Here is a 57502-nt window from a genome sequence, read left to right on the forward strand (position 1 = left end):
CAAATCCAACGAATCAATATCTTTTTAAAAATGATATTATCACCAAGGGGAAAGTCTGCCCTTTTTTCTGATGAAAAATATTTTTCATTTATCTATTGACATTTATTAGCTGGACTTTTCTTTTTTGGTATATCCCTTCTTCTCATGATAAACACCCGGCCTATGTTTTCCGGCTGCTCTGCCGCTTGGTAAGAAATGCACTCTGTCCGATGGACGAACCACATCTCTTTTAACAGTTTCACCGGGGACTTCCCCTGATAAGTAAAAAATCCGATCACACAAAAAGGTACCATCACTGGCACCACGATATAGGTACACTGTACGATCGGCAAACCGGTGTAGTACCACAGGGCTGCGGCAGATCCAAATCCTGCTAACAGCCCAACGCCGGCAGCAATACACTGCTTTAAGGTAAATCCGGCAAATATTTCATTTTGAAACGCCGAGTCAAAATCATCATTGATGTCAATCTTCATTGCATTTGCTCCCTTCATTTTTTGTTCAAAAATCTATAATGCCAAAGCTTTTGCCAGCAGACTGTTCACACCTTTCACGCTGGCCGTCATGAAGATCATCGTAAACAGAGCATTCAGTGCATCCCAAAATCCATCGACCGCCTCTCCGATCAGGCCGGAGCCTTCAAAAACAGAAATACCGGCATGGATGATTTTAAAAGAAATGGCCATCGTCAGGGCAATGGCCACAATCTCAAACGCATTCAGCAAAAACGTTTTCAGCCAGGCATAAAATGTCCGTTCTGTCTCCCTGCCGCCAATGAGTGCTGGGAGTGCAAACGGCGCCAGCACAATAAGCAGGTAGATCCTGATATACCGGCTGTAGACTGTCAACAGCATCAAAAAACTACACACAATTGCTACCAGTACAAAAAAGATACCAAAGAGCAGATAAAATAACGTAGAGCCAATATCCATCTCATCTACCATCAGGTCTGCATTCTGCGTCGTAAACACTTCCCCTACCATCGCTGCCGCAATGGACAGGATCAGCCGCATCAATAAAAACAGGTTCAGAAAGATCACGTTGGCCACTACAATCTTGATAAAAGCTTCTATTACCATTTCCAGGGTGATGTTGTGATGGAGGTCACTGACTGCCCGGCAGATGGCAATTAGGAAGAACAGATTCAGTAAAGAAATCCCGATGGCAAGCGACCACGGGTACAGCGTGCGCTCCACAAAATTCCAGGCATCCGGGGAGAAATCCTGCGGCGACATTCCCAAAAGCCCGCCGATCAGAGCCATGGCGGCCTTCCAGATTGTATTTGCCAGACCAATGGAAAATCCGCCAAAAAAGTTTGTCACCCAATCCGGCATAGGACAACACCTCCTTCCCTAGTTGCCTGTGTTAATGAGTGGGATGATCTGCGGGGCGATACAGGCAATAAGGCCGCCGCCCACCCGTTTAAAGGCCGATGACTGCGCCATACCATCCTGTGTATTCATGGATGCTGCCATTTCAAACACACCCCAAAGTAAAAATAACTGTCCGATGTTGGATACGATGGATGCCACCACGTTATAAAGGGAATTAAACCCAGTCGTGATGATATTTCCATTGGTCGCCTGTGCATGGATAGATATCAAAAATGCTGCAATACAGACGGACATTGCAGCCCTGGCTGCTTCCCTTCCTGCTTTTTTTATGTATTTGTTTATTTGCCCTTTCCGCATTTATCTGTTCCTCCTTCCACTAATCCGTCCAATTACCAGCACGACCACAACAGATACGATGATCTGGATCAGTAATGCCAAGAGCCCTGTCATTGGCTGCAGCGTGGCCGGAAGTATCCGGGAAAGTAAAAAGGTACGGGCTGCCACGTTGGCAAGGAGCCCGATCAGGAACGCCGCGAGCACGGCGATATATTTGATAAAACTATGTCTTCGCATTATTTTCTTCTTCACTCCTTTTCTGCATGGGAAGCCTGCGGCTTTTGTAGGCTTCCTGCCATATCATATAGGAACATACCTCATCACACTCCCGGGAACCATCGGAAGCATAGGTAAACAGCGCCGTCTCATAATCCTGGTACCGGCTGTCCTTTAAATAGCTTATTGCCGCACGGAACCGTTTCCGTGCCTTTTTCTGCCGGCATTTCCGGGATACCAGAAAAAAGGTCCCTTCGATGCTCCCTGCTGTCCGGTAAGCCGTTTGCAGACTCTCTATCGTCTCCTGTTGATACCGGACATGCGGCAGACGACGTTTGTATCTGGGTACTGCGTCCCGCATCCTCTGTACCCACAGGATAAACAGGGTCAAAAAGAAAGCAAACCCAAACGACAGACCCGCAATGGCAAGAATCTCCCGGCTCATGCTTCTTCCCCATTCCGGTAACCAAAGTAAATGCGGGCTGCCTGATACACTTTGTGAACCAGATCTTCCGGAGATGTATTGAAAGAAAACTCTGCAGATCCGATCAGTTCTTCTTCATTTTCATCATAGATAAACGTGAGTCCCGCTTTATTCTCGTTATATCGTTTCAGAAGTTTTTTCATGCTCCATCCGCCTTTTTGTTTTTTGCGGATATCAAACCACGGTGATTCCCCAAAGGAAAACATGATCTGCAGTCCGCCAGCTGCGACAGCGACCAGCTCCCCCTCCCGGGCATGGAGAAGCCGGGCATCCATGCCGGTTTCCTGCAGATACTCCTGCAGGATCTCCGCCGTCAAAGGGCCTTCCGCCAAAAGAACATCCGCCGGTTCCAGCTCTCTCTGGCTGGCGGATATGTCATCTGCTTTTATTTCTTCTGTACTTCGGAATGCCGCCCTATCTGCTTCCTCTTCTGGTTCTCCTTTTTCCTGCAAGCCGTCCCTATCCTGTGTTTTCAGCTGTGTACCCGCCATCAGTTTTTTGAACAACTCCCCCTTTTCTTCCTGCAGGCGCCGGTTGTCTTCCTTTAAATGGTTGTTCTCTTCTTCCAGTGCTTCTTTTTCTTCCGCTAATTTTTTTGCAAGCGCATGAAGGGATTCCATGTCCTTTTTCTGCTGTTCCGGCAGGTTCTTTTTCAGTTCTTCCAATTCCTGATTGGCTCTCGTAAGATACTCATTTTTTTCCTTTAACTGGCGGTTCTCTTCTTTGCTGTCTTCCAGTTCTTCTTTTTGGCTGTCCACTGTTCCCTGCAAGGCAGCGATCTTCTCCTCCATCTGTTTTCTGGCTGTCTGCCCGGCTGTCTCCTGCAGAGCAGACACGTATGAACTGTCCGCCGGAAGTTTAGATATCTTTTCCTCGTACTCCCCGGCCAGCCGTTGACTCCGAAGTTTTTCGTTGCGAGCCTCCTCCCGGAGCAAGGAGACCTGCATCCACTGTTCGGTCTTTTCTTTATCAATTTTTACCTGCGCTTCCTGCAGGGCAGCTTTCTCTTTTATCAGGCTTTCCATCCTCTCCTGCAGTTCCGTCTCTTTTTCTTTGATGGCTGCTTCCCGGGCAGTGACGGCCAAAAGACGGTCTTCCAGACCGGATAATGTTTCCTTCAGGGCTACCTCTTTTGCATCCAGACTCTCTTTCCTTTTTCGGTAGACTTCTTCCATCTGGATATATTCCGCATCCCTGTCCGCAAAGATCTGCCGCATCTGTACCAGCATATCCGGCATTGTGGCTTCCTGAGATAGCCCTTCTTCTCTGTCAGACTGCCCTTTCTGATCCTTTTTTATTTCATCCATCTATCCATCAACCCTCCTACTTCTATATTTATCCAAAAAAATACCAGCGGAGAAATAAAAACAGGCACAAAAAGACGGATGCCAGGAACAATGCCGCATACTTTAGGAAACTGTTCCAGTCCCCGGTCTGCGGCGGCGTAGTCTTCTGCACTGTCTCTTTCCTCTCCTCCATCTGCTCTGCTTCCTCCTGTGTTTCCTGCACCTGTCTGTCTTTTTCCTGTTGCCCGGATATTTGTCCCTGAGCAATATTTTTCCCTTCTGCCGCCACCACGGTACAGGTAGTCTCGACCTCATGGGTGGTCCCCTGCACATCGGTATAACGGTAGATGACAGGGTATTTTCCGGCCATCCCCGTATCAACCGCGCTGGTGTCGATCTCCACCCGTTCCACCGCGTCATTAACACCCAGCCCTTCTTTTAGATCAGGGATGGTATCCCCCACGCCGATGACAATATCCCGGATCCCGACCAGCCGGGGTTCTTCCTGCCGCAAAGCAGGCTGTGGCTCCGCACGAAAAAAATAACCGGCAATGCCAGCTCCGCAGAGCAGGCATAAAAAAAGGAACAAGGCGCCGGGTAATACTTTTCTTATCTTCATTTGTCACATCCAGCCCGTACGGAAATTCAGTACGGGCTGCCTCCTTTTCGGTTTTTTGACACAAAAAAAGCAGGCCCTTATTTCCTGCTATTGTTGTTCTTTATTTCATTTTTTTCCGTCTTCTCCGGATAAGAAAAACGCCGGCCCCACCAAAGGCGGCTGCCGCCAGCGCAAACCATCCGGCATAACTGGTAACGCCGGTCTTTGCCCCTTTCGGTCCACTCTTTCTTTCCTCATTATTATCTTCAGACGAAGTTCCATCCGGATGAAATGTTTTTTCCACCGCTTTTTCCAGCGGGGATTTCGGGACCTTCACAGTAACGGTTGCCTCTTTTTCCGGCGTCTGGTCGGTGATGACTGTTGCTGTGTTGTTGATCTTCTGACCGGTCAGGTCTTCACTGGTAATGGTCGCGTGAAAGGTAATCTCTGACTGCCCGGACAGCGTTGGGTAAACTATTTTGAATCCGCCGTCCGTGCGTACCAGATGGATGGAATCGGTATTCCTCTCCACCTCGTCTTTTTCCGGCACGGCTGCGCCGTCTACCTGGATGGATGCGTAATCAATGTCCACACCTTTTGTCAGATCTTTATCTTCCACGATAACGTTAGTCGCTGTGGCTCCTTCAGTATTCTGGCTGACTGCAATCGTATACTGGATGGTTTCACCAACCGAATATACCGTGGCATCAGCTTTCTTCTCAATAGAAACATCCGGGGTTCCCACGCCGACTTCATGTTCTGTGATGATCCAGTTATCCAGTGGATGCAGGGTATCGTTTGTATCGTGGAATTTATCACTGTTCCAGGTTTCTTCCGGAACGGTTCCATCTTCCCCAATCTCTTCTTTGGTCGGTTCATAGACCTGTGCCACATTTTTGATGACTTCATCCTTATCCACATCTTCATTGACAGTCACGGAGAAGGAAACGTTCTGTGCTTCCCCTGCCGCGATGGATGGGAGGATAAAACGGACATAGGGCTGTTCGTCGATCATAAATACTTCTCCACCACTACTTTCCACATAAGTAGTATATTCCGGGACAGCATCACGGACGAGGATATTGGTTTTTTCTTTATCGGAGGTGTTTTTCACAGTAATGGTATACTGGATCGTCCCTCCGGCTTCCACAACCGTGCCGCTCACCGGGTCGGCTTCTTTTTTCGCAGTGAGGCCGTCCCCTACCGGGGTCAGAGGGACTTCATGGTCAGTCTCTGCATAGGCGTTATCTGCCTTCGCTTTCGCCGTGTTTGGCACCATGCCGCCCATCAGACTTTCTTCCACAAATACGACATCATAAAGGACCTTGATGGCATCGCTGTCAGTCAGGTCCATGCCGGTATCGATCAGATAACCTTTGCTATCTGCAGTCACAGAAACTGGTGTGATCTCCGTATCATTGAAATATACCTTGATGGTATCCGGCTGGATTGTGGCGCCGTCTACCTGCAGGTTGTCTTTGACGATGATGTGTTTCGCGATAAGGTCTTCTTTGGTCTGGGTGACAGTGACCGTATAATGCCCGGTCTCTCCTACCTGGTAGACATCCTTATCTGACGTTTTTTCAATCGCCAGTGTCGGGGATACCACATCGACTTCATGGTCAGTTACCACCCAATCATCCAGCGGATGAGTAATAGTGTTGGTATCCTCAAATCTGTCGCTGTTCCAGATTTTTTCCGGTACTGTGCCATCCTCGCCTATTTCTTCTGCCGTTGGCTCATAGACTTGTGCAGTATTTTTGATCACATCGTCTTCTGTTGCTTCCTCATTAACGGTCACAGAGAAAAATACCTGCTGTGCTTCCCCTGCCGCGATGACTGGGATCACAAAGCGGACATACGGCTGTTCGTCGATCGTGAACAGTTCTCCGCCACTGCCCTCTACATAGGTTGTCAGTTCCGGTATCGCATCGCGGACAAGAACGTCGGTCTTTTCCTGATCGGAAATGTTCTTCACTGTGATAGTGTACTGGATGGTATCACCCGCCTTTACCACAGTGCCGCCTGCCGGGTTGGCTTCTTTTTTCGCTTCCAAACCATCTCCTACAGGAGTCAGCGGTACTTCCCGGTCAGTTTCCGTTTCCGTATTTTCCGCCTTTGCCTTCGCTGTATTCGGCACGGTCTGTCCATTGAGACGACCGGATTCAAAATAGACATCATAAGTGACTTTCAGGCTGTCCTTATCGGACAGGTCTTTTCCTGTCTCGATAGTGTATCCATTTACGTCTGAGATAATATTGGCAGGTGTGATCTCCACATCATTAAAATATAACTTGATGGTGTCCACCTGAATCTTTGCCCCTTCCGCCTGCAGGGCATCTTTGATCACAACCTGTTTCGCAGTCATATCCTCTGTGGTCTGGGTGACGTTGACCGTATAATGCCCAGTGTCTCCCACCTGGTAAGTGTCTTGATCGGAGGTCTTTTCGATGGCCAGCTTCGGCACTTTTTTCTCCGGGATGAACGGCACACTGTCGTACTTCCATTCCGGATTATTGCTGCAGCTTACACCAGCAGTATTGACAAGCTCCACGTCCCCGGCTTCCGGCAGTACCTTTGCCCGGTATGTGACAACGAGGGTATCGTCTTCCGTCAGATCAAGGCCGGTATCCATGTCAAACCCATCCATTGTCTCATTATAAGCGATCTGTACCTGTTCAGTAACATCTTCATTATTCAGCTTCACGGACATGGAATCCGCATAGATGGTGACCATGCCGGTCTGGTCCAGGGCATCCGTGATCTGCACATCTTCTGCGGTGGTGTTCTGGTTTGGATTGGTAAAAGTCAGGGTGAACGTCACGTCTTTCCCGACTACCGGGGAAGCATTGTCGATCTCTTTTTCTACTTTCGGGTTCGGGCCATCCGGGATGACTGTCTCATCCGTTGTGACCTTTAATGCTTCGTCAGAGACTGCAGTTGCCGTATTCAGGATTTCCTTTCCCGCCAGGTCTTTATCCGTAATCTTCATGTCATATTTGATGGACATTTTTGTCTCACTGGTGACGTTCACATACGGTGGGTTCCAGGTTCCCTGTTCCTCCGGATTCTTGCCGTTTTCCAGGTCATAGAGGTCATAATTGCCATCTACCACAAGGTGCTTATCGGAACGCAGGATAAACGCATCGATCTTGGCGGTCTTTATATAATCGTCTTCTCCAGCCAGGTCGGTACCTTCCCGCAGCTCATAGCCGTTGGTATCATACAGGGCAATCGTTCCAGTCAGGAACTCCACGCCTTCGGTCTCCAACTTATCGGTGAAAACAAGGTTTCGGGCAATGGTTCCCTTATGAGTATTGATCACGTCGATGGTATAGGAGACATTATCCCCGATCTCGTACTCGTCCGAATCGGCTTTCTTCACGATCTGCAAGCGAGGGGAATTGATATAAACGGTAGTGGTATCTTTAACCACTTCATAGCTACCGTCTTCCGCCTTCTCCACGTTAGCCGCGGTCACCTTTGCCGTGTTAGTGATTTCTGTACCGTTGACGTCAACCTCTTCGTTCTCCAGAGCATTGGCGTCGTATTTAATAGTCAAAAACGCACCTTTTTCCAGGTAGGTATCTTTGACGATAAATCCATTCCCAGACTTTTCAATGGTGATGACCGGAGTGCGGTCCTCTGTCTCATCGTAAAGCTCCGGGTTCAGCGTATTGGTTTCGTCTTCGGTTCCGGCGATCTTATACTGGATAGTCTTGCCGTCTCCTCCGGACGCTTTCTCAAAGGTGAGGACAGTCCCGTCTGCGGCGGTCTCTGTGATAACAATGTCGTCATAATTTAATTCCAGGCCATCCGGCAGGGTCAGGTCATCAATGACCACATCCTTTGCCACAGTGCCGTCAGCACCAGCGCTTGTTACGACTACCTGGTACTGGACTTTCTCATATCCCGTCTCTTCCTCGTAGATCCGGAACTCGTTATCACACCGGTTGTCGTTCTTCTCCGTTTTATAGGGATTGATATAGGATTTGTCGATGGTGAGCTTCGCGGTGTTGATGTAATACTCCGCTTCATCCTGTACTTTTGGTGCATTATCGGCAGTTACCGTCACCATGTTCCGGGATTCCTCGCCATTGCCCTTCTCATTGGCTGCAGTTGTATAAGTGATGGTTGCTGTGGCTCCTGCCGGGAAATGATTGATGGTATATTTCCATCCGTTATCCCCGCTTTCTGCTTTGCCGGCTGTGACTTTCCGCGTTTCTGTCTCATTCCGGTATTCCGGATTTAAGGTATTGGTCGGGTCGTTCGTACCTGCTACTGGTACCACGACAGTTTCCGGCAGGCCGGAAATCTTCACGGAATCATAATCCAGGGTCATGCCTTCCGGTACATCATCTGCGATAACAACGTTGTTGGCGGTACCTTTGCTTGTGTTGGTTACCTTGACCGTGAAAGTAGCGGTATCGCCAATCTCGTATTCATATCGGTCTACGGTCTTATCCACCGTCAGGACAGCGCTGTTGATGTAAGTCTCTGCATCATCATCCGCATGGCCGGATGGATTCTTGATGTTCCAGCAGGTTGCACTGGCGGTATTATACAGTTCTTTGGTATTTCCGGATTCTAAGGCTTTGCAGTTGACTTTTACCGTCAATGTCTGGTTGGCTCCCAGGTTTGCCCCTGTAACGCGGACATTTTGGCCATCCACCGAGCCAGATCCGGCACTCGGCGTTACTCCGTTTACCTGCAGATCAGACGGGATGGCATCGGTCATAACCACATCGTAAGCGGTGGAATTGTCTGTCACGTTTTTCACTGAAATAGTGTAGGTTACGGTATCACCCACCTTATACTCGTAGGCATCTGCCACTTTATCAAAGGTCAGCTCTGCCAGCGGGACGCGGACAGTCACTTGATTGGATGTTTTATTATAAGTCTCATCGTCCGGGTCAACATACTGTAAGGAGCTGCTGTTCGGGATAACCGCATAATTCCTTCCCGAATCATAGTATGGTGCCAGATTTGCGTCGGCCTTAATTTTAGCAGCGATATTGACAGACACTGTGCCGGTTGGGTTCGTTACAAGATAACTGCTCTTTGCGCTCACTGTCACCGTCTGTCCATTGATACTGTAATCAAAGTTGCCTGTGGCATCGCCACCATTAACTGTGATGCCTGTGATGCTCATTGGCGTCAAAACACCTTCCAATGTATCAGTGATAATGAAGGATTTTCCTCCTGCAGAACCGTCTGTAATGGCGGCCTGTAAGGTATAGGTAAAAACTTCTTTTGCATTGGAAAGGGTGATATCTGTAGTGTCATTGACCTGTTTGAAGATATCGGCTTCAAAAAAACCTTCATCTAAATCCAGATTTCCGTCAAAACTAAAAAAAGCGCCGTTCGTCTGGGTACCGGTAGCATCCGCACCACCAGAGTAATAACGGACTTTAAAAGTTGTATTAGAAGTAGAAGATGGTGTAAAGCCTAATGCCAAGGTATATTTTTTAGCACTTTTATATCCAGGTCTGTCAGTACCTAACTGAATATTGTCATCCCGTTCATCATGCGGGCCATCATACCAGACCGTGTTTCCTTCCGTTGCCCCGATCTGATTACACTTCGCTGCACCAGCCCAGGACAGCTTCGCTGCCTTATATGCCCAGTCTACCCGTCCTGGACTTAATACTTCCACTGCCTGGTTACAATCAATGTCGATAAAACGCAAGTGCATCTTTGCATTGCTGCCCTCGACCATGTTTTTGGTGCCATGCTCATAAACATAAATGGAGCAGTCCAGGCTCTTATATCCACGGAACCGGACTGCGCCAAGCTGGCCGTCAAAGACTGCAATATCGCAGCCTTCCGCATTGCTGATGGTCCCTTTGGCATTGTCGAAGACAACCCGGACATCGTATTTCTGCCCATCATCTGTAATATCAATGTTATTATACTGAATCCAATATGTCCCACTGGTTGTCAGATTAGAAATATAGGCATCTCCTAAATTTCCTAGAGCTCCTTCTGCCCCCTGATCACGATCCTCCCAAATCCAGTCTTTATCACCTGTCTTTTTGGCTTTCGTCAGATTATCCGAGGTTTCGATCTGAATGCCAGATGTATTAGATGGCAGATCCAAAGAATGGTATCCCTGCACATCCGTTGATTTCAGGCTGTCTACTTTTACATCCCGAACGGTCGTCGCCGCATGAACTGTCAGTACATCCGACCACATGGAAGACATGGTGGAAAACACCATGAAAAAAGCAGCACATAGAGACAACACTTTTCTTAATCTTCTTTTCATACTTCCCATGTATACACTCCCTTTCTTTTCGATATCTAGTCTTCTTTGTAGTTTTTTAGGGCGGTGATCTGCATCGATACATTTGTGATTCCTCCTGTCTTTTCACATAAAAAAAGAGCTGAATAATCAACTCTTTTTCCCAATGAAAAAACCCCGGAATTTTTATCTCCGAGGTTTGCAAAATAATAAGTTTAATTATCTAAGAATTTAATTATACTCCCAACTATTATTTCTAATCAAATATGTTGGATATACTTTTTTTCCATCTAATGAATAAGTGTATGCAATTTGTGTAATTTCAGTAGGAGCCATCAGATATATCTCATTTTTATACATGATAGTCTTTGTCTCCCCACTCAAAACTGTAACGTCCTGATGATCTGCTGTTTGAAATTCTATCCACATGTAACAATACAGACTCAAACCCTTTTTCATCACAATAGCTTTGTCAGAGTTATTTGTTACAGTGACCGTCACATAATTCACTGCCGTATCATTAATTTGGCTCACCCTGGCAATCTTCTTTTTAGCACTTGCCGCCCATGTCGCATTATGACCAAATGTATAGGACAAGGATACATTACCAACATCAATGACTTCTACAGATATCGTATTTGATGTTTTCCATTCATTTGTCCGGTTGCGATATTTATAATATAGCTTTACTTTACCAAGCTTATTTGCTGTGGCAATACCATATTTATCAATGGATATCACACTGGAATCAGAACTATACCATTTATAGTAATTTGCTTTGATTGTATTGGATGGTGTCTTAATGGCTTCACCAGCACACCATACATAAGGGAATAAATCTATTTGTTTTCCCAAGCCTATTCTATCAACATATCGAAAAACTAATGTATCCTTTCCGTATGGCAACTGTTTCTTCACAGTTTTACTGATTTTACTACCATCATCTTTTGAGCTACTGTTCTTTTTATTGCTATTTGCTTTCTTCACGACCACCTTGCATTTCAATTTTTTCTTACCTACTTTGGCAATGACGGTTGCCTTACCTTTTTTCTTGGCTTTTACCACACCTTTTTTATTAACGGTAGCCACTGTTTTTTTCTTACTGGACCATTGGACTTTTTTCTTAGTATTTTTTATCTTCAGTTTCTTTTTTTGTCCAACTTTAAGTGTAATCGTTTTACTGCTAAGTTTTGGCGCTGCTTTTGCATTGGCCGGAACTGCTATGCCGATCAGAAAAACACTTATAAGTAACATACAGGATTTTAATATTATAGGTTCCCACCTCTTCATAATACCCCTCCTCTCACATACGAAATGACAATATATATTTTTTACTAACAACAAGAAGTTTTTCTTTCCTATATTTCTATAATTATACTATATCATCTCTATATGCGCTCTTCCACCTCCAGTTACCTCCAATCATGTTCCCTTACTGTTAAATAATCATTGGCAACTTTCTCTTTGATTTATCTTTTCTATCCAAGCAGTTCTTGTTCTGGTTTCTAATCCCCAGCCATGTACAGCAACCGTTTTCTCTCCCCCTGTATCTTTTCGTCCAAACCAACTACATGCCCTATTATTAGATACTAATAGCCTTTTCCATCTTTCTTTGGCGCTTTTGCTGTCATCAGAATTTCTCTAATTTAGCCTTGACTTTTTATTTGCATGCTTGAATGTTACGCTGTTTTACTTTATCATTGAACTCATCATACAGACTCCTTATGTTTTTTCTGGACAATTAAACAATAAGATAAATTTGTATGATTGGGAAAAGTTTCAATCTCTTTTCTCTATTTTTGCCAATGATAATTATTCTCTAAGAACTTAAACTGTCTCATAAAAGCTTTGGTGGTCAAATTTTATAGTGATGCGTATGGTTTACCGTGTACATTTTATTATACTATCTACTATCTTCTGATTATTTCAATGATTCCATAACATTCAAAAGTGATTGATAACTGTCCACATCGTGATACCTTACATTGCTTGTAGACATCTCATTAAACAGCTTTTTCGCACAAGATATTTTTGCTTGCTCAATTGGTCTGAGATTAAGGCTTTCCATTGTCCCCTTAGTTTCGGCAATAAAGAAGATATGCTTTACCGTTCCCTCATAGAAAGCAATAGCCCAGTCAGGGGAATAGTTACCCACTGGAGTGGGAATTTGGAATGTTCTCGGCAGTTTCGCGTACACGCATACTTCTTCGGCAGCATCTAAGTCTTCAACAAATTTTCTTTCAATGCTCTTTTCCGCAGAACCATCCGTAAACACATAGTCTTGAATGGCTTTTTTTGCAAGAAACGCTTTTTCAAAACTCTGAGTATTTTTTTCGGCGGTAAAAATTGTGCTGTCATACTCGCCTTCAATATAGTCATAAGAGATATGTTCAACAATCATTGTGGCTTTCTGCTCATTAATAAGCCTACCAACCTTAGAAATAAATTCTTCCGGATTATTTCTGAACATATGGAATTTATCTGGTCTGATACCCTGCAAAATCGACGCAATAGTTCTGCGAGTCAGGGTAGTGTCTTCAGCAATCTTTCCGATAAGATCATACTTAATTTGACTGGTTCCCGCATGCTTCAAAGTCTGTGTCCGTGTTTTCTCACCGCTAAAAGAAGCTCCACGTTCAACTTCATATTCGTTCATCTTATCTTTCTGACGACCAATCGTAGCGGTATATTGCAACTCGGAAACAAAGAGCTTCTCATTGATATGATTTATCGACTTATCGATAAGCTCCTCACTATCAAAACTTACTGTATAAGCATACTTATGATTAATTTGCCTCCATAATGTTTGGAATTCTTTTTTTGCGAAATTCTCATTGAGCGGATTATCCTTAATCTTTGAGTCATGACCATTGACAAACATGTCTTTAAGAACGTTGTCATCATATACTGATTGAATAAGTGTATGTATCCCCTTTGTCATCAACCGCAATTCCTCCGGCAAAGGAGCAAGTGTACCAGAAGCCGCTTCATTTCGATATTTATCTGTAACCTTACGATTCATATCCACATAGCCGTTGGAAATAAGGTAAAATTCTATTGTATTTGCCGCTTCATCATCAATGAGCGTGGGTACATCATTGACTTTGACATATTTACCACTAAAATATTCGCTTGTAGCAACGGTCGGTCTGTCATAAAGAACCATTTTAATATCGCTCTGTAAGTCGGAAACAAACGTTTTATAACTCTCACTGGCAATAACTGTCAGAATATTAATGTCGTGAACCATGTCGCCGCAGCTTTGAGCGTCCATTCTGTTACCGCTTTGATTAACACAAAGGCGAAGCCCACGTCCAACCTCTTGTCGCTTAGCTGTGTTACTGTCGGAATGTTTCAAAGTACAGATTTGGAATACATTCGGGTTATCCCAACCTTCACGCAAAGCGGAATGAGAAAAAATAAAACGGGTAGGTTCCTCAAAAGAGAGCAATCGCTCTTTGTTCTTCAAAATCAAGTCATATGCTGAAATGTCATCGGAAAACTCACTTCCACGCTTAGTCTTACTGTCTATACTGTGTCCTGTCCTTTTATCAATGCTGAAATATCCTTTATGTATGGTGCTTACATCACTGCAGGTAGATTTCAAATATCTTTGATATGGAGTATCAAAAATAGTGATATATTGGTTAAGAATGCTGAGGTATTCTTCTTCAAACATCTTTCCATATTCGCCTAAAATTTCGTTCCCATCTTCATCATACTGGCGGTATTTTGCAACTTCATCGATAAAAAACAGAGAAAGACACTTGATACCCATATTAAAAAGCTTCTCTTCCTTCTCAAAATGAGAAAGGATGGTCTCTCTGATTTGGATACGTCGCATATCCTTTTCGGTTACATCCCCCACTACATCACCAGCTGTAATAACTTCACCATTTGTAAAGGTCACCGTGCTGCGAAGTGGATCAACTTCGGAAATAGTATAACCTTTGTATTGTTCCATTTCCTGAGAAACATAGTAAAGATCGTCACCAACGCCGAGGATATGGGTTTCACGGTTAATAGATTTATTGTAACCAATCTCAAGTTCGATTTTTGCCATTGGCGGTTTCTTGCTGGAAAGCACAATCTGCTCAAGGTACAGATAGCTGTCTGTACCTCTGAAATTCTTAACCTCAAACCCTTTGACCTCAATCTTTTTGACAAGCTTTTTATTAAAGGCATCCAATGCATCAAGCACATAGATCATATTATGCTGTACAGCATGGGTAGCAGAATAATTTAAACTAAACAAAGGGTTGAAATTCTTCAACGCCTTCTGGGTAACTGCACCGCCCATTTTCTGCGGCTCGTCCAGAATGAGAATAGGCCTGTTGGCCTTGATCACATCAATCGGACGGCGGGAACCAAACTCATCACGTTTTCAGATAAATGGAATGGATGTCCATTTTCTCCATGTAACAATGTGCTTTCTGACTCCCGATGGGATATCCCAAAAGTTTTCATTGCGCTGATATCTATCTGGAACCCCAAGTTAGATGATCGATATGAAGAGGATCCATGATGGCTTTGATGGCCAATTTCTCTTCCGATATTGCATTTTCTTTATAATAAATGAGGGTACGATTGATCTCAAGGAGCCTCGTTCCAACAGCAGCAAGAAGTTCTATAATCATCAAAAAGTTTCGGACTAAATTGACTATCGTAGTCCGGCCCGCAAATTTTTTCAGATGTTTTTGAGCAAGTCCACCTGCATGGTTAACTGACCAATCTTTTTTTCTATGCTGTTTTCTTTTTTCGTTCTTCAACAAATTTTTCTTTGAGATTTTCCTCACATTTGTCATCGAAAATAACGGAGGTATTATTTAGGACTTCTTTTTCTCAGTTTCTCAACAGATTTAGTTGAATATTGTTTTCTGTTACAATGGTATTGAGATTTTTCTCACCTTTTAATAGTCTAATAACAAGGTCTAATTTAAATTTTGCACTGAAATTTCTTTTTTGTCTGGACATAATAATGAATCCTTTCTTTTATATTGATTTAAGTATATCAGATTCATTAAAAATTGTCTTAAAAAGTTCCTTAATTTATGAGACCATTATAGTTCGTAAAATATAAAGAATTTATTTTCATAATTCATATATAATTTGTTTAAGGATTGTCCACATTATCATCGCATTTTCATGTGTTATGTTTTGTTTGATGACGTATAATAAGTTTCGCAAAAATAAAATTTTATAAATAGACATGGTCTATAGCCGTTTGGTAGAATTAAGTCACCACAACAAAATTTATCAAAGGAGGCTATAAAACCATGTCTGATAAGATTACACAGCTAAATGAGGACTTAATAAAGCATGATTTAAAAGATCTTGTCCGCAGCAGTGTCGAAGAAACCTTAAATGCCCTGCTCGACAAAGAAGCGGATGAGTTAGTTAATGCGGAGAAATACGAACGATCTGCTGACCCTCAAGGATACCGTTCCGGTCACTATAAGCGGAATCTTCATACAACAGCAGGGAAAGTGGAACTGAAAGTTCCCAAGCTCAAGGGTGTTCCTTTCGAAACTGCCATCATTAGACGGTATCGCCGCAGAGAATCTTCTGTTGAAGAAGCACTCATCGAGATGTATTTTGCCGGTGTTTCTGTCCGTCGTGTAGAAGATATCACCAAAGCTTTATGGGGAACAAAAGTGATTAGCAACCTCAATAAAAAAGAGTATGAACATATCGAAACCTGGCGGACACACCCTCTTTCCGGGAACTATCCATATGTTTATGTGGATGGTGTTTATCTGAAACGCAGCTGGGGCGGTGAGATCCAGAATGTTTCCGTTTTAGTTGCAATCGGCGTCAGCCAGGATGGATGTCGTGAAATTCTTGACGCTGCTGAAGGCATGAAAGAGGATCGTGAGATCTGGCGTTCTTTCTTTGTATGGCTGAAGGAACACGGCTTACTTGGTGTACGCCTGATTATCAGTGATAAGAATCTGGGGATGCTGGAAACCATTCCGGAAGTTTTCCCAGATGCCAAATATCAGCACTGTACTGTGCACTTTTACAGAAACATCTTTTCCGTTACACCCCGTAACAAGATGAAAACGGTAGCTCTCATGCTGAAAGCAATCCATGCCCAGGAAAGCAAAGAAGCAGCCCGGGAGAAAGCACTCCAGGTAGCTGAAAAACTGAAAGTAATGAAGCTGTCCAAAGCTGCAAAAAAGGTGGAGGATGGCATTGAAGAAACATTAACCTATATAGATTTTCCAAGCCAGCATTGGACTCGGATCCGGACGAACAATACGATTGAACGCCTCAACCGTGAAATCAAACGCCGAACCAAAGCAAAGGAGAATCTACTGTCTGATATCATAGCCGGTTGACTGCCGGTTACCAAACGGCTGAATTTAATTTTTGTGAAAAAATCTTGTCACTATCGGCATTCTCTGATCTGTTCTGCCCATTCATTCAAACGAACCTGCTGTGCAACTAAACTTGTTTGGAATTTCATGACTTACCTCCAATCATTGGTCAAAAAAGTTGAATACTCAACTTTTTTGACTGTATAGTAATAAATCTATTATCCCAAATATAGAAGATTTAGAAAAGATACCCGCTATTTTGCGTGTACATTAAGCGAGTACGATGTACGCATTTTGTCTGTTTTGCCATAATAAAAGGCCCTCCTATGAATTAGATTTTATCATAGAAGAACCTTTCAGTACATATTTACAGAAAAAGTTTCACACCACAGCCTTGTGTGGTCGTTTCAATGTCTATTGGCCGTCTCTGTCAAAAAATTGGTAATTTCTGCTTGTCGCGTTCCTGTATCTCACGTAGACGTTTAAATACTCTCGGCTTTTCGGACGGCCTGTGCTGTTCCTTAGTGGCGTCTGTCAGTTTTCTACTGACTTGGTATTCTCACTCGGCAAGATCACGGTTGTACTGTTTCACAAGCGTTCCATTTCTCGTGAAGACAGTACGCATAAATATCTGAACATCGAGATAACCGTCCTCTTTGAACGTATCGGGAATGTTATCCAGAATTCTCTCTTGGCTACTATTAGATGAGTGATGAGTTATCTTAAGTTTTATATTTATGATACAGTTCCGTTAGCACTACATTTAATGGTCACAGATCTTGTATAAATGTTTTGCACACCAGAGACATCTTTATGAACAATAGTTGCTTTTGCAGTAGCAGAATTACCGCTTTTACTAGACGACGCATTTTTTATCGTCCACGTTTTTCCTGGCGCACTAGCACTGTGTGAGCAACTAGTGCAAACAGCATTTTTCCCATTATAAGAAAAAGTTGCTTTAATTGAAAGAGACCACATTACATTACCACTAGCATTTTTTGATGAGATTGTTTTAGTTTTTGTAATATACTTTGTATTGCTGAGCGTATGTAAATTAGAAGATGTTTCGTAATTTGTTGAGATGCTAGTTTCAATATAATATCCATCTTCATAAAATCTATCAATAATTTCATAATTTTGAGGTGATTCAGCTGAGACAGTGAGAGAAGTGGCTAAAAACACCATAATTAAGATAAGTAAATAGGTAAATAGATTTTTTTTCATACCAAAACCTCCTTCTATTATTGCTATTCTAGAATTGTCTCTTCATATATTACTTGCTCTTCTTTAAAAGTTTTATGTGCTTCATAGGCATATATACTAAATAGCAACAGAGTAATTATCAAAACTAAAGAAATAACACTTATGCAGTATTTTATAAATTTGGACTTTCTAATACGAGTGATTATATAGTCAGTATCTGCATAAACAAAGTAAAGATTCACTGTATCTTCAGGTGTACCAACGCTCATATAAAGTTCGTTAAGAGAAGTAACATGATTAAAATTATCTTCAAGATTTAACTTAAGTTTATTTATGTAATTCTTTTCATCTTTTCCCATAATAGGGAAAAGTATTTTTACTTTTTTTATATATTCTTTACATATTTTATTCATTGTTAGAATGTCCACCCATATTTAATTCATCATCCGTAAAAAGATCAAGTATATCATTAACTTTCGATGTAATAATACGATAATTATTCATCAAATCATAAAGATACTCTAAACCGGCTTCCTCAATATGATAATAAACACGAGTTCTTTTTTTACCCACACGTTTACTATATTCACTTATTTTGCGTTCATTTTCCAATTTGTATGTAGATGCGTAAATTGTATTAAGCGAAAGAGAAAAAGCATCCTGAGATTCGTTATTAATTATTTTAACAATTTCATAAACATAAGCATCCTTTTTACTTAAAATTGCTAAAATGAGTAATTCAGTAACACCACTTAAAAAATAATTTTTTGTATTCATATCTGATCCAACTAATATATTTATTTACACATTATATCAAAAAAATTTTAATTATTCAATAATACATTCATCAAAATATTTATTTACAAAAATAATATGATATGATATGATAAGACTATCAAATCTGACCTGTACATAACTCGAGTGGGACAGAATAATACGAAAGTTTTCGTATAGGAATCGTAGTTCTATTTTTAATAAATGATAGGAGGAAGGTATAGATGAAGTATGTAAAAAAATAATAGTAGGTATTATGTGTACTATTTTTACAGGATTGCCTGTTCGAACAGCTGTAAGTGGGACTGGTGTTGAAGAATTAAATCCGGAAGATGAAGGTGAATGTTTAGTATTTGAAAGTACTGATGATAATCCAATAGCAGTTCCCAATGCAAGTTATTCAAAAGGTGACTTGATATATATACAATATTCGCGTTCTGAATTATTGGAAACTCTTTATAGAAGAGATGCATATTATTATTCGTTGTCAAATTTAGCTAAAAAATTTGTCAAATATCTAACTGGATTATGGGCATATTCTGATGGCTATACATGGTCAAAAACAAATACTACAACTGTAACGGGTTCCAGTGAGTCAGGAGTGACCTTTGCAAAGCAACTATGTGTTCAAGATCAAAAGCTAATTATTCAGCATCTGGAACATTTTACAAAAATAATGTAGTATGGGTGAGCTCAATTACTAGGAACCAAGAATTTTAAACTAATACATATTACTTTATCAGTCATACAGTCATTTATAATATACCAATGTCCAAAAACTATAATTAAAAGGAGGTAACTAGTATGAATACAACTAAACGTTGGAGTGCTTTATTCATGACACTTGTATTAATATTCATGTGTATACCAATGAGCGCAAAGGCAGAAGAAACTACAATACCTAATTTAGACGAAGAAATTCATCAACTCCAAATAACCATGAAGAATAAATTTGGTCAAGAAGTTACAGTTTTTTTTGCAAATACAAATACGGGAGCTACTTACCGCGATGTACAATGCATTATCGATGATGATCCAGAGACGTCTGTATTTACCATTTATGAAGTAGGAGAGGACGAAAGTGATATAGATTCCTATCCAGAAACTATGGATCCGGCAACAAGAGTTTGGAGTCCACCACTCGGAAGCACACACAAATATAAAACAGAAAAAACCATTACTACTCCATCTCGAGTTGTAAGAGATGATTTTGTTATCTCCGTAGCGAAAGGACAGACAACGACATTGAAAAAAGAGTATGTAGGAACTTTAACTGGTAGCATCAATGGAAAATATTTTAACAAGGCAAATTTAGGAATAAAGCTAAATATAACATGTAGGTTTTCAGTAAAACACAAATTTACCGGACCAACAAGTGGTAAATATAATTCAAGAGAATATCGAGTAAAGTACTTTAGAGAAGATGGTAAATACATACAAAAGGACTATTGTTATAAGTTAAGTGGTGCTCTTTATGGCATTCGAACTCATGGCGGAACTTATCAGGAAACTGTGAAATATGCTTCATATAGCAAAGATTCCAAACAATGAGGAAAACATTATGAAAAAATTTTTATTAGGACTTAGTTTCTTTTGGTTTGGAGCTATAGGTTTACTAATCAATTTTACGTATACTCTTTTTCATCAAAGTATTATTAATGGGAACGAAGGATGGTTAATTAATTTCATAGCAAATGACACAGCTATTCCACTACTATTCTTTAGCCTATGGGAAATAATCGGAATAATAATTTGTATTAGGACATTGAAAGATTAAAGGTATATGAATATAAAGGAATGTATGAAGAAAAGTCTGTAAATAGGATTCTTTTGTGATAAGGCTTGGGGAGTGTCGCAAAATCATCAAAATAGATGATTGCGCGGCACTCCCTTTAATCATGAAAAACTTAATTTGTTTCAATTATTTACCTTTTGAAGGTATAATCCACTACTTTTTTTAATAAATATATATAAATACTAATACAAAAATGAGCGACTCACTTTCTAGTTTTGTCTACTTGACGGGTAGCACACCAAAATAAGGCTTTACAGGCTCTGACACCACAGGACAAAACCATCCCGAACGAGCAAGAAGTGAGTGCTATTTTTTTAATTTTAGAGAGCATTTGAAAATCTTAAATTTTAGTTAGGCTGAAAAAGTTTGATTCATAAAAAAATTGTTTTTTTCATTACTCTTACTATATAAAATTACTACGCATATATTACAGTACTTTAATCCTATTTATAATGCTTCCTGTAACTCGTTCTTCCTTTTTTGGATAATATCTGATAATTTATCCAATGTTTCTATATCCATTTCTTCTTTCAGGATAGAATAAAGTATCTCTTCCAATATATTTCCAGAATCACTTTTTCCTTCCTTAAGCTGAAAAAGATTCCACTGTTCCCTTGTCATTGTCGGTTCAAAAACACGGGCAAAATTCTTTGTTGTCTGCTTAAAACCAGCTACTTTAATCATCTCTTTTTTAAGCAGTGAATTGATCATGATGTGGATATAGCTTGGTTGCCATGTACGGTTCACACACATCCTCACGATTTCCGCAGAGGAAAGCGGACTTCCGGTATCCCATAATAGATTCAGGACATCTTTCTCACTGTCTGTTATTTTCTTCATAAATTATCCTCTTCTTTCTCATTATATGTGCAGATATTTTTACATACTATTATATACATATTCTTGTTTTATTCAATATTTTTTATGATACAAAATTTTTTCAATTGAAATATGAAAAAAGCAAACCTTGATATCCCATATTCCGGTTCTGTATCAAATTATCCCTCTTTTCTGATTTTGTCATCTACATAATCAATGACCTGGCAGTCTTCCACAATGATTTCCGTAAAACAGACCCGTTTTCCCTCTTTATTGGTATAATCCCCATTTTTTACACGTCCCACAAGGAGCAGCCGTCCTCCTTTTCTGGCATAGGACACCAGGTATCTTGCCCTGCCTCCATACGCGACACAGTTAAAAAAATCTGCTTCCTTTTCTTTTGCGTATTCCCGGTCCACTGCGATCCGAAACCGGCACCAGTATGTCGTACTGCCCTCTTTTTCTTTTCTCTGCAATTCCGGCTCATATACAAGCCTTCCCAATAAAACCGACAGATTCATCCTAATCTCCTTCCATTTAATCTTCATCTATGTCTTCTGTTCTCTCTTGTACCACACTGTGCACCGTATATCTTGAATCTTCGCTTCGCCCCGTAGAACAGGTGGAGAGTGTGATTACCCTGTCTTCTTTGACAGGTACTACTCCCATGCCATAATAATTTTCTTCCACTGTCATTGTCAGCCAGGCCATCCATTCTTTCCCCGTTCGAAACTCTGTCTGATATGTCTCACTGGCATCTTCACAGTCATAGGTACTGTAGATCCGGGCGTGGGTAGTCCTTCCCTGCTCATAGATATATACATCGGGATGTTCCCGGCCAAACTCTTTTGATTCATAGTCATGGAGAGAACCGAACATTGCCCGGCTGGCCATGTTATGTCCATAGACCACGATATGCTGGTCTGAAAAACTCACGCCCGGCTGGATAAAAATAGAGCCGGGATAACTATACTCTCCTTTATAATCTTTATGCAGGTATTCATTCCAGGTGGAACACTGCAGCACCGGATAATCGATCTTTGTCCCTGGTACTGTGATCCAGGCGACGATATCCGGATTGATCTTCTGCAGTTGATCCCAATGGATGTTATCCCTTCTCGTCTCTTTCCCATTGGGATCATGCTCTTCCGTCTTCACCTTTTCCCGCAGCTGCCGGATCTCCCATTCACTTTTTATAAAAGGGGCCACATCCTTTACAGCAAGCACCGCACAGGCCAGTGCCACCGCAAAGATTCCAAAGAGCAGCAACTGATACAATGTCCTTTTTACCATTTTTCTTTATTCCATCCTTTCCGCCTGATCTTCTTCCCTTTTTGTTATTTTCTGCAAAGAATGCTGCAAGAGATATTCATTAGGATATCCGCTGTCATACATCTTCTTGATATTCAGTAATCCCCTGTTCACAAGACGTAAAAAAGTGGACTTTGACTCTTTCGATTCTCCTTCCACCTTTTTCCACGGCTGCTTCTGGACATAGATCTCCGTGATCACCTGATACTGCCTTTCCGGCAGGAGCCGGTAACAGATCCACAGCCTGTGCAGCATCTCCTCTTTTTTCAAAAGGATATCGATCTCATAAGATATCTCTTTGTACCAGTTCTTGAGCTGCCTTTGATGCCGCAGGACGATATCGGACAGATCCTGCCCTGCCCCGTTTTTTATTCCTGGCATATCACTGTTCTTGTTTTTTCTGATGGAAATCACCTCAATGAGTACATCCGTATCATGCAGGTCCTGATACAGATCGAGGATCTGCTGTCTGGTCTGTTCCCGGATGCTTTTATATTCCATCAGGATTTCTTTGATATCTTTTACATCCAACTCATACATTTTTCTTACCACTGCATTCCATACTCAATGGCAGCATGCCTTTCCCCGGCATTTGCTGCCTGTTATCTTTTCTCCCATACCGCACTTCGCGCCATGTTGGCGCGAAGTCATTTCCCTATCAGAAAAAGCAGCCCGGTCTCCCGGCAGGCTGCTTTTTCCTGTTTCCGATATTAATTTTAAATTCCGATAAAATTTTTTACATCCCTCCATACAGGTCATGGTTCACTTCCGCCTGGTAATAATGGCTCATCGTCATGGTCGCATTATAAAGCGTCGTCAAAAGATAGGCGCGGATATTTCCTACTTTTGTCGTATTTTTATGTAGGCAGGAAAGGATATAATCCACATGGGAAAACCGTAGTTTCATAAAACGATTCTTTACGATTTCCGCCGCCTTATTCACCCCGGCAATCCTTACGACACTCTCATCAGGAAGGATCATGATCTCCACCATCAATTCCACCAGTTCATCCACCTCTTCCCGTTCCAGCGGACTCCTTCCAGCGAAACTGTCATATTCGATATTTTCCCTTATTTTTGCTCTGTATGCTTCCATCTCATCCATCTTTTTCTTTCCGGCAGGATTTCCCCGTCCCCTCTTTAGCGATTGATAGGATATGATAGGTCTATCCTTATCCGTATTATTATCCTCAGTATCATTACCGTTTGATTTTCGAACTTCTGAAAGTCCGTTTTTCATACTTCTAGAAGTTTGATTTTCATACTTCTGGAAGTTCACATATGGTCTTTCCTGGGTGCCATCATCCATACCTACAGATCCCCCCTTTTCATACCTCTGCGCTTCTTTTTCTTGGATATCGCATCTTTTTCTTCCAGTTTTTCTATGAATAGGGTGATATTCATGCTGTTTTTCTACTGGTATTTGCTGACATCCGGCTTTCTCATTCCCTGAAATCCCGTCCCCGTCTTTCTGGCAGGCACTTTCTGGTACTTCTGGAAGTTCGTTTTTCATACTTCCAGAAGTTTGATTTTCATACTTCTGGAAGTCCTCCTGAACTGCTCCATCTCCTGTCCCGGCATCACAGCCCTCTATGACAAAATTTTTAACATAAATAATATTCGGCTTTCCCTGCCCCATTCGTTTCTTTTCGATCAGCCCGATGCCTTTTTCCCCATCGAGTTCCGCAATGCTCCTGACCGCTTTCTGCCGCCCGCATCCCAGCAGCTCCATGATCTCTTCAACGGTAAATATGATATAGACCCGGTTCTTTTCATCAAACCACTGGTTCTTCACACTGAGCCCCATGCGGTCCAGCATGAGGCCGTACAATATTTTGGCCTCACAGGAAAGGGACTGAAAACATGTTTCCGTAAAAAGCATCTTCGGGACCCGGTAAAAACTGTATTGATCTGCTTCCATTCCATAATAATATTCAAACTTCAGCCCCTGCATCTTCTTCCCCTTCCTTTCCTTTTTTCCACTGCTCCAGCAGTGTATAGATCACTTCTTCCATCTGTGCACTTGTATATGTCGGCGGGAAATACTCCCTGATCTTTTTTGGGGCCAGTGTCACACGGACCGCCTGTCTTTCCTTTTTTGCCAGGATCCCATACACCGCTGTTTCTTCCAAGGTTCCATTTCCACTGTATTCTTTGAATTTCCCTGCCTGCGATGGGGACGGATATCTGCCGGTGTCCTGACAGGCTTTCTGCACCCATTCCTGTTCCTGTCTTTTCAGATATGACAGTTTCTCTGCTGCTGTCATCCCTATATTCCCGGCATCTACCATAAAAAGCAGCCCATCAACCAGCTCTGCCAGACGGATATATCTTTGTACCGTCCGCCCGCTGTCCCCTGCTTTTTCCCCGACAACATCCGCGGTACGTTTTTCTCCCCAGCTCCCCTGGTGTTTCATCGCTTCATATTTCATCTTGTATGCCTTTGCCTTTTCACTGGGACGCAGATTCTCCCGCTGGATGTTTGTATCCACCATAAGGACTGTGGCCGCATCGTCATCCAGTTTCCGGATGATAACTGGCATCTCTTCTATCCCTGCCAGTTCACAGGCACGCCACCGGCGGTGCCCGGCTATCACCTCATACCCATCGGCACAGGGACGGACAATCCCCGGCTGGATGACCCCATGCTGTTTGATGCTCTCCACCGTTTCCTGCATCTTTTCATCATCCAGAACCAAGAATGGGTGCTCTTTGAAAGGACGGAGCAAACGGAGCGGAAGAACCGTATACTCTCCCTGCACACTGTTTTCCCCGGCGCCAAACAACTCATCATAAGAAGTCAGCTTTATCTTTTGTGCACTCCTACTTTTCATTGGCGAGCACCTCCCCTGTAAGCAGACGATATCCTTCGGCAACATTCCCTTTCGGGTCATGCAGATAGATGCTCTTCCCTTCTGCTGTCGTTTCGGCCGCCCGCACCGACATCGGGATGCAGTGGGCAAAAATATGTACATTATCCCCGTAGACTTCCCGGATCTGTTTTTCAATATCTTTTGCAAAGTTGGTCCGCCGGTCCACTTTTGTCAAAAGAATTCCCAGGATGGAAAGTTTTCTGTTCAGCTGTCTGTGTACTTTTCCGATCGTCTTAATCAGCTGCTGCAGCCCTTTCACAGGAAGGTATGCGGCTTCCACCGGTATCAGGACACTGTCCGCCGCCACAAGGGCATTGATTGTGATCATCCCCAGGGACGGCATACAGTCGATAAGTATATAATCATATCTGTCTTTGATCTCTTCCAGATACAGACGCAGGATCTGCTCCCGGCTCATCACGTTCACCAGCGAAGTCTCCAGCCCGGCAAGCTCGATATTCGCCGGAATAAAGTCGACGCCTTCTTCATGATGACAGATTCCTTCTTCCAGATTAATTTCTTCCTCATTGATCACTTTTCCAAGAATCTGCACCAATGTCATCTCCAGTTCATCGGGTTCCTGTATTCCAAGGCTCACCGAGAGACTCCCCTGAGCGTCCGCTTCTACCAGAAGGACTTTTTTCCCTTTCCTTGCAAGTCCAATCCCTAAATTTACACACGTCGTCGTCTTTCCTACTCCGCCTTTTTGATTTGCAACTGCGATTACTCTGCACATATCTATTCCTGCCTTTCTTCTTTTTCCACTTCTGCATAGGAACGGTAATACCTGTTTGTTCCTTTATTTGCAAACATATCTGATACTCCGAGAACCCGAATCTCCGATTGTCTCTGAAGAAACTTCCGGAACCATCGGATATCCTTTGCAGTTCCCTGCAGCCTAATTTTTAACATGGGAACATTCCTCCTTTACCAGAGCATTCCTGATCAGATAGTGGCATTTGAAAAGTAAGGCAGCAACCATCTTCTCATATCTTATCCCAGTATAAAACATTTTTTGCCTCTTACTGTCTTCTGCCCTTAACGCTGTGTTTTTTGCCATTATGCAACCTCCTTAAAAATATTTTTATACTAAAAAAAGGACGAAACTCTTTATTTTCTCAGATATTCGTCCTTATATTGGAGTGTATTCTCCTTCCGTTTTATTACCAAAATATTCAATTATATAAAAACACCAGATAGCATGACATATCCACCTGATATTTTCTTCTGCGGTAATATCACATGTTTTATTCTTTTTTCCCTTGTCTTGATTTCCTCCTTTCGGTATACTATGTTATTCTGTACAGATATCTTTTCCCTTTCGTGGTTAATGAGTCGGGATATGCACCAGAAACGCCTTTTTCAAGGCTTTTCCCGTGTTGTCCCTATTATATCTCACTCACTCGCCCTGGATGATGCCGCCGGTCAGAGCGATGAGGTCCGGATCTGTGATCTTGATGCGGAGCGCCTTCTGGGCGTCTTTTTTGCTCAGGGAAATTTTTTCTATCTCGATGGTATAATCTCTGCTCTCCCCGCTGATACTGGTTCTGACAAAGGCTTTTCCTGTTTTGATCTCCGAGGCGTCGGCCACTTCCATCAGCTGGCCGTTCCGGAAATTTTCCTGATGATTTTTTATGAGACCGAAGATGCCGCAAGTGCTGTTGATGCCGATGTTGCCCAGATATTTTTCCGGGATATAGTCGATGGTCCCGATGACCTGTCCCGGGTCTTTGGCTTTGCCCTTCATGATGGAAGCGATATCGGTCTCATAGATGCTTCCGCCGGCAATGTTTAACTGGACGCCCAGGTCACAGTCGCTGATTCCGTGGCCCAGGGCGGCAAAGTTTCCGTCTTCGGTGATATAGGTGACGGTTCCGATACCCTGGGTATCGTTGCGGATCCAGGCACCGATCTGGTAACAATGATCTTCTTCGGAGTAGACCGGCTGTATTTTAATCTGCTGCTCTTCGCCGTTTCGGGAAATGGTGAGCACGGCTTCTTTCTCCTCGTTTTTCTGCAGGCAGGAAATAAACTGTGCCTTGGAAGAAATGTCTTCCCCGTTCATGGCCAGAATATAGTCCCCGGACTCCAGTTTATGTTCTGCCGGTGAGCAGGTTCTGTTGTCTGCCGTTTTTACATTCTGGATTCCCAGAACCAGAACGCCCTTGGTTTTGATGTATATGCCCACCGGCTCTCCGGAGGCATATACCTTGGTTTTTGTCTCCTTCTTATCCCCGCCCGCTGCCAGCGTCTCTCTTATGTCCTCTTCCCCTGCCGCGTCGTACAGTCGTTCCTCTACATGAAACAATTCTCCCGCCTGCGCTCCGGCGGCAAATAATACTGCCGTCAGCAGTAAAAAATAGAATCTTCGCAGCCTGCTTTTTTGCTGCTTTTGTGTTATCCGCGGCTTTTGTGCCTTCAATGAATTTTCAGCCATAAAAAATACCCCCATGCTAAAGTACTGACCTTAGTATGGCGGGCATTTTCTGAATTCACACAGACAGATTATTCTACATTTTTTTATTCGACAAAATTCTTATGGTTCTGACACGGCATGGTTGAGCCGTGAAGCGAATTTTTTCATTTCTCTGGCGTTGTCCAGGACGGTGCTGGTAATTTCTGCGCCTCCAAGCATTCTTGCCAGTTCTTCCACGGATTCCTCCTCCGAGAGCCGGTAGATCCGGCTGATGGTGGAATTGTTGTCGCTGGTCTTTTCGATCAGATAATGGGAATCCGCCATGGCCGCGATCTGCGGCAGATGGGTGATGGCGATGACCTGACGCTTTCCGGCAATCTGTGACAGCCGCTCCGATACTTTCTGGGCAGTCCTTCCGCTGATTCCGGCGTCGATCTCGTCAAAGATCAATGTCTCCACCTGTTCTTCGTCGGCCAGCACCGATTTGATGGCCAGCATGATACGGGACAGCTCACCGCCGGAGGCGGTTTCCTGCAACGGCCGGACGTCCATGCCCGGATTGGTGGAGATCATGAAGCACACGTCATCTTTGCCGTCCGCCCGGCAGGCCGGCGCCTCTGTGAAGGCGATCTCAAAGCGCACCTGATTAAAATTCAGGTCCAGGAGCGCATTTTTGATGGACTCTGCCAGAGGAACGGCGGCCTTTTTACGAAGAGCTGTGAGCTTCGCGCAGGCGTCGTTCAGCTGCACAGCCAGACGATCCCTCTTTGCTTTCAGTTCTTCCATCCGCTCATCAAAATGCAGCAGCGCTTCCAGACGGCTCTCCGCCCTGGCCTTATATTCCTTTATGGCCGGAATGGAATCACCGTATTTGGCCTGCAGACGGTGGATCAGATCCAGACGTTCTTCCGTCTGCACAAAGGTTTCCTCGTCGAACTCCATGGAAGACATGTATTCCGACAAATCCCGGTTAAAATCATTTAAAAGACCGTCCACCGTGGAAAGCTCTTCCATCAGTGTTCCGACGCTCTCATCATATTTTGTCACATCGGACAGAGAGCGGATGGCCATTCCCAAAAGATTTTCCGCGCTGGAGGAACTGCCGCTGGTCATCTCATGGACGGACGCACAGGCCGTGAGGATGTCCCTGGAATGGGAAATCCTCTGGAAGAGTTCTTCCAGTTCCTCGTCTTCTCCTTCTTTTAAGGCCGCGCTCTCAATTTCCTGTATCTCATATTTTAAAAATTCGATTTCACGAATTCGTTCTTCTTCTCCCAGATTCTGTTCTTTCAGCTGCCGCTCTATTTCCTGATACTGCCGGAACAGACCGGCGACTGTCTCCTTCACCGGTGCGATCTCCGTTTTATTGTAATTATCCAGGATTCTCCGGTGATTCTGCGGTTTCAGCAACAGCTGATTCTCGTGCTGTCCGCTCAGATCCAGCAGAAACGGGGACAGCTCTTTCAGACGCGCCGCTGTGACGCTGCAGTCGTTGACTTTATTGATAACTCTATTATTTGTAATTCTTCTTGAAATAATGATTTCGCCGTCCTCAAAGGGAATGTCAAATTCTTCCATTTTTTGTTTTACCACATCGCTCTCGGTGTGGAACACCAGCTCAATGAGGGCGCTGTCACAGCCATTCCGGATCATATCCTTCGGGATCTTGCTGCCCAGAGCCGACTGGATGGAGCCGATGAGAATCGACTTTCCGGCGCCGGTCTCTCCCGTCAGGATATTCAGGTGGCTGGTGAAATCAATATCCGTTTCCTCGATCAGTGCAAGATTCTTTACATGTAAGTTAATGAGCATGTTTTCCTCCGCAAAATTATTCCAGGCCTTTTATGATCAAATGAATCTCATCGATGACATCGCTCACCATTGCCGCGTCCTTTACCACGCAGAGAAGGGTATCGTCGCCGGCGATGCATCCCACGACTCCCTTCATGGCAATGGAATCAATAGCCGCGCCGCAGGCCATGGCCATGCCGGAAACGGTCTTGATGACGAGAAGATTGCCGGCGCCTTCCATATGTATGATGGCTTCCGAAAGCACTCTCCGGTATTTATCAGAAACATGCAGGTCCCTGGTGAGAATCGGTGCGTACTTCTGTTTTCCGCTCTCTCCTGCCACCTTCGTCAGTTTTAGCTCCCGGATATCTCTGGAAATGGTTCCCTGAGTAGAAGGAAAGCCCTCTTCCTGCAGACGTCTGGTCAGCTCTTCCTGGGTTTCGATATCATACTTCTCGATGAGTTCCAGTATTTTTTTCTGCCTCTTTCCTTTCATAACAACCTCTCTATATAATCACAACAATTTTTCTTTTAATATTTTTACAAAACTCACTTCTTTCATCTTAATAAACGGCGTACTCTCCGTAGCCTTGTAAATGCGCACCTTATCACCCGGGCGCAGCACAATGCCCTCCCTGCCGTCCGGGGAAATCACTGCTTCCTCCCTCTGTCCGTGACGGATATTATCCAGAGTGATAGTCACCACATCGCTCTTGGCAAGAACCACGCTCCGGATAGCCAGCGAATGCGGACAGATAGGCGTCACCACAAAATTCTTACAGGTAGGGTTGATGATCGGCCCGCCGGCTGAAAGATTGTAGCTGGTGGAGCCTGTCGGCGTACAGACGATGACACCGTCGGCATGATACTGTTCAATGAGTACGTCATTGATCTCAATGGACAGACCGATCATCCGGGAAAACGAACGACGGCTGATTACGAAATCGTTGAGTGCCGTAAACCCTCCGGAACGCTCGCCGCCCCGGTAAACTTCCCCCCGGAGCATCATACGTTTTTCCAGCTCATATTTATCATCCACCAGATCCTTTAAGGTCTCCGGCAGCTCTTTGAGATCCACATCCGCCAGAAAACCGAGGGTTCCCAGATTGATGCCGAGAAGAGGGATATTCTGTCCCACCAGGCGGCCGGCAGCCGCCAGAATGGTGCCGTCCCCGCCGATGACGAGGATACATTCCGTGTGTTCCGGCACCTTGATGGGCGTCACATCATTATAATATCCGTCATAGATGTGGCACTGGGCGCCCATGTCAGCCAGCATATCCTTAATCTGACTGGTCAGAGCCAGCCCCGCGTCCTTCTGTCTGTTTGGAATAATCAAAAAATTCTTCATAATATCTCACTCATTTCCCGTAATCTGTGAAACCATCAATGGTCCAGCGCTCCATGGGAAGCCTGCACCACCGCCGGTATCATCGTTTTATCAATGGCGTGATCGCTTTCTGATTTCTGCAGATGCAGTAAATACTCAATATTGCCCTCCGGTCCCTTGATCGGAGAATAATCCAGATGAAGGAGAGAAAAACCGATGGACGCCGCATAGTCCATGACCATGGCGATCACTTCCTCATGCACCTTGGTATCCCGGACCACGCCCTTCTTTCCAACCTTGTCCCGTCCGGCCTCAAACTGCGGCTTAATGAGACAGACCACCTGTCCATCTTCTCTCAGACAGTCTTTCACCGGCAGTAAAATCTTAGTCAGAGAGATAAAGGAGACATCAATGGAAGTAAAATCCACCGGCTCTCCGATATCCTCCGGCTTCACATAACGCATATTTGTCTTTTCCATGCAGACCACCCGGGGATCATTGCGAAGCTTCCAGTCCAGCTGTCCCCGCCCCACGTCAATGGAGAAGACCTTCACCGCCCCGTTCTGGAGCATACAGTCGGTAAATCCGCCGGTGGAAGCGCCCACGTCCATGCAGACTTTACCGGAAAGATCCAGGTCAAAACATTCCATGGCCTTTTCCAGCTTGAGACCTCCCCGGCTCACATATTTGAGGGTCGCGCCCCGCACTTCCACGGTATCTGCAGCCCTTTCATCAAAAGTACTTCCTGCTTTATCTTCCTTCTGTCCGTTCACATAAACGATACCGGACATTATCATGGCCTTTGCCTTCTCCCGGGAAGGCGCCAGTCCCTTTTGTACTAAAATCATATCCAAACGCTGCTTCATAGTTCACTCACCTTTTCCATAATGCGGGCGGCCATGGAAGCCGCGTCAATGCCCATCTGCTGTCTCTGCCATTCCACACTGCCGTGCTCCACAAAACAGTCGGGAATCCCGAAGGTCAGCAGATGATTCTGATAGTCATTCCGGTGCAGGAAGGCCGATACCTCCTCCCCGAATCCGCCGGAAAGTACATTTTCTTCCGCAGTGACCAGGAGCGGATACCGCTCCGCCAGATCGTGGAGCATTTCCTCGTCCATAGGACGGATAAAACGCACATTGACAAGCCCCGGCTGCATGCCCTGCTCTTTTAACAGATCGACTGTCTTCAATACTTCTTCCATCATATTGCCCACGGACAAAATAACCACAGTCTTCCCTTTGTAAAGGCTCTCACTTCTGCCAAGCTCCACCGGCGGCCGGAAATTCTTAAGTCCCGCAAAGGCCTCTCCCCGCGGATAGCGCATGGCGGCCGGCCCGTCGTAGTCTATGGCAAAATGCATCATATCTTCCATCTCGTATTTATTCTTCGGGGCCATCAGCACCAGGTTCGGGATATGAGAGAGATAGGAAATGTCAAAAATCCCCTGATGGGTCTCTCCGTCCGCTCCCACCAGCCCGGAACGGTCCACGCAGAAAAAGACCGGAAGCTTCTGAATACAGACATCGTGGAGAATCTGGTCATAAGCCCTCTGCAGGAACGAGGAATACACCGCCACCACCGGCTTCATGCCGGAGGCCGCCATTCCCGCCGCAAAGGTTACCGCATACTCTTCAGCGATTCCCACATCAAAAAAACGCTCCGGACAGACCTTCTTAAAAGCCGCCAGTCCGGTACCCGAAGGCATGGCAGCTGTGATGGCCACCACATTGTCTTTCTCCTTTGCAATCTCTAAAAGCGTCTTAGAAAATACATCCGTGCAGCTGTCCGCTGTTTTTTTCTTCAGTGGCTTCCCTGTCTTCACATCGAAGGGCTCGATACCATGAAATTTCTCCGGATTATTCTCCGCGATGGGATATCCTTTTCCTTTTTTGGTCATCACATGAATGAGAATCGGTCCCTCCATGTTTCTGGCACGGTTGATGGCGTGTATCATGGCGAAAATGTCATGACCGTCCACCGGACCGTAATAAGTGATTCCCATGTTTTCGAACAACATCCCCGGAATAAACAGCTGTTTGATGGAATCTTTGGAACGCTTGATGGTCCTCACCATACTGTCCCCCACACCCGGAATATTCTTGATGGCCTGCTCCACATTGTCCTTGAACTCACCATAACTTTTCCGGGAGCGGATATCATTCAGATACCGGCTCATACCGCCCACATTTTCTGAAATGGACATCTTATTATCATTCAGAATGATAATGATATTTTTCTTTTCTTTCCGAAACAGCGCCAGATTGTTGAGCGCCTCATAAGCCATGCCTCCGGAAAGCGCGCCGTCTCCGATGACAGCCACGATGGTCTCCTTTGTCTTTTTGAGATCCCTGGCAACGGCGAATCCCATGGCTGCCGCGATGGAAGTGGAACTGTGGCCGGTGCCAAAACAATCATACTCGCTTTCCTTTCGTTTCGGAAATCCGCACATGCCGCCGCTTTTTCTCAGGGTGGCAAAACCGTCCCGCCGCCCTGTCAGAAGCTTATGGACATAAGACTGGTGTCCCACGTCATAAATGATCTTATCTTCCGGCAGATGCAGACAGAGATGCAGCGCCATGGTCAGCTCCACCGCTCCCAGATTGGAAGCCAGATGTCCGCCGGTCCTGCTGACATTTTCAATGAGGAAATCCCGGATTTCCTGCGCCAGCACCGGATACAGTCTCGCCGGTATTTTCTTTATATCATTGGCTTTTTGTATTCTGTTCAAAATTTGACCCATATGTTTCGTCCTCCGGACTTCTCATTATTTTTTTCTTCCGCTCAAATGCAGCAGGAGGTCACGAAGAAATGCATTGTCCCGATGCAGAGAGTCAAAGGCATCCAGGGCCTCTTTGGTATATTGTATCACATCTTTTCCGGACTGCTCCAGTCCCTTCATGGATACGTAAGTATTCTTTTGATTCTTCTCGTCACTGCCCACCGGCTTGCCCAGCTCCTCCTGGGTGCTGGTCAGATCAAGGATATCGTCCTGAATCTGAAACGCCATGCCGGTCTTCCCTGCGATCTGCTCCACGATACCCACTTCCTCCGGGGAAGCGCCGGCAAGAACCGCCCCGATCATCATGGCGCACTCAATGAGCGCCGCTGTCTTGTTCTGATGGATGAAGAGCAGCTCCTCGAAAGGAATCTCCCTGTGCTCCGACTCCACATCGGCGGTCTGGCCGCCGATCATACCGTAAATGCCCGGTTTGGCCGAAAGGATCTGAAACGCCCTTGCCGTCCGGATATCTTCCTCCGTGCCCTTAAAGGCCTTCGAAGCCGTCTCAAAGGCATAATTTAACAGAGCATCACCAGCGAGGATCGCCATAGCCTCCCCGTACACCACATGGGCAGTCTTTCTTCCCCGGCGGTAATCGTCATTGTCCAGGGCCGGCAGGTCATCGTGAATCAGGGAATAGGTGTGGATCATCTCAATGGCCGCCATGAATGGCTCAATGAGACTGCGGTCGCTGCCGCCGAACATCCGGTAAGTCTCATCCATGAGCATGGGACGAAGTCTCTTGCCTCCCGCCCGTATGGTGTAATTCATGGCGCTGATCACCGTCTTCTGATATCCGGTCTCCTCCGGCAGAAAAGAGTAAATCACCTCTTCCACTTCTTTTGTTCTTTTTTCAATCTTCTCTTTCAGGGATACTTCCATCTTTTCCCTCCTGTAACACAATAATTTCTTTCTCTGTTTTATCCAGGGTCTGATTACATTTTTCCAAAAGCTTCACACCCTTTTTATAATACTCCATGGAATCAGAGAGACTGAGCTTTGGGTCATCCAGCCTCTCCAGAATCTCATCCAGTTCCTCAAATGCCTTCTCAATGGAAAACTTTGTCCTTGCCATGCTCTATTCCTCTTTCTGCTCTGTGGAAATGTCTGCTCCGCCCTGTCCGTCTTCCGTCCGAAACGAATCATCCCGCCTTTTTGTGACAGATACCGGCGACACTTCCGCCTCTCCGTCGGAAAAAATCAGCTGAAATGTCCGGTGGAACTCCAGCTGATCCACAGACGCCACCGGATGTCCCTCTTTGTCCTGGGCAAACACATATCCTCCGGTGAGTCTCGCCGTGGGCGACAGCCCGTGGAGCCGCTCCGCCTGAAGATGCATCCGGTGTCTTGCCTCCCTGATCCGTGTATCCATGCTCTGGTGAAGACGCTCACCCAGGCTCTGGCAGAGCATCTTTTGCCGCAGAAGCTTCGTGCCGGGATGGCGGGCGTCCAATAACCGCCGGGCATCCAGCAGCCTCTGCCGGTACTCCTGCATCCGGTACTGCATCCGGCCATCCAGCTCGTCCCCATAGCGGTCAAACTGCTGGATGATGGAATAGACATCCGGAATGGCCAGTTCGCAGGCCGCTGACGGTGTCGCCGCCCGGACATCCGCACAGTAATCGGCAATGGTCATGTCAACCTCGTGGCCGGTGCCGGAAATGACCGGCGTCTCCGCCTCATAGATACTGTCGGCCACAATCCTTTCATTAAAGGCCCACAAATCTTCTATGGAGCCGCCGCCCCGTCCGATGATGATCAGATCCACGCCGCTTTTGTCAAAATACCGGATGCCCCGGGCAATGCTCTCTGCCGCGCCCTCTCCCTGTACTTTCGCCGGGAAAAGATACAGCTGCACGAAGGGATTCCTCCTGGCAGCGATGCTCTTGATATCCTCAATGGCCGCTCCGGTGAGAGCAGTCACGATACCGATGCTCTCCGGATACGGCGGCAGGGGCTTCTTTTTCTCAAAATCAAAATATCCCAGCTGCAAAAGCTCCTGTTTTAACTTCTCATAACGGATATAAAGCTCACCGGCTCCCGACAATTCAATCTCTTTGGCGTAAAGCTGATAGGCGCCGTCTCTCTCGAATACAGAGATATTCCCCTGCACAACGACCATCTGCCCGTTCTCCATCTGAAAATGCAGTCCTTTCGGCCGGTCTGTGGCAAACATCACACAGCGGATGGTGCTGCGTTCATCTTTCAGGGTAAAATAAATATGCCCGGAAGAATGATATTTGCAGTTGGATATCTCCCCTTTTAAAAAAATCTTTCTCAGGGCGTAATCACTGTCAAAAATCCGTCGGATATATGAATTTATCTGTGAAACGGTAAAAATCTGCTTCATGTTCTGTCCTGTACAAAAACAGGCGGCGCAAAACTCCATATTCCGTTTTCACGCCGCCTGAATGCTTCTATCTTTGTCAATTCAAAGTACCACTACCGCAGGCCGCGCCAGTCTGGTGTCCGGGCCGCGTCCCCGGCTATGCCAGCTTAGCCAGCACTCCGTTGATAAATCTTGGTGCATCTTCGCTGCAGTAAATCTTTGCCAGCTCGAGCGCCTCGTTAATAGCCACTCCCTTCGGAATGTCGTCATCTTTTAACATCTCATATACCGCAAGCCGGAGGATTGCCAGCTCAGTCTTACCAAGCCGTTCCAGACGCCATCCGGTACATATCTTCATGATCGTCTGATCAATCTCTTCCTGAACATCAAGAATCGCATCCACCTTATTGCGGATATAGGAACTGTCCGCCTCGCTGATCTCCGGCTTCTCTTCCAAAAACATCTCCGTCTGTTCCTGCAGTTCTTCTCTGGTATTAAATTCTATGCGAAAAAGCAAGAGAAAAATGTTCTTTCTCAGCTCTCTTCTGCTCATTTTCATGTAGGAACCTCCATCTATCTTCCTGTGTATCTGATTTCTTACTGCCAAACCGGCAGAACAGTAATACGGCCGCCTGTCTTATTCCGGGGCGGCCTGCTGCGCTTATTCGTCTTCCGTCTGAATACCGGCAATGCGGATATTCACTTCGCCTACGGTAAGACCGGTCATGGTCTCAATGGCACCTTTCACCTTTTCCTGCACTTCTCTGGACGTCTTCGGAATGCTGACGCCATATTTGAGAATCAGGTTAAGCACCACATCCACCTTCTCGCCGTCAATGCTCACCTTCACGCCCTTGGAAAGATTCTTCATGCCAAGCTTGCTGACAATCTCATTGGTAATATTGCCGGACATCTTCTGCACGCCCTCCACTTCTGTGGCTGCCAGCCCCGCAATCACCGCAATGACCTCGTCGGCAATCTGCACCTGTCCCACATCCTCTATCTCATAAACGGAATGACTCACTTTATTCTCTTTGTCCATGGGAAACCTCCTTCTGCCATACCTGTCTTTATGCATCTGCCTCTGTTCCTGCTGTCAATTCTTCCTATAGTATAAACAAATGACATAAATTTATTTCCTATATTATAACAGACATCCCATCTTTTGCAACTTCTTTTTCCTCTGGGGAAACGGGATGACTTACCTTTACATATATCCCAGTTCTTTCAACTGCTTCTTCAGCTGCTCCCTGGCCCGTTTTGCAATCTGTCTGACATTTTCCGGTTTTAAATGTAAGGTTTCCGCGATATCTCTGCCTTTCATTTTATTATAATACTGCAGGAGAACCACCTGCTTATAGGGATACTCCATCTGCTCGATCAGATTTTTGACCACCTCGGTCATCTCTTTGCCGATGAACTCCGCCTCGATATTCTCTTCCGAAACATTCCAGGTATTTTCTCCCTCCATGTTGTGGAGCATGGTTTTCTTCTGCCTGCGAAGCACGTCAATACAGCGATGGCGCAGAATCGTGACAAGATAATTCCAGTTCTTCATGGGTTCCCGATCCATGACCTTGTCCATATTATCGATCAACGTCAAAAAAGTCTCATGAACCATATCCTCGGAAGCAGCGTGGTCTTTCATCATCTCAAAAGCCGCTCTGTAAAGAGGCTGTGAATACATTTCATACAATGTGACAAATTTGTCTTTCTCCTGCTGTGTATTTAATAATTGTAAATAATTTATCATAAGAGCTCCTTCATATATTTCCCCTCATAATATATAAACGACCGAAGAAACCATTTGTGACAAAAAAATCCAAAAAAAATTTAGAAAAATTGAGAATCAAACTTCCCGGCAAAATCATTTTCAGCTGAAAAGGGCGGGCACGCCGCCGCATGCCCGCAATGTTACTTATCTATTTCCTTTTACTCGATTCATCAAACTATTCCCGCCATAATGAGAGCGAATGATTATTTTGCGTAGGTCACCGTGACATCCGGGTCGCATTGAAGAGCAGATGGCTTACGGATTTTCGTGTTGGAGAGATTCAACTTCGTTAAATCGGTATTTTTACAACGAAGCTTCCGCAAATTTACATTATTTTTCACATTTAACTTTTTCAGTTTGGTATTATTCACATGGAGGCTCTTTAATTTTCTGCAGCCCTTCACGTTTAACTTCTCAAGTTTCGGATTGCTGTGACAGTCTACTTTTGTGAGATTTGTATTCTTACTTAAATCCAAAGAAACCAGCTCTGTTCGGTAGCACCACAGGAATGTCAGTTTCTTATTTTTGCTTAAATCCAGGGAAGAAGTGTTAGTCCCCCAGCCAAGCCGAAGTTCTTTTAACTGTGTATTTGTCTTTAAATCCAGTGATTTCAACGAGCGGCCGGAAACTTTTAATTTTTCCAGATTTTTAGCGCCCTTTAATTTTAATTTGGATAAACGATCACCGCTGACAGAAACCGTTTCCAGGTTGGTACAGTTCTTCAGATTGAGTGTCTGTAAGACTTCTCTGTCATCAATAACAGAAACATCTGCCAGTTTTTTATAACCAGACAAATTCAATTTTTTTACATTGGTCCAATTCAATAAGAGACTGCGTAAATTTGTGCATCCTTTCAGGTTAAGGGTGTCTATACAATCTTCACGCCGGCCTTCGATCGCTACATCTTTTAAATTGGTGCAATCCTGCAGGTTTACCGTTTTCAGATACGGATTCCGGCTATCTATAGTTACTTTGCTTAACTTTTTGAATCCGCTGAGGTCTATCTCGGAAGCGGTATCAGTCTCGTAGATATTTACGTCATCATAATCAGTAGTAGCGTAATCTGCCCGGTAATAAAATTCTTTCATGTCTGTAAAATATTCGATTCCCTTAAAAGAATCGATATTATACTGAGAGAAAAAATTTATTTGGGTTACTTTGGAAGCTTCCTTTTTGGAAAGATATCCGTCTTTGTTGGTATCTGCTTTCTCCGCGTATTCTTTTACCGCTCTCGCAAAATTGGTATCATTGATAGCTACTTTGGACGCTGCCTCGGCGGAAATCCCTGCGCCCAGCAGAAATGTACCGGCCAGTGCCGTGACAATGAATGTTTTTAAATGTTTTCTCATAGTGTTTCCTCCTTGTTGTGTAAGTATATAGATAGCTATTTTCTCTGGCAAGTTTTTTTAAAAATCATAATTAATCATGACATCACCTCATTCATTACAAACTTGACACCATTGTGTCATATGATATCAAGTTTGTACATATTTTAATTGAGGATTCTGTTTTATAATAAAAAAGGGCATTTATTCCGCGTAGGTAACTGTCACATCCGGATCGCATTTTAATGCCGATGGTTTACTGATGCGAGTATTGGAGAGGTCCAATTTCTGGATATTTGTATCCCTGCATTTCAACATCTCTAATTTGTGATTCTTCCTCAGATTTAATTTTTTTAATCCGGTATTATCACAGTGAAGGTATCGTAAATTGACATTTTTCTTTACATTCAGTTTTGTCAGACTAGTGAGATAGCAACTAAGTGTTTCTAATTTAGGACAGTTGCTCACATCTATTTCTTCCAATTTTTCGTTAGCATGACAATCCAGTTTCCTTAAATTTTTATTCCTTACTTTTAATGAAGTAATGTTTGAATCATATAATCTTAATTTTTTCAGATTCAAATTGTTTTCTAAATCCAAATCAGAAACATAGATTCCGTAGCCAAGATGTAACTCTTTTAGTCCTGTATTTGTATTGAAATCCAGAGAGTCAAACGAACATGCTCCTGCCAAACTAAAATATTCCAGTTTTTTTGCTCCTTTTAATTTTAAATGACGGAGACTGCTGCTAATTATATCAACTGTACGCAGGTTGGTGCAGCCTTTGACATTTAATGTTTTTAGTTTATCGTTGTCATCATCTATGGATAATTCTGTAAGCTTATTAAGATTAGAAAGGTTCAGTTTTTTTACATCAGTCATATATAAAGTAAGCGTACGCAGATTTTTGCAGCCTTTCAGATTCAGATCATCCACACATCCCTTGATATTCCCATGAATATCCACTTCCTCCAGATTCGGACAATTCTTCAGATTGACTTTTCTCAGATAAGCATTTCTGCTGTCAATATTGACCTTCTTCAATTTCTTGAATCCACTGAGATTTATTTTCGGTGCTGTAGAAGTTTCATGGATGACGATATCATCATAATCTGTATCAGAAGAATCAGCCCGGTAGTAAAAATCCTCGATTTCTGTGAAATATTTGATACCTTTAAAGGAATCAATATTACGGCCAGCGTTGAAAAAACGAACTTCTATTATCTTTTCCGCTTCTTTTTTTGAAAGATATCCGTTCTTGTTAGTATCTGCTTTTTTAGCATACTTCTTTACTGCCCAGGCAAAATTAGTATCATTGATGGCTACACCAGATGGCTTTGATACCGCCTCGGCGGAAATCCCTGCGCCCAGCAGAAATGTACAGGCCAGTGCCGTGACAATGAATGTTTTAAAATGTTTTCTCATAGTATCTCCTCCCTGTTGTGTAAATAGTATTTGTTTCTTTATGTGCCGATTTTTTGAACGGCATAAATGCGCCGGTTCTCATGCACCGACATTTTAGTATTCCTGTTCCAATATCCCGGACATATCTATGTATTCCAATATCACCTCCTCCGGCTGGTCCGACATAAATCTAAACAAATATCCTTTCTTTTCATAAAAAATTGTATTTCTTCTGCCGTCGGAAATAGAGTAGGCTTCTAATTCATCTGTTAATTGAATTTGATGTTTATAGCCTTCTTTTTCATCATAAGTGATGGATGTCGTATACAATGATGCATCAGTTTGCATATAATCAATAAAATTGCCTCCGATATTTTCATAAGAAATAGTATAATAGCCAAATTCCGCATTTTCTTCCTCATACACCACCCGATATCCTTCCGGCACTTCCTTCCATTTATAAGGACGAAAATCTTCATTAGCAGCATCCTCGCCTTCCTGTCCGGTGGTGCTCTCCGGGGCCGCTTCGATGGTCACATTATCAGAGAAAAACTGAAGACTCAGACGGCGCAGTCCATTTCTGATATCATCGCTGGCCAGGGCAACGGCAGACATCCCCACCATGAGCAGCGCGGCGACGGCAATGTATCTGCGATACGACCACAAAGAAGAACGGCCTGTCCATCTTTGATTCAACTGTTCCAGGAAGGACTTGTCTTCATGGAAAGCGTCGCTCTTGTTATGTACAGTAAATGCGTCGGCCGATGCAAAGAGCCGGTTCATTTTTATCTGATATTCCGGGCGGAAGGTATGCGGGAATTCTAATGCTTTTTCATTTTGTCGCTGAAAATCTTCTTCCACTACCCTGCGAGCGGCTTCTTCCAGGATGGCATCATTTAATCTTCTTTTCTTCATGGTTCCGGTATACCTCCCTTCTGTTGTATCTTTTTCGCTATCTCTCTGACAAATGCGAATTGCCTGTCACAGAAATGATGTAACATTTTTTATCCTTTATATATATATAAACGGTTGAGGTTGCATTTTGTGACAAAAAAATTGAAAAAATATTTTTTTAATTTCATGATATATTTATACGTTACTTCTATATAAAATAATGTCCTCTCTTCGGCAACAGACAAAATGGAGCCGTTGCTCCATAGATACCATCCATGAAACAACAGCTCCACATATCATAATGTTCTTACAAAAAGCAATATATCTTTCATTCGTTTTCTTTTATAATCTTCAAAAATTACTCTTCGTAATGCCCTCTCCCACAAAAGCCGCATTATTCCTCCTCAATCAAATCATGTTCAACAAGCTTTGCTGTCCCTGCATTAATTTCAGCAGCTATTTTTTCCAGGTGCTTCATATTGCTTTCAGAATAAAACGGATCGGCGGATACTTCAAAAGGAATCCGTCTTTCTCTGCCGACTTTTTTTGCAAAGATCGTGAAGGCGGCTGTCATGGATAACCCCATATCGGCACACGCCTGTTCCATTTTCTGTTTTACATCTGCATCTAATCGAAAATTTACGTTTACTGTCTGTGCCATCTCTATTCCCCTTTCTTTTTTCCTTCTTCAAATTTGATTATTTAGATTATAGCAATTTGTAATGAAAAATACAAGTATTTTTCATTACATTTATTTTAGCATAAATAAATGGAGCCCCTGCTCCACAGATGATATCTCATCTATAAAACATAAGCCCCACTTTTTACAGGAAACGTCATAATAATTTTTATTATGATGTTTCCTGCGCCTATTTTTGCTGCGCAAAGCGCAGGTTTTCTGTCAGCTTCCGGATACGTTCATCCGGCTGATGACAATCTGGCTGACGGTGCAGCCGGTCTTTCTGGTGACGATGTCTTCAATCTGTGCCCGGTCCGCCTGGCTCAGTACGTCGTAGTTTAAAACCACGTCGACGCTGTCGTCGCCGATGGATACCACCGAATCTCCGTAGCCTTTGGTGTCGAGGAGCTGTTCGGTGGCCGCCTCTTTTTCAATGACTTCCGCCAATTTTGTAAGTTTGGCCACGGCGTCCTCTTTTTCGCTGTCGCTCAAGGATTCATTTTCAATGATCTCGTTGAGGGAATCCCGGGTTTTGGAGTGGGTCTGTTCCCGCTCCATCTTTGCGCCGGCCACGTATTCTCCCACCTGCGCCTGGGTGAGCACGGCGTCGCCGATGGTCTCCGTATCCTCGGTGGGGATCTCATCGTCCACCTTTTCGCTGATGAGGGAGTCGCCGTCGGAGATGTCCATGGTGTCAATGGTATCCAGAGAGTCCTCCGCCGTCTCATAGCTGACAGTGGACGGCGCCTCTGATTTGGTAAAGTTCAGATACCCTGCCACGGCAATCATAATTGCCAGCGAGGTGATCGCAATCTGATTGCTTTTAAATATTTTTTTCATTGATGAACCTCCATTTTCAACACTTTGATGCGATTGACTGATATTCCGAAAAGAACCTGTGCGGCCTCGGTCACCGCCGCTGCCACTGTATTATTGTCTGCTCCCTCGCAGGCAATGACAACGCCGGCAATCGCCGGTTCCAGCTCCTTGATGACGTAAGGCGCCGATTCGCCGCTTTCATCGGCGAGGACGGTCTCATTTTCTCTTCTGCTGCTCTGCCGCTCATTTTTTGTCCCGTCGGAGGTCTCCGTCTCTGTTTCCAGTTCCTCCGTATCATCTTTATTTAACACTGATTCTCTGGACGCTTCTAAAGTGATCATCACCTCCACCTGTCCCACCCCGTCTACATTTTCCAGGATATGTACTAATTTATTTTCAAGTCCCTCAATATATGCTTCATTTTCACTGACTGACGCTGTATTTTGTACCTCGGTGTTTTCTTCCGGTTCTGCTCTCGCCCTCCATTCGGAAAGATTAGTCACAAGAAGGATGACTCCGGCGATGGCGATCAGAAGAATCTTTTCCACACCAAAATCCTTCAGCGTTATTTTTTTCCGTTCTTTCTTTTCCATACCGGCCCCACTCTCCTTTTCTCCTGCAAAAGGTTTCCTGTCCTCAGTCTTTTACTGTTATATCTATATTCGATGCCTCCAGATTATAGACTTCCATAAGCGCCTCCCGGAAATCGTGAATCTGCGGAGTCTTTCCCTCCTCCCCGCTCTCCCTGCCTTCCACCTTAAGGCTCCTTATGGCGTCGCCCTCCGGCTTCCAGCGGACGCGGACTTTGGTCACTTCAATGAAAAAAGAAGCGGCGAGCTCTGTCACCTGCTTCTGTATCGTCTGGTCGTATTCTTCCTGTATATCTTTTTTCATTTTTTTCAGATCTTCTGACTGCTCGATGATCTGCCACTCATTTTTCAGCTGATTGAGGATATAGGAGGCGTCCATGTACTGCCCCGCCCCCGCAAAGTCAATGAAAGGTTTGACCAGGCAGAGCATCATGAGGAATCCGGAGAAGAAACGCAGATAGCTTTCGTATTTTGTATTCCGGATAAAGCTGTCGCAGACAAGCAGAAGGACATTCATATAGAGAATGGTTTTCAGCCAGTCTTTTAAATATTCCATGGAACGCGCCTCCTCTCTTCGTCTTTATATTTTGTTGGTCGCCAGGGAGGTGACCGCTATGGTGAGGATGAACAGGGCCGCCGTGATCCCCAGGGTATACACCAGCAGTATGCCGCCTTTCTGCGCCGCGCTGATACACCGGATGAACCGCTCGTCGGCCACCGGCTCCAGCAGAATGGACAAAAGCAGATAAAACAGACAGTACAGCAGCAGTTTGATGATGGGCACGGCCAGAAACAGCAGGATAAAGATGATGGCCGCAGCTCCCATGGTATTTTTTATCATCAGGGCGGAACCAACCACCGTTCCCGCCACCGACTGCACCACCGACCCGACGCCGGGGATCATTCCCACAATCCGGTTGAACACCGCATTTTTTGTGGTGTCAAAGGACGGGACCACCATAGTCTCCAGCAGGTGAAAGCCGAAAAACAAGACAAAAAGGAACTTCATGCTTTTGGATAAAAGCAGATAGAGGCTTTCGCACAGCCTGGAAATGTTAGGCCGGGCGGAAAAGTTATTGAGCAGTTCCAGCAGCAGATAATACTGGATCATGGGCAGCACCACCGTCAGACAGATCCAGTTGACCACCAGCACCACGATCATAAAATATTCATAAAAGACCACTCCCACCGTCAGATTGCCGCTTAAGGTGACCGCCAGAGTATATGCGGGTATGAGCATCTTGAGCAGTTTTGACAGCGTTTCCACCGTATGGGAGAAAAGATTCGCCATGATGGTGAAGTTGGAAAAAATGATGGTAAAAGTAATAAAGTACGAGATCAGAAAGCCGCTGTCCCCGATGGCAAACTGCCGGAAAGAGGAGGAAATGTTATTGAACACGGCGGCAAAAATGATCACTCCGATCAGTTCCCCCATGAGCACCCAGGAAGTGGATATCTCATAAGTCAGCGTTTCTAAAAGCCACATCCCGGCTTCTTCCAGGGCGTCCGTGAAGCGGAAGTCCAGCAGAGCGTCAAATATGGCGGAGAAATCCGGGTATTCGTAGTCTTCCTCCAGACCATGAAGCTCCCTGGTCAGTTCATCAATATCCAGCTGACTCTCCGCTTCTTCCGCGTTCTCCCGGCCATCGGTCTGCTCCTCTTCTGCCTGTCCTGTTTGTCCATCCTCTGCCTCCTCAGACCGGCTGTCTTCCTGCTGCTCCCCCTGCCTGTCCCGCTCAGATGACCCCTGTGCCGTTCCTGACGCCGCCTGCACGGGCAGCGGTCCCCAGGATGCAAACCACAGAAACGTCAGCCACGCAAACGTCAGTGACAGAAACACACCCGGCCGTATTCTTTTTTTCTTTTCCTTTTTCCTTCCCGCTGTCCTCTCCATGGTGTTCCTCCTCTCTTTCCGGCAGCCGGGAAACATTTTTTACATGACGGATTCAATGGTTTCCAGCAGGGAATTGATGATCGGTATGCTCAGAATAAATATGGATATCTTTCCGATGATCTCCACCTGGAAGGAGATGGACTGATAGCCCAGGTCCTGGCAGATATTAGAAGCCACCTGACAGATAAAGGCGATGGCCAGCAGTTTAAACAGGATGTTGATATAAGTGTCGCTTACGTGTATTTTTCCTCCCAGATTCTCCGCGAAATCCACGATGACCGATACATTTGACGTGAGGTAGGCGATGAGGAAGAGACAGACGGCCAGAAGAACAAATACGCTGTACTCTTTGCCGAACTGCCGGATCACCACCGTGAGGATGGCTCCTCCTATACCTATGAGCGCGATTTTTAAAATGACCATATGAATACCCCCGTATCCTTCTGCCGCAGCAGGCGGACTGCCCGCACATTTTCATGCCTGTGCATTTACAATTGAAAGAGACTGTATATCTGATTAAACAGATCATTGATGCACGGAATGATCCATGACAGCACAATAAACAGTCCCGACAAACTGATCAGGAAAGCCTGCTCCTCCCGGCCGGCGTGTTTGAGCACCTGGTTCAGGATGGTCACGAGAATTCCCACGGCTGCAATTTTAAAAATAAGCTGAATGGTCATTGGTCTCTCCTATATCAGAAAAATAACAATCAGTGCGCTCATGGACAGACACAGAGCCTGGTATACTTTCCTCTGGCTGTCCAGCTGTTTTTTCATGACACTCACGTGCTCCTCTATCTCCCGGGAAAGCTGTTCCGACGTGTCCTTATGAAATACCAGATCATCGGACAGCAGATTCCGCCCCGCACGAAGGAACAGGTACTGTTCCTCGTCGGTGAGATTCTCCGCCAGATGATGAGTCAGCAGCCGTTCAAATTCATCGGAAAAAGTAAAGTCCCCGCCCTCTCTCATCTCCTCCGACAAATCCGAGAAAAAATCTTTCCAGCAGGAGCTGGTGCGGCGGCTGATCTCCGCAAACAGTTCCGGCAGCGGGATCTTTGCGTTTCTGATTTCCGATTCCAGCAGGCGGAACAGATACTCTCCTTCTTCCAAAAGCTCCACGTGCCGCATGCCGGGCTCCGCCATCCGGCGGCTTAAAAGATAACCGGACACCAGCAAGAGAAAGGCTCCCAGCCACTTCATACAACTCCCCTCCAGACCCGGTTCTTCCGGGCATCCAGGATGTCGATGCGACGCTGTCCGGTTTTCTCCGCATGAATCTGAACATACCGTTCAAAGGGATATTTTTTCAGATAATCCCCCAGATACGGCCGTTCCAGAATGTCTTCCACATCTTTTCCATGAACGGTCATGAGCAGCCGGCAGCCGCAGTTTCGTATGTAGCGCAGCGCTTCAATGTCTCCCGAGTCGCCGATCTCATCGGCGGCGATGATCTGGGGCGCCATGGTGCGCAGCATCATCAGCATTCCGTCTGCCTTGGGACAGTGATCGAGAAGATCAGTCCGCTGTCCCAGATAGAAACCTTCATAGAGTCTTGTCCGATTTCCAATCTCGCTTCTTTCATCCACCACCGAGACATTCTGCCCCTCAAAGTAGTCCGTTCCGTCGGACAGCATGCGGATGATATCTCTCAGATACGTGGTCTTCCCTCCGCCCGGCGGTGAGATCAGGAGCGTATTGTAAAAACAGCCGTCTTCCGTCAGGTAAGGAAAAAATGCACGGCAGCAGCCGGTGATTTCTCTGGCAATCCGCACATTCATGGAAGAAATCTGCTGCATCTGCCGTCTGCCTTCCCCGTCATAGTACACTTTGCCGCAAAGGCCGATGCGGTGCCCGCCCTTTAAAGTGATAAATCCTTCCCGTACCTCCTCCTTATAGGCAAAGAGAGAATACTGGCTGACTTTCTGAAAAATGATACGGATATCTTCCGGGGTGACCACATAGGCTCCGGTGTCTTTACAGGACAGCTCGCCATCTTCCGTCAGATAATATTCCTGCCTGAGCGTCCGAACCATCAGGGGCAGATAGACCCGCAGACGGATTTCCGTTATATCCGGGCGGGATATCACCCTCTCCATCCGCTTTCTTATACTGTCGGAAAAAATGTGAAGGATTTCTCTGGAAAGTTCTGTTTTCTCCACTGGTCCTCCTCCTTCCTGCCTTCTTATGCTTTATATATATGAGACAACCCGGAAGATATGATTCGCAATTTTTTCCTTGTGGCAGAGAAGTTTCCGTAGTATAATCAAAATTAATAACGATTCCTGTTATTAGAAAATATGTAATAATGACAGACATAAAAAAGGAGGAGAATATTATGTATGACGTATTAATCATCGGCGCCGGCATCGTCGGCACAGCCATCGCCAGGAGACTGTCCCGCTATCAGCTTTCCGTCTGTCTCGTGGAGAAATCCAATGACGTGGCCATGGGTTCCACCAAGGCCAACAGCGCCATTGTCCACGGCGGATACGCTGAAGCCAACGCCAAGTTAAAAGGACGTCTGTGCTACAAAGGCCGGGTACAGTACGAGCAGCTTAACAAAGAGCTGAATTTCGGCTTCCGGAAGACCGGCAGTCTCGTCATCACCACCGATGAAAACGACCTGCCAAAACTTCAGGATATGATGGAAAACGGTAAAAAGAACGGTCTGACTGATCTGAAGATCTTAAATCACGATGAGATTCTCGCCCTGGAACCAAATATCAACCCGGACGTTTTATACGCGCTGTATTGTGAGGGCGCCGGCGTCTGTTCCCCGTATGAGATGGCCATCGCCATGGCGGAAAATGCCATTCACAACGGCGTGGAACTGTTTTTGTTCTCTGAAGTGGTGGGAATTGATAAGGAAGAAGACCATTTCGTGGTCCACATGACCAACCGGGATTTCAAAGCCCGCTATGTCATCAATGCCGCCGGTCTTTATTCCGATAAGATCGACCAGATGGTCAATGAGAAGACCTTTGACATCCGCCCGCGTTCCGGCGAATACATCTTGTTCGCCCCGGGTACCGGAAAGGCTTTGAACACCGTTGTGTTCCAGATGCCTTCCAAGATGGGAAAGGGCATCCTGGTGACCAGCACTTATCACGGCAATCTTCTTCTTGGACCAGACGCCATCGATGAGGACGGCGCCGTGGACAGAAGCACCCATGTGGAACGACTCTATAAGATTTACAAAGAAGGCCTTCTCACCACCGACAAGATGGATATCGAGACCTTCATCCGAAGCTTCACGGGCATCCGCGCCGTGGCCAGCACCGACGACTTCATCGTGGGCGCCACCGCCACACCTGGTTTCTTAAACGCTGCCGGCATCCAGTCTCCGGGTCTCACTTCCTCCCCGGCCATCGCTGATATGATCACGGAGGAACTGGCCGCTCAGGGTCTGGTCCTCGAGGAAGATCCTTCCTACGATCCGTACCGGGCGCCGATCATAGAGCGGAAAGAAGAAATGCGTCCGTACTCCGAGATCGCACCACTTCTGGATATCCCGTCCTGTCCGGAAAAGATCATCTGCCGCTGCGAACAGGTGGAAGAAAAAACCATCGTAGACTGCCTGCACCGGGGCATTCCGGTTCTCTCGGTGGACGGCGTCAAGAGAAGAACCCGTGCCTCCATGGGCTACTGCCAGGGCGATTTCTGCCGGCCGCGGATCAAGGCCATCATGGAGCGGGAATACGGCGTTCCTATCGACATCCGCACCGACATCCAGAAAGAAGGCGCCAAACGGGTGACCAGAGAAGAATTCCTGGCCTACTGCCGGGAGCAGGAAAAATAGGGAAAGATTGATTATATTCAACGAATTTCATATAGCTGACTGACGAGAAAAATCTCCTGCCGGAGCCATCACATGGTCATCCGACAGGAGATTTTATTCTGTCTGTATTCAGCTCTCCAGCCCCCGCCTGCGAAGCACCCGCTTCTCCACGGTGCGGAAAATCGCCTGGTCGATGAAGATACCCACCAGCACGATAACGACCATGACCAGCATGACCTGATTGATATCGGCCAGGTTCCGGCCGGTGATCAGCGTCTGACCCAGTCCGATGGATGTGGTCATGACCTCACCGCTCATCAACGCTCTCCACGCGAAGGACCAGCCCTGTTTCATGCCGGCGATGAGTTCCGGCAGGGCGGCCGGGAAGACAACTTTCCAGTAAACCTGTTTCTGGTTTGCGCCCATGGTCAGCGCAGCCTTTTTATAAATCGGCGGCACATTGTTGATGGCGTTATCCACGGCGATGGCAATGCTGAAAGCGGAGCCCATCACAACGACGAAGATGATGGCCGTCTGGGACAGGCCAAACCAGAGGATGGAAAACGGCACCCAGCAGATACTCGGCAGGGTCTGTATACCCATGATGAGTGGCCGGAGATTCCGGTGAAGGAACCCAAAATGATTCATCAGAATTCCGAGGATGCCTCCCAGCACCAGGGAAATCACATATCCGACGGCTCCCCGCAAAAGACTGTATCCGATGGCGGACAACAGACTGCCGTTTTCCATCAGTTTAAGAAAACTTTCCCAGACGCCGGCCGGTGACGGCATGGCGTAGGATTTCCAGATGGATAATCCGTCCACGCCCATCAGGTAAATAACCTGCCACAAAACGACGATAGCTGCCAGAAAGATGATTTCCTGTATGACTGCTGCTTTTTTGCTTCTCTTTTTCATGCCTTCTCATCCTCCTCCTGTATTTCATCGAGAATCCTGTGGCGGTATTCGATAAATTTGTCATCATAAACGTGTCTCGGACGTTCCAGTTCCACATCGACGATATTGCGGATGCAGCCTTTCGTGGCGGACATCACCGCAATCCGGTCACCTAAAAAGACCGCCTCTTCCACGCTGTGGGTAATAAAAAAGATTGTCTTCTTTGTCTGCATCCAGATATCCTGCAGTTCTTTTCTCAGACGGTTGGACGTCTGTTTATCCAGGGCAGAAAACGGCTCATCCATCAAAAGAATCTCAGAATCCATGGTAAAGGCCCTCGCCAGGGCCACTCGCTGGCGCATACCGCCGGAAAGCTGGTGGATGGCGTACTCTCTGTAATCATTGAGCTGCATCATTTCCAGATATTTATCGGCCCGTTTCTCCTGTTCCTCCTTCGGCACTCCGGTCATCTCCATGCCAAACTTCACATTCTGGATCACATTGAGCCACGGAAACAGCGCATGTTCCTGAAACATGACCGTGCGGTCAGCTCCCGGTCCTGTGACCGGTTTTCCGTTTAAAAGGATCTCTCCGGATGTCGGCTTTTCCAGCCCGGCAATGAGGTTCAGAAGGGTACTTTTTCCGCAGCCGCTCCGTCCGACCACGCAGAGGAATTCCCCCTGTTTTATCTCCAGATCCACATTTTTCAATGTGGCCTGATTGGTATCATCAAAGGTCTTGCTTACATTTTTTAAAACTAATGACATAAGATTTTCCTTTCTGCTTATTCCACAGTGACGATCAGGTTATCTCCCGGCAGTTCATCGATGAATTTCTGTTCCAGAGACACCTGCGCGAAATCATCCATGGCGTCCTGATTGATGTCCGTGGACACGATAATCTTCTGGAAAGCACTGTTAAGCACATCCAGTTCCAGGGACTTGCCTGTGGCCGTATTGATCTCATCGTTGATGGTCTGGGCCGCCGTATTCACATCTGCGTTGATGGCTTCCGTGGCCGCCTCATGCTGTGCCAGGAACTCGTTGACAATGTCCGGATGTTCTTCCATAAATTCATTTCTTACCACCACAACAGCCACCGGATAATTGCCGTCCATGTAAAGCTCGTTGTAATCAAGGACGATCTCTGCACCGTTCTGCACCAGCTGAGATCCCCAAGGCTCCGGCACCACCGCCGCGTCAATGTTTCCCTGATCCATCAGATTCTGCACATCGGCGTTTTCCACGGCGGTCACTGTGACCGTTCCGCCATCTTCCACAGTAGATAATCCGTTATCAGATAACAGTTTCAGCAGGCACAGATGCTGGGTGTTTCCAATCTGCGGCACAGCCACCGTCTTGCCATCCAGGTCTGCCACGGACTGGATATCGGAACCCGGCGCTTTCACCAGCTCCGCTCCCGCCTGGGTGGACCCGGAAATTACAGATACATCGCCTTCAGAATTCACATTGGCGCTGATGGCCGGCACCGGACCGATATATCCGATATCGATATCGCCGGAAAACAGCGCTTCCACCTCGGCCGGACCTGCGTTGAAGGCCGTCCAGGATACGGTAGTATCATCGCCAAACGCTTCCTCCAGCGTTCCGTTGGCCTTCATATATAACGCCTGGGCGTGGGTCACATTGTTAAAATATCCGATATTGACATCGTTATCTCCGCTGCCGCTTCCACCGCCGCAGCCTGCCAGTCCGGTCATAGCCGCGATCACTCCCGCTGCTGCAATCATTTTCTTTAATCCTTTTATTCTCATATTGACCTCCGTTTTCTTATTCTTTAAAATTTTTTGATGCCCTACTATTCATGATGTTAAGCTTCATGAATTTTTTGATTTTTCTTCATCATGTAGTTTGCATCATTTTTCTTTCCTGATACCTGAACATATGCGCTTCATTTGCTCCCGCATTATCTGCGCTCCCGTATCTTACTTATATCTTATGAAAAAATACTTTTTCTCACAACCAGCTTTTTTGAAAACGTTTTCTCATTTTTTCCGTTGAATTTATGGGGTTTTTCCTGTATACTGAAAAAAGATGAAACACGTTTCATCTTTAATAACACATTTTTAAGAAAACGTTTTCAGGAGGTTCTTATGTCTTTAAAAGAAATCGCCCGACGTGCGGGTACGTCCGTTTCCACGGTTTCCCGTGTATTAAACAGTGAAAATTATAAATGTTCTGACCCGGAGCTGGAAAAAAGAATCTGGCAGGCCGCTCAGGAACTTTGCTACATTCCCAATTCCGCCGCCAGGGCTTTACAGAAAGGAGAAAATGGTAACCAAACAGCAGAAGAAAAAGCCTGTCTTTTTGATATTTTCCTTACCCGCTTTCCTTCTCTGGACCAGGATCTGTTCTTCCGGGAGCTTTATGATGCTCTGAAAAAAGAACTTTTAAAACAGCGCTGTCTTCTGGGCCGTTTTCTGACCGTCCCGGATATCACCACCATGATGCAGGCATCCACACCTTTTTCAGAGGATGGTTCCCGCGCCGACGGTCTGATTCTTCTGGGCAAATGTCCTTCGGAGCTGATTTCTCCGCTGAAAAACTACTATCATCATCTGGTGGGCATCGACCGGAACCCAACGGACTTTGATTATGACGAGGTGGTGTGCAGCGGCACGGACGCCGCCGTCACCGCCATGGATTATCTCATCTCCCTGGGGCACAAAAAAATCGCCTACATAGGAGACTGCTCCTATGAGGCGAGGTATATCGGTTATTATCAATCTTTGATCAATCACAATCTGCCGCTGGATTACTCCAACATCTATCCCACCAGCCAGACCAGGCAGGAGGGCATGCAGATGATGCAGGTGATTCTGCAGAAAAAGGAGCTGCCGTCCGCCATCTTCTGCGCCAACGACAGCACCGCCCTGGGCGTCTTTGACTGCCTGAAGACCCACCGTAAGAAGGGATATATTCCGTCCGTCATCTCCATCGACAACATTCAGGGATCCCAGGAGACAAAACCCATGCTCACCACCATTGACATCCCGAAAAAGGAAATGGCCCACCACGCGGTTCTCCTCCTCCTGGACCAGGTCCGCGGCGGTCACAAAGATGCGGTGCGCATGGAGCTGCCCTGCCGGCTCATCGTCCGGGAGAGCTGCTCCTGGTGCGCCGGGTAAAACATTTTATCCGTTGAACCGCCGCAGCCGTTCCACCACGCTCTCCCGTTTGAAGAACCGGAAAGCCGCCGCCGGAACTAACGCTCCCAAAATAAGGAGAACCGGGAATGTAATCGCCATCGGCCAGATGACAAAGTGATATTTCAGGAACCACATGCCTCCGGAGAGCACCCGCAGCGCCGTGAGGGAAAACAGGGTGCCGAATACCAGGGAAAATCCGATGGTGGCAATGGCGTAGTACAGACCTTCCATGATGAGCATCCGGCGAAGCTGCCGTTTGGTCATACCGATGGCTTCCAGCATGGCAAACTCGCCCTGTCTGGTCACAATGCCCGTGAGGATGGAATTGACGAAATTCAAAATACCGATAATCCCGATCACCAGAGACAGAACACCGCCGATCAGGGTAAACAGACCGATCATTCCGTCAAACTGTTCCAGCCAGTACCCTTTGGATTCAAAGTCCATGGTCGGTTCCACCTGGGAGGTATACGCTTCCAGCTCATCGGCAATCGCTGCTTCCTTATCGTCTTCCGCATTAAAAGAGAAGCACATCAGATACTTATCTGACTCCATCTCTTTAAATACTTTGGAAGGTACATAATAGAAAAACGGCGTCATAAAACTACGGTTGGTCAGGGCATAACTGTTATCTTTGATGAGAGCCAGCACTTCAAATTCTCTGGTCCGTCCATCGGCGCAGGTGAGCGTCACCTTGTCGCCCGGCTGGTGGACAATGGTGTCTTCTTCCACTTTCCCATAATCATCCGTTCCCACACTGGCAAGAATATATTTTCCGGTATTCATCTTTTCTTTCAGCACTTCCGGATCAGACTCCCCTTTGTACACCTCGATGATGGAGTAGAAAAAGTCGTCTATACCATAGAAAGATACCAGCCAGTTATCGTCGTCAAAGGAGTTCAGTTCCATGACTTCTCCCCCGAACTCCTCGCCCGGCTCGCCGTCTGCCGTCCTTGGAAAATAATCCGGCGCTTCCCAGGAATCTTTGCGCAGACCAAAATTCTGCGTCATATAAATCCGTCCGCCATCCTGATAACCGTCCAGGGACTGACAGTACTCCACGAAAGACTCCGTCAGATTTTCCTCATCAATGGTGTCATCTGATGCGCCGTTATATCCTGCCATAACGTTAAAATAATTGGCGTTGGCCACCTGAAAATCCGTGGCAATAAATCGTTTCAGATACGTATCCAGGTCAAAGGAGTGGGTCACGGTAAATACACTGTTCAAAAGAACAATGGCAAGAGACAGGGAAAAAATGACCAGAACCGTCCGCTTTTTATTCCTTCCCAGATTGGAAAGGGCCATCTTCGGCAGCTTGCCGCCGTCGGTGGATTTCTTGCCTTTTTTCTTTCCCCCGGCGTTGTCCGCATAACGTACCGCCTCCACAGGAGAGACTTTTGCCGCGATCCGGGCCGGTTTTCCGGTGGATATCCATACGGTAATGAGAGTAAATACCGCGGAACCGACGAAAATCAGCGGGTGGATGGACACAGTCACATCATTACCCACATAAGATGTCATGGCCATCACTCTCGGCATCATGGCTCTTCCGATGAGATAGCCGAAAACCAGTCCTGCCGGAATTCCCATGATTCCAAGGAAAAGCGCCTGCCGCCGGATAATTTTCTTAATCTGACGCCCCGTGGCTCCGATGGTTTTCAGCAGCCCATAGTACTGGATGTCCCGGATCACGGATATCTGGAAAATGTTATAAATGATCAGATATCCCGTCAGGATGATCAGGAGCAGTCCGCCTGCCACAGCTCCCATCGTAAACGGATCTGACTCGGTGCTGCCGGACACATAGGCCCAGTTTACATTGCTTGCCACATAATCCGGACTGGACTCGTCCGTGGAATATCCGGCATTTTCTATCACCTTATCTAATTTTTTCTGGATAGAAAAAGAATTGGAAAACATCACATCCATGCGGATGACTCCCGTCGGGGAATAATCTTCGTCATAAGTGTAGACCAATTCATCGGCATGAGCGCTTAAATAAGCATCGGACACAATGGCAAATCCCACGTCAAGAGCCGGGTCGGCCTTGATGACGCCGGACACCGTAAAGGTACGCTCCGTCACATTTTCATCAGACGATTTGATTCTTAATTGCAGCGTCACCTGCTGTCCGGCTTCCGGCGAAAGCCCCAGCAGATCCATGGATACATCATCCATGAGAATCTCATCGGCTGCTTCCGGCGCCCGTCCGTCAATGATATCAATAAAACAGTGCGGATAATGATACTGCGGGTAATACCAGATCTCCATATGCCGTTTAAGGAACTCCTCATTTTCCACACGGTCCGCCATAAGCATACAATCTGCCGACTCCACGATGGACGGATCTTTGCTCAGCTTCTCGTACTGCTCTTTGGTAAGATTCTTAATGACGCCGTGACAGTCACTGCCCGACTGGCGCATGGTCGCCCGCTGAAAATTCTCCACTGTACCGATGCCCAGTGTAAACAACGTGGTAAACAACATGGCCGTAAGGGCGATGGCCAGCACCGCAATGATATTTCTTGTCCGGGACGCCCGGAAGCTCCGGTCCGCCAGCCGCCGGATCACCTTCTTATTCTTCACCTTACGCATCCCGCTCACCACCTTTGATCTTTCCATCCTCAATACGGACAATCCTGTCAGCCAGCTGCGCGATCTCCTCATTGTGCGTGATCATCACGATGGTCTGCCCGAACTTTTCTCCGGTCACCTTTAAAAGACTCAGCACATCCTGACTAGTCCGTGAATCCAGATTTCCCGTCGGCTCATCGCAGAGCAATATCGCCGGCTTCGTCGCCAGCGCCCTGGCGATGGCCACCCGCTGCTGCTGTCCGCCGGAAAGCTGGTTAGGCATACTGTGAAGCCGGTCTTTAAGGCCCAGCACCTCCGCCACCTGATTCACATACTCCGTATCCACCTCGTTGCCGTCCAGCTCGATGGGCAGAACGATATTCTCGTAGACATTTAATACCGGCACCAGATTATAACTCTGGAACACAAAACCGATCTTCCGCCGCCGGAAAATACACAGCGCATCCTCCTTTAGTCCGGAAATGTCCTTCCCATCCACAAAGACACTGCCCTCTGTGGGATAATCCAGTCCTCCTAACATATGAAGCAGCGTGGATTTTCCGCTGCCGCTGGTACCTACAATGGCCACGAATTCCCCTCTGTCCACACTGAGATTTACCCCATCCAGCGCCTTCACAAGACTTTCTCCATTTCCATAATATTTCTTTAAATCCTTCGTCTGCAATACCTTCATTATCAATCGCCTCCCTGTTTGCTTCATATTGTTATTCTATCATTTCATTCTTTCCACAATCTTTCCGGAATCTAACATATGTGAAAGAATTGGGGACGCTCTCTTTCCTTCTTTTGAGAAAACTCAAAATTTTCCATGTTTTATATTTTATTCTTTCAAAAGATAATTGTAGAGGAACTGCTGACTTTTCTAACAGCGATGTTGATTTGCATGAAATCTGTGAACGCGCTTATGAAGAGTTTCACAGAATAAGCTATCAACTTCAAATATCTAATCAATGCCTCGTTGATTTAAGACTGGATCTCAACATCTTTAAGGACGATGTCTCTAAAGAATTCCATTCCCTGAACGATAAGATGGACACCGTGATCGAAGTCCTGCGTGAAAAGGAACTGCTGCCGCGGTAAACACGGCAGCAAAGTCTGCTTATTCTGCACATCTACTGCAGTATGGCGACCTTTTTCTGAAAGGTCACATATGTGGCGATTGCCGTGACAGCCGCTGCCATGGCAATCTGCCCGATGCTTTCATGCATGACGGAATCTCTGGTAAGCATCAGCTGGCGCAGGAAAAATACAACCAAAGCGCTTATGATAGCGGATGGCACTGATTTTTTTATCATACCGATGATAAATGGCCACAGAGATAAGATGGCGCAGGTCAGAATACTGCTTCCCGCTGAGATCAGCCAGAGGGCCGGAAAAGATGGAAGAAATGTATCTTCCAACATGTCAAAGGCAGCATCGGCCCCCACGAGCCAGC

Annotated in this window: 59 protein-coding genes (1 of these 59 cut by a window edge); 6 read left to right on the forward strand and 53 right to left on the reverse strand. The window is 45.7% G+C overall.

Translation table 11 applies throughout. From position 1 onward, the window contains the following. Positions 1–92: 92 nt before the first annotated feature. The 11 genes from B5E53_RS04405 to B5E53_RS19090 all read right to left on the reverse strand — a co-directional run bounded on the left by B5E53_RS04405 (position 93) and on the right by B5E53_RS19090 (position 15138). Complete coding sequence (locus B5E53_RS04405) at positions 93–494, reverse strand: PrgI family protein (protein ID WP_087312841.1); 402 nt, start codon at positions 492–494, stop codon at positions 93–95. A 15-nt stretch (positions 495–509) separates the two neighbouring features. Further along, complete coding sequence (locus B5E53_RS04410) at positions 510–1334, reverse strand: hypothetical protein (RefSeq protein WP_087312842.1); 825 nt, start codon at positions 1332–1334, stop codon at positions 510–512. An 18-nt stretch (positions 1335–1352) separates the two neighbouring features. After that, complete coding sequence (locus B5E53_RS04415) at positions 1353–1691, reverse strand: hypothetical protein (RefSeq protein ID WP_087312843.1); 339 nt, start codon at positions 1689–1691, stop codon at positions 1353–1355. After that, the gene (locus B5E53_RS04420; protein ID WP_087312844.1) at positions 1692–1907 is read right to left on the reverse strand and encodes a hypothetical protein; all 216 of its coding nucleotides are present in this window, start codon (positions 1905–1907) and stop codon (positions 1692–1694) included. Next, positions 1894–2331, reverse strand: a complete 438-nt coding sequence (locus tag B5E53_RS04425; RefSeq protein ID WP_087312845.1) for a hypothetical protein — start codon at positions 2329–2331, stop codon at positions 1894–1896. The genes B5E53_RS04420 and B5E53_RS04425 overlap by 14 nt, the downstream gene beginning before the upstream one ends. Continuing rightward, complete coding sequence (locus B5E53_RS04430; RefSeq protein ID WP_087312846.1) at positions 2328–3677, reverse strand: hypothetical protein; 1350 nt, start codon at positions 3675–3677, stop codon at positions 2328–2330. The genes B5E53_RS04425 and B5E53_RS04430 overlap by 4 nt, the downstream gene beginning before the upstream one ends. Positions 3678–3705: 28 nt before the next feature. Continuing rightward, positions 3706–4275, reverse strand: a complete 570-nt coding sequence (locus tag B5E53_RS04435; RefSeq protein WP_087312847.1) for a hypothetical protein — start codon at positions 4273–4275, stop codon at positions 3706–3708. Positions 4276–4375: 100 nt separating this feature from the next. Then, a complete protein-coding gene (locus B5E53_RS04440; RefSeq protein WP_162611784.1) occupies positions 4376–10522 on the reverse strand; it encodes an isopeptide-forming domain-containing fimbrial protein in 6147 nt (2048 codons plus the stop codon). Positions 10523–10729: 207 nt separating this feature from the next. Beyond that, a complete protein-coding gene (locus tag B5E53_RS04445; protein ID WP_087312849.1) occupies positions 10730–11788 on the reverse strand; it encodes an Ig-like domain-containing protein in 1059 nt (352 codons plus the stop codon). Between the two features lie 631 nt (positions 11789–12419). Further along, entirely contained in the window at positions 12420–14798 is a 2379-nt protein-coding gene (locus tag B5E53_RS04450; RefSeq protein WP_343215593.1) for a restriction endonuclease subunit R, read from the reverse strand. A 178-nt stretch (positions 14799–14976) separates the two neighbouring features. Further along, complete coding sequence (locus B5E53_RS19090; RefSeq protein WP_162611785.1) at positions 14977–15138, reverse strand: hypothetical protein; 162 nt, start codon at positions 15136–15138, stop codon at positions 14977–14979. A gap of 636 nt (positions 15139–15774) precedes the next feature. Here B5E53_RS19090 and B5E53_RS04460 point away from each other — a divergent pair. Further along, positions 15775–16839, forward strand: a complete 1065-nt coding sequence (locus B5E53_RS04460) for an IS256 family transposase (RefSeq protein WP_087312850.1) — start codon at positions 15775–15777, stop codon at positions 16837–16839. 714 nt (positions 16840–17553) lie between these two features. Here B5E53_RS04460 and B5E53_RS04465 read toward each other — a convergent pair. From B5E53_RS04465 to B5E53_RS04475, 3 genes are read right to left on the reverse strand one after another with little or no spacing between them, the layout of a single operon-like run. Beyond that, complete coding sequence (locus B5E53_RS04465; RefSeq protein ID WP_087312851.1) at positions 17554–18042, reverse strand: hypothetical protein; 489 nt, start codon at positions 18040–18042, stop codon at positions 17554–17556. Positions 18043–18065: 23 nt separating this feature from the next. After that, complete coding sequence (locus B5E53_RS04470) at positions 18066–18434, reverse strand: DUF6120 family protein (RefSeq protein WP_087312852.1); 369 nt, start codon at positions 18432–18434, stop codon at positions 18066–18068. Next, positions 18427–18798 (reverse strand): PadR family transcriptional regulator, encoded by a 372-nt coding sequence (locus B5E53_RS04475; protein ID WP_087312853.1) that lies wholly within the window; start codon positions 18796–18798, stop codon positions 18427–18429. Before B5E53_RS04475 ends, B5E53_RS04470 begins: the two co-directional genes overlap by 8 nt. Before the next feature lie 253 nt (positions 18799–19051). Here B5E53_RS04475 and B5E53_RS18835 point away from each other — a divergent pair, with 253 nt between their 5' ends. Together B5E53_RS18835 and B5E53_RS04480 are read left to right on the forward strand one after the other, a co-directional pair. Continuing rightward, positions 19052–19477 (forward strand): hypothetical protein, encoded by a 426-nt coding sequence (locus B5E53_RS18835; protein WP_140401434.1) that lies wholly within the window; start codon positions 19052–19054, stop codon positions 19475–19477. 122 nt (positions 19478–19599) lie between these two features. Then, complete coding sequence (locus B5E53_RS04480) at positions 19600–20346, forward strand: hypothetical protein (protein ID WP_087312854.1); 747 nt, start codon at positions 19600–19602, stop codon at positions 20344–20346. A gap of 691 nt (positions 20347–21037) precedes the next feature. Here the strand turns inward: B5E53_RS04480 and B5E53_RS04490 are convergent. The 33 genes from B5E53_RS04490 to spoIIIAA form a co-directional block, all read right to left on the reverse strand. After that, complete coding sequence (locus tag B5E53_RS04490) at positions 21038–21430, reverse strand: BlaI/MecI/CopY family transcriptional regulator (RefSeq protein ID WP_087312856.1); 393 nt, start codon at positions 21428–21430, stop codon at positions 21038–21040. A 158-nt stretch (positions 21431–21588) separates the two neighbouring features. Then, positions 21589–21957, reverse strand: a complete 369-nt coding sequence (locus tag B5E53_RS04495) for a single-stranded DNA-binding protein (protein ID WP_087312857.1) — start codon at positions 21955–21957, stop codon at positions 21589–21591. After that, positions 21947–22702, reverse strand: a complete 756-nt coding sequence (gene srtB / locus B5E53_RS04500) for a class B sortase (protein WP_087312858.1) — start codon at positions 22700–22702, stop codon at positions 21947–21949. Before srtB ends, B5E53_RS04495 begins: the two co-directional genes overlap by 11 nt. 6 nt (positions 22703–22708) lie before the next feature. Continuing rightward, positions 22709–23260: a hypothetical protein gene (locus B5E53_RS04505; protein ID WP_087312859.1), complete on the reverse strand. Its 552-nt coding sequence runs from the start codon at positions 23258–23260 to the stop codon at positions 22709–22711. Positions 23261–23456: 196 nt separating this feature from the next. Next, positions 23457–24641 carry a DUF6017 domain-containing protein gene (locus B5E53_RS04515; protein ID WP_242963511.1) on the reverse strand — a complete coding sequence of 395 codons (1185 nt, stop codon included), beginning with the start codon at positions 24639–24641 and terminating at the stop codon, positions 23457–23459. A 13-nt stretch (positions 24642–24654) separates the two neighbouring features. Next, positions 24655–25554: a ParB/RepB/Spo0J family partition protein gene (locus B5E53_RS04520; RefSeq protein ID WP_087312862.1), complete on the reverse strand. Its 900-nt coding sequence runs from the start codon at positions 25552–25554 to the stop codon at positions 24655–24657. Continuing rightward, positions 25544–26329 carry an AAA family ATPase gene (locus tag B5E53_RS04525; RefSeq protein ID WP_087312863.1) on the reverse strand — a complete coding sequence of 262 codons (786 nt, stop codon included), beginning with the start codon at positions 26327–26329 and terminating at the stop codon, positions 25544–25546. Before B5E53_RS04525 ends, B5E53_RS04520 begins: the two co-directional genes overlap by 11 nt. Positions 26330–26331: 2 nt before the next feature. Beyond that, positions 26332–26505 carry a hypothetical protein gene (locus tag B5E53_RS19460; protein ID WP_204245490.1) on the reverse strand — a complete coding sequence of 58 codons (174 nt, stop codon included), beginning with the start codon at positions 26503–26505 and terminating at the stop codon, positions 26332–26334. Beyond that, on the reverse strand, positions 26492–26653 hold the full coding sequence (locus B5E53_RS19095; RefSeq protein ID WP_162611786.1) for a hypothetical protein: 162 nt from the start codon (positions 26651–26653) through the stop codon (positions 26492–26494). Before B5E53_RS19095 ends, B5E53_RS19460 begins: the two co-directional genes overlap by 14 nt. A gap of 339 nt (positions 26654–26992) precedes the next feature. Further along, positions 26993–28030, reverse strand: coding sequence for a SpoIVB peptidase S55 domain-containing protein (locus B5E53_RS04530; RefSeq protein ID WP_162611787.1), 1038 nt, complete (start codon positions 28028–28030; stop codon positions 26993–26995). Positions 28031–28129: 99 nt separating this feature from the next. Next, positions 28130–29821: a DNA repair protein RecN gene (gene recN, locus B5E53_RS04535; protein ID WP_087312865.1), complete on the reverse strand. Its 1692-nt coding sequence runs from the start codon at positions 29819–29821 to the stop codon at positions 28130–28132. Between the two features lie 16 nt (positions 29822–29837). Further along, positions 29838–30296: an arginine repressor gene (locus tag B5E53_RS04540; RefSeq protein ID WP_087312866.1), complete on the reverse strand. Its 459-nt coding sequence runs from the start codon at positions 30294–30296 to the stop codon at positions 29838–29840. A gap of 18 nt (positions 30297–30314) precedes the next feature. Next, entirely contained in the window at positions 30315–31151 is an 837-nt protein-coding gene (locus B5E53_RS04545; RefSeq protein WP_087312867.1) for an NAD(+)/NADH kinase, read from the reverse strand. 35 nt (positions 31152–31186) lie between these two features. Then, positions 31187–31996: a TlyA family RNA methyltransferase gene (locus tag B5E53_RS04550; RefSeq protein WP_087312868.1), complete on the reverse strand. Its 810-nt coding sequence runs from the start codon at positions 31994–31996 to the stop codon at positions 31187–31189. Beyond that, positions 31993–33873 (reverse strand): 1-deoxy-D-xylulose-5-phosphate synthase, encoded by a 1881-nt coding sequence (gene dxs, locus B5E53_RS04555; protein ID WP_087312869.1) that lies wholly within the window; start codon positions 33871–33873, stop codon positions 31993–31995. Before dxs ends, B5E53_RS04550 begins: the two co-directional genes overlap by 4 nt. A gap of 24 nt (positions 33874–33897) precedes the next feature. Then, positions 33898–34794 carry a polyprenyl synthetase family protein gene (locus B5E53_RS04560; protein ID WP_087312870.1) on the reverse strand — a complete coding sequence of 299 codons (897 nt, stop codon included), beginning with the start codon at positions 34792–34794 and terminating at the stop codon, positions 33898–33900. Then, entirely contained in the window at positions 34766–34987 is a 222-nt protein-coding gene (xseB, locus tag B5E53_RS04565) for an exodeoxyribonuclease VII small subunit (RefSeq protein WP_087312871.1), read from the reverse strand. The genes B5E53_RS04560 and xseB overlap by 29 nt, the downstream gene beginning before the upstream one ends. A 3-nt stretch (positions 34988–34990) precedes the next feature. Then, a complete protein-coding gene (gene xseA, locus B5E53_RS04570) occupies positions 34991–36262 on the reverse strand; it encodes an exodeoxyribonuclease VII large subunit (protein ID WP_087313033.1) in 1272 nt (423 codons plus the stop codon). Positions 36263–36398: 136 nt separating this feature from the next. Continuing rightward, entirely contained in the window at positions 36399–36800 is a 402-nt protein-coding gene (gene nusB / locus B5E53_RS04575) for a transcription antitermination factor NusB (RefSeq protein WP_343215594.1), read from the reverse strand. Positions 36801–36902: 102 nt separating this feature from the next. After that, positions 36903–37283 carry an Asp23/Gls24 family envelope stress response protein gene (locus B5E53_RS04580; RefSeq protein WP_087312872.1) on the reverse strand — a complete coding sequence of 127 codons (381 nt, stop codon included), beginning with the start codon at positions 37281–37283 and terminating at the stop codon, positions 36903–36905. 165 nt (positions 37284–37448) lie between these two features. Further along, entirely contained in the window at positions 37449–37994 is a 546-nt protein-coding gene (locus B5E53_RS04585) for a sigma-70 family RNA polymerase sigma factor (protein WP_087312873.1), read from the reverse strand. 224 nt (positions 37995–38218) lie between these two features. Then, positions 38219–39364 carry a hypothetical protein gene (locus tag B5E53_RS04590; protein ID WP_087312874.1) on the reverse strand — a complete coding sequence of 382 codons (1146 nt, stop codon included), beginning with the start codon at positions 39362–39364 and terminating at the stop codon, positions 38219–38221. 180 nt (positions 39365–39544) lie between these two features. Further along, a complete protein-coding gene (locus B5E53_RS04595; RefSeq protein WP_087312875.1) occupies positions 39545–40765 on the reverse strand; it encodes a hypothetical protein in 1221 nt (406 codons plus the stop codon). A gap of 93 nt (positions 40766–40858) precedes the next feature. Continuing rightward, on the reverse strand, positions 40859–41659 hold the full coding sequence (locus B5E53_RS04600; RefSeq protein ID WP_087312876.1) for a DUF4367 domain-containing protein: 801 nt from the start codon (positions 41657–41659) through the stop codon (positions 40859–40861). A 373-nt stretch (positions 41660–42032) separates the two neighbouring features. Beyond that, positions 42033–42299, reverse strand: coding sequence for a type II toxin-antitoxin system RelB/DinJ family antitoxin (locus B5E53_RS04605; protein ID WP_087312877.1), 267 nt, complete (start codon positions 42297–42299; stop codon positions 42033–42035). A gap of 240 nt (positions 42300–42539) precedes the next feature. After that, entirely contained in the window at positions 42540–43157 is a 618-nt protein-coding gene (locus B5E53_RS04610; protein ID WP_087312878.1) for a SpoIIIAH-like family protein, read from the reverse strand. Next, positions 43154–43729, reverse strand: a complete 576-nt coding sequence (locus tag B5E53_RS04615; protein WP_087312879.1) for a hypothetical protein — start codon at positions 43727–43729, stop codon at positions 43154–43156. Before B5E53_RS04615 ends, B5E53_RS04610 begins: the two co-directional genes overlap by 4 nt. Positions 43730–43772: 43 nt before the next feature. Beyond that, the gene (locus tag B5E53_RS04620) at positions 43773–44282 is read right to left on the reverse strand and encodes a stage III sporulation protein AF (RefSeq protein WP_087312880.1); all 510 of its coding nucleotides are present in this window, start codon (positions 44280–44282) and stop codon (positions 43773–43775) included. A 24-nt stretch (positions 44283–44306) separates the two neighbouring features. Next, positions 44307–45620, reverse strand: a complete 1314-nt coding sequence (locus B5E53_RS04625; protein WP_162611788.1) for a stage III sporulation protein AE — start codon at positions 45618–45620, stop codon at positions 44307–44309. A 39-nt stretch (positions 45621–45659) separates the two neighbouring features. Next, complete coding sequence (locus B5E53_RS04630; RefSeq protein ID WP_087312882.1) at positions 45660–46043, reverse strand: SpoIIIAC/SpoIIIAD family protein; 384 nt, start codon at positions 46041–46043, stop codon at positions 45660–45662. A 65-nt stretch (positions 46044–46108) separates the two neighbouring features. Next, the gene (gene spoIIIAC, locus B5E53_RS04635; protein WP_087312883.1) at positions 46109–46303 is read right to left on the reverse strand and encodes a stage III sporulation protein AC; all 195 of its coding nucleotides are present in this window, start codon (positions 46301–46303) and stop codon (positions 46109–46111) included. A gap of 9 nt (positions 46304–46312) precedes the next feature. Continuing rightward, positions 46313–46825 carry a stage III sporulation protein AB gene (locus tag B5E53_RS04640; protein WP_087312884.1) on the reverse strand — a complete coding sequence of 171 codons (513 nt, stop codon included), beginning with the start codon at positions 46823–46825 and terminating at the stop codon, positions 46313–46315. Continuing rightward, a complete protein-coding gene (gene spoIIIAA, locus B5E53_RS04645) occupies positions 46822–47784 on the reverse strand; it encodes a stage III sporulation protein AA (protein ID WP_087312885.1) in 963 nt (320 codons plus the stop codon). Before spoIIIAA ends, B5E53_RS04640 begins: the two co-directional genes overlap by 4 nt. Before the next feature lie 176 nt (positions 47785–47960). On the opposite strand from spoIIIAA, the gene B5E53_RS04650 reads away from it, so the two are divergent. Beyond that, positions 47961–49424: an NAD(P)/FAD-dependent oxidoreductase gene (locus B5E53_RS04650; protein ID WP_087312886.1), complete on the forward strand. Its 1464-nt coding sequence runs from the start codon at positions 47961–47963 to the stop codon at positions 49422–49424. 108 nt (positions 49425–49532) lie between these two features. On the opposite strand, the gene B5E53_RS04655 is transcribed toward B5E53_RS04650, so the two are convergent. The 3 genes from B5E53_RS04655 to B5E53_RS04665 are packed head-to-tail and all read right to left on the reverse strand — an operon-like array spanning position 49533 to position 52074. Beyond that, positions 49533–50321: an ABC transporter permease gene (locus B5E53_RS04655; RefSeq protein WP_087312887.1), complete on the reverse strand. Its 789-nt coding sequence runs from the start codon at positions 50319–50321 to the stop codon at positions 49533–49535. Beyond that, positions 50318–51067, reverse strand: a complete 750-nt coding sequence (locus B5E53_RS04660) for an ABC transporter ATP-binding protein (RefSeq protein ID WP_087312888.1) — start codon at positions 51065–51067, stop codon at positions 50318–50320. The genes B5E53_RS04655 and B5E53_RS04660 overlap by 4 nt, the downstream gene beginning before the upstream one ends. 17 nt (positions 51068–51084) lie before the next feature. Further along, on the reverse strand, positions 51085–52074 hold the full coding sequence (locus B5E53_RS04665; RefSeq protein WP_087312889.1) for an aliphatic sulfonate ABC transporter substrate-binding protein: 990 nt from the start codon (positions 52072–52074) through the stop codon (positions 51085–51087). 339 nt (positions 52075–52413) lie between these two features. Between B5E53_RS04665 and B5E53_RS04670 the strand changes: the two genes are divergently transcribed. Then, positions 52414–53448, forward strand: a complete 1035-nt coding sequence (locus B5E53_RS04670) for a LacI family DNA-binding transcriptional regulator (RefSeq protein WP_087312890.1) — start codon at positions 52414–52416, stop codon at positions 53446–53448. A gap of 6 nt (positions 53449–53454) precedes the next feature. On the opposite strand, the gene B5E53_RS04675 is transcribed toward B5E53_RS04670, so the two are convergent. Further along, positions 53455–56094, reverse strand: a complete 2640-nt coding sequence (locus B5E53_RS04675; protein ID WP_242963512.1) for an ABC transporter permease — start codon at positions 56092–56094, stop codon at positions 53455–53457. Then, positions 56060–56740 (reverse strand): ABC transporter ATP-binding protein, encoded by a 681-nt coding sequence (locus B5E53_RS04680; protein ID WP_087312892.1) that lies wholly within the window; start codon positions 56738–56740, stop codon positions 56060–56062. The genes B5E53_RS04675 and B5E53_RS04680 overlap by 35 nt, the downstream gene beginning before the upstream one ends. 80 nt (positions 56741–56820) lie before the next feature. Here B5E53_RS04680 and B5E53_RS04685 point away from each other — a divergent pair, with 80 nt between their 5' ends. Next, positions 56821–57147, forward strand: a complete 327-nt coding sequence (locus B5E53_RS04685) for a hypothetical protein (RefSeq protein WP_087312893.1) — start codon at positions 56821–56823, stop codon at positions 57145–57147. Between the two features lie 32 nt (positions 57148–57179). Here the strand turns inward: B5E53_RS04685 and B5E53_RS04690 are convergent, their stop codons facing one another. Next, positions 57180–57502, reverse strand: partial view of an ABC transporter permease gene (locus B5E53_RS04690; RefSeq protein ID WP_162611789.1) — the 3' end only. It continues 382 nt past the right edge of the window; only the last 323 of its 705 coding nucleotides appear in the window; its start codon lies beyond the right edge, outside the window; its stop codon occupies positions 57180–57182.

It is taken from the genome of Eubacterium sp. An11 (assembly GCF_002161065.1).
In the GTDB taxonomy this organism is placed as follows: domain Bacteria; phylum Bacillota; class Clostridia; order Lachnospirales; family Lachnospiraceae; genus Anaerobutyricum; species Anaerobutyricum faecale.

What these genes read in the sequence shown, in the direction of transcription:
- B5E53_RS04405 (WP_087312841.1), bottom strand. Translation starts at nt 494, where the DNA reads ATGAAGGGAGCAAATGCAATGAAGATTGACATCAATGATGATTTTGAC.
- B5E53_RS04660 (WP_087312888.1), bottom strand. Translation starts at nt 51,067, where the DNA reads ATGTCATTAGTTTTAAAAAATGTAAGCAAGACCTTTGATGATACCAAT.
- B5E53_RS04610 (WP_087312878.1), bottom strand. Translation starts at nt 43,157, where the DNA reads ATGAAAAAAATATTTAAAAGCAATCAGATTGCGATCACCTCGCTGGCA.
- B5E53_RS04440 (WP_162611784.1), bottom strand. Translation starts at nt 10,522, where the DNA reads ATGAAAAGAAGATTAAGAAAAGTGTTGTCTCTATGTGCTGCTTTTTTC.
- B5E53_RS04550 (WP_087312868.1), bottom strand. Translation starts at nt 31,996, where the DNA reads ATGAAGCAGCGTTTGGATATGATTTTAGTACAAAAGGGACTGGCGCCT.
- B5E53_RS04415 (WP_087312843.1), bottom strand. Translation starts at nt 1,691, where the DNA reads ATGCGGAAAGGGCAAATAAACAAATACATAAAAAAAGCAGGAAGGGAA.
- B5E53_RS04600 (WP_087312876.1), bottom strand. Translation starts at nt 41,659, where the DNA reads ATGAAGAAAAGAAGATTAAATGATGCCATCCTGGAAGAAGCCGCTCGC.
- B5E53_RS18835 (WP_140401434.1), top strand. Translation starts at nt 19,052, where the DNA reads ATGTGTACTATTTTTACAGGATTGCCTGTTCGAACAGCTGTAAGTGGG.
- B5E53_RS04445 (WP_087312849.1), bottom strand. Translation starts at nt 11,788, where the DNA reads ATGAAGAGGTGGGAACCTATAATATTAAAATCCTGTATGTTACTTATA.
- B5E53_RS04530 (WP_162611787.1), bottom strand. Translation starts at nt 28,030, where the DNA reads ATGGCTGAAAATTCATTGAAGGCACAAAAGCCGCGGATAACACAAAAG.
- B5E53_RS04675 (WP_242963512.1), bottom strand. Translation starts at nt 56,094, where the DNA reads ATGGAAAGATCAAAGGTGGTGAGCGGGATGCGTAAGGTGAAGAATAAG.
- B5E53_RS04620 (WP_087312880.1), bottom strand. Translation starts at nt 44,282, where the DNA reads ATGGAATATTTAAAAGACTGGCTGAAAACCATTCTCTATATGAATGTC.
- B5E53_RS04670 (WP_087312890.1), top strand. Translation starts at nt 52,414, where the DNA reads ATGTCTTTAAAAGAAATCGCCCGACGTGCGGGTACGTCCGTTTCCACG.
- xseA (WP_087313033.1), bottom strand. Translation starts at nt 36,262, where the DNA reads ATGAAGCAGATTTTTACCGTTTCACAGATAAATTCATATATCCGACGG.
- B5E53_RS04630 (WP_087312882.1), bottom strand. Translation starts at nt 46,043, where the DNA reads ATGGTCATTTTAAAAATCGCGCTCATAGGTATAGGAGGAGCCATCCTC.
- B5E53_RS04650 (WP_087312886.1), top strand. Translation starts at nt 47,961, where the DNA reads ATGTATGACGTATTAATCATCGGCGCCGGCATCGTCGGCACAGCCATC.
- B5E53_RS04460 (WP_087312850.1), top strand. Translation starts at nt 15,775, where the DNA reads ATGTCTGATAAGATTACACAGCTAAATGAGGACTTAATAAAGCATGAT.
- xseB (WP_087312871.1), bottom strand. Translation starts at nt 34,987, where the DNA reads ATGGCAAGGACAAAGTTTTCCATTGAGAAGGCATTTGAGGAACTGGAT.
- B5E53_RS04605 (WP_087312877.1), bottom strand. Translation starts at nt 42,299, where the DNA reads ATGGCACAGACAGTAAACGTAAATTTTCGATTAGATGCAGATGTAAAA.
- dxs (WP_087312869.1), bottom strand. Translation starts at nt 33,873, where the DNA reads ATGGGTCAAATTTTGAACAGAATACAAAAAGCCAATGATATAAAGAAA.
- recN (WP_087312865.1), bottom strand. Translation starts at nt 29,821, where the DNA reads ATGCTCATTAACTTACATGTAAAGAATCTTGCACTGATCGAGGAAACG.
- B5E53_RS04655 (WP_087312887.1), bottom strand. Translation starts at nt 50,321, where the DNA reads ATGAAAAAGAGAAGCAAAAAAGCAGCAGTCATACAGGAAATCATCTTT.
- B5E53_RS04525 (WP_087312863.1), bottom strand. Translation starts at nt 26,329, where the DNA reads ATGTGCAGAGTAATCGCAGTTGCAAATCAAAAAGGCGGAGTAGGAAAG.
- B5E53_RS04495 (WP_087312857.1), bottom strand. Translation starts at nt 21,957, where the DNA reads ATGAAGATTAAATGGAAGGAGATTAGGATGAATCTGTCGGTTTTATTG.
- B5E53_RS04470 (WP_087312852.1), bottom strand. Translation starts at nt 18,434, where the DNA reads ATGAATAAAATATGTAAAGAATATATAAAAAAAGTAAAAATACTTTTC.
- B5E53_RS04490 (WP_087312856.1), bottom strand. Translation starts at nt 21,430, where the DNA reads ATGAAGAAAATAACAGACAGTGAGAAAGATGTCCTGAATCTATTATGG.
- srtB (WP_087312858.1), bottom strand. Translation starts at nt 22,702, where the DNA reads ATGGTAAAAAGGACATTGTATCAGTTGCTGCTCTTTGGAATCTTTGCG.
- B5E53_RS04515 (WP_242963511.1), bottom strand. Translation starts at nt 24,641, where the DNA reads ATGGAAGCAGATCAATACAGTTTTTACCGGGTCCCGAAGATGCTTTTT.
- B5E53_RS04665 (WP_087312889.1), bottom strand. Translation starts at nt 52,074, where the DNA reads ATGAGAATAAAAGGATTAAAGAAAATGATTGCAGCAGCGGGAGTGATC.
- B5E53_RS04410 (WP_087312842.1), bottom strand. Translation starts at nt 1,334, where the DNA reads ATGCCGGATTGGGTGACAAACTTTTTTGGCGGATTTTCCATTGGTCTG.
- B5E53_RS04580 (WP_087312872.1), bottom strand. Translation starts at nt 37,283, where the DNA reads ATGGACAAAGAGAATAAAGTGAGTCATTCCGTTTATGAGATAGAGGAT.
- B5E53_RS04480 (WP_087312854.1), top strand. Translation starts at nt 19,600, where the DNA reads ATGAATACAACTAAACGTTGGAGTGCTTTATTCATGACACTTGTATTA.
- B5E53_RS04585 (WP_087312873.1), bottom strand. Translation starts at nt 37,994, where the DNA reads ATGATAAATTATTTACAATTATTAAATACACAGCAGGAGAAAGACAAA.
- B5E53_RS19460 (WP_204245490.1), bottom strand. Translation starts at nt 26,505, where the DNA reads ATGTTAAAAATTAGGCTGCAGGGAACTGCAAAGGATATCCGATGGTTC.
- nusB (WP_343215594.1), bottom strand. Translation starts at nt 36,800, where the DNA reads ATGAAAATGAGCAGAAGAGAGCTGAGAAAGAACATTTTTCTCTTGCTT.
- B5E53_RS04435 (WP_087312847.1), bottom strand. Translation starts at nt 4,275, where the DNA reads ATGAAGATAAGAAAAGTATTACCCGGCGCCTTGTTCCTTTTTTTATGC.
- B5E53_RS19095 (WP_162611786.1), bottom strand. Translation starts at nt 26,653, where the DNA reads ATGGCAAAAAACACAGCGTTAAGGGCAGAAGACAGTAAGAGGCAAAAA.
- B5E53_RS04625 (WP_162611788.1), bottom strand. Translation starts at nt 45,620, where the DNA reads ATGGAGAGGACAGCGGGAAGGAAAAAGGAAAAGAAAAAAAGAATACGG.
- B5E53_RS04425 (WP_087312845.1), bottom strand. Translation starts at nt 2,331, where the DNA reads ATGAGCCGGGAGATTCTTGCCATTGCGGGTCTGTCGTTTGGGTTTGCT.
- B5E53_RS04450 (WP_343215593.1), bottom strand. Translation starts at nt 14,798, where the DNA reads ATGGGCGGTGCAGTTACCCAGAAGGCGTTGAAGAATTTCAACCCTTTG.
- B5E53_RS04595 (WP_087312875.1), bottom strand. Translation starts at nt 40,765, where the DNA reads ATGAGAAAACATTTTAAAACATTCATTGTCACGGCACTGGCCTGTACA.
- B5E53_RS04590 (WP_087312874.1), bottom strand. Translation starts at nt 39,364, where the DNA reads ATGAGAAAACATTTAAAAACATTCATTGTCACGGCACTGGCCGGTACA.
- B5E53_RS04545 (WP_087312867.1), bottom strand. Translation starts at nt 31,151, where the DNA reads ATGAAGAATTTTTTGATTATTCCAAACAGACAGAAGGACGCGGGGCTG.
- B5E53_RS04430 (WP_087312846.1), bottom strand. Translation starts at nt 3,677, where the DNA reads ATGGATGAAATAAAAAAGGATCAGAAAGGGCAGTCTGACAGAGAAGAA.
- B5E53_RS04540 (WP_087312866.1), bottom strand. Translation starts at nt 30,296, where the DNA reads ATGAAAGGAAAGAGGCAGAAAAAAATACTGGAACTCATCGAGAAGTAT.
- B5E53_RS04640 (WP_087312884.1), bottom strand. Translation starts at nt 46,825, where the DNA reads ATGAAGTGGCTGGGAGCCTTTCTCTTGCTGGTGTCCGGTTATCTTTTA.
- B5E53_RS04505 (WP_087312859.1), bottom strand. Translation starts at nt 23,260, where the DNA reads ATGTATGAGTTGGATGTAAAAGATATCAAAGAAATCCTGATGGAATAT.
- B5E53_RS04560 (WP_087312870.1), bottom strand. Translation starts at nt 34,794, where the DNA reads ATGGAAGTATCCCTGAAAGAGAAGATTGAAAAAAGAACAAAAGAAGTG.
- B5E53_RS04475 (WP_087312853.1), bottom strand. Translation starts at nt 18,798, where the DNA reads ATGAATACAAAAAATTATTTTTTAAGTGGTGTTACTGAATTACTCATT.
- B5E53_RS04420 (WP_087312844.1), bottom strand. Translation starts at nt 1,907, where the DNA reads ATGCGAAGACATAGTTTTATCAAATATATCGCCGTGCTCGCGGCGTTC.
- B5E53_RS04680 (WP_087312892.1), bottom strand. Translation starts at nt 56,740, where the DNA reads ATGAAGGTATTGCAGACGAAGGATTTAAAGAAATATTATGGAAATGGA.
- B5E53_RS04615 (WP_087312879.1), bottom strand. Translation starts at nt 43,729, where the DNA reads ATGGAAAAGAAAGAACGGAAAAAAATAACGCTGAAGGATTTTGGTGTG.
- B5E53_RS04465 (WP_087312851.1), bottom strand. Translation starts at nt 18,042, where the DNA reads ATGAAAAAAAATCTATTTACCTATTTACTTATCTTAATTATGGTGTTT.
- spoIIIAC (WP_087312883.1), bottom strand. Translation starts at nt 46,303, where the DNA reads ATGACCATTCAGCTTATTTTTAAAATTGCAGCCGTGGGAATTCTCGTG.
- B5E53_RS04520 (WP_087312862.1), bottom strand. Translation starts at nt 25,554, where the DNA reads ATGAAAAGTAGGAGTGCACAAAAGATAAAGCTGACTTCTTATGATGAG.